The organism is Brevibacterium yomogidense (assembly GCF_016107685.1).
In the GTDB taxonomy this organism is placed as follows: domain Bacteria; phylum Actinomycetota; class Actinomycetes; order Actinomycetales; family Brevibacteriaceae; genus Brevibacterium; species Brevibacterium yomogidense.
Genome location: NZ_JABASY010000001.1, coordinates 519,045 through 576,715 on the forward strand (window position 1 = coordinate 519,045; position 57,671 = coordinate 576,715).

The following is a 57,671-nucleotide window of genomic DNA, read 5'->3' on the forward strand; positions in this document are numbered from 1 at the left end:
GTCCTCGGGGCAGCTGGCGTTCGGGCAGAAGGCCGGAAATCCAGATCCCGGCCTGTCGGGATCTCTCTGGCCTGCCGAACTCTGGACCGCTGAGGCCGAGGCCGCTGAACTCCCGAGGCCGCCGCACTCTGGGGCCGCCGGCCTCTGGACACCACCCTGAACGTGTGCCAGTGTATGACATGCAGGATGCAATATATCGCATATCGCGACTATCGAATGGATAGCCGGGCAATTCCCGGCCGCCGATTCCGTGCACACGCTGCACCTTCCCGGCGCAGCACTTCCCCGACACCGCACTTGACCGACGATGTACTCCCCCGATGACGAGAGAGGCACTCATGGCCACCGCAGACCTGCCCCGCTACCCGCTCACCTTCGGCCCCAGCCCCGTGCACGAACTGCCACGGCTCGCACGCCATCTGGGCGGCGAGAACGCCCCGCGGATCTTCGCGAAGCGCGAGGATGTGAACTCCGGCCTGGCCTTCGGCGGCAACAAGACCCGCAAGATGGAGTACATCGTCCCGGACATCCTGGAGTCCGGTGCGGACACGCTCGTGTCGATCGGCGGCTACCAGTCGAACCACACCCGTCAGGTCGCGGCCGTCGCCTCCCACCTGGGGCTCAAGGCGCGCCTGGTGCAGGAGCGCTGGGTCGACTGGGACGACCCGGTCAACGACAAGGTCGGCAACATCGAGCTGTCCCGCATCATGGGCGCGGACGTCCAGCTGGACGACGCCGGGTTCGACATCGGCATCCGCGACTCCTGGAAGCAGGCGCTCGCAGAGATCGAGGAATCCGGCGGCAAGCCCTACCCCATCCCCGCCGGCGCGTCCGAGCATCCGCTGGGCGGTGTGGGCTTCGCGAACTGGGCGCACGAGGTCGTCACCCAGGAGCAGGAGCTGGGCGTCTTCTTCGACACGATCATCGTCTGCGTCGTCACCGGCTCCACGCACGCCGGCATGATCGCGGGCTTCGCGGAGATCGAGGATGCGGGAGGCCGGCCGCGCCGCGTCATCGGCATCGACGCCTCGGCGACACTCGACAAGACGATCGACCAGGTCACCCGCATCGCGAACACGACAGCGGAGAAGATCGGCCTGGGCCGCGCGATCCGCGACGACGAGGTCGTCATCCGGTCGGGTTGGGAGGGCCCCGCCTACGGCATCCCCGACGACTCCACGGTCGAAGCGATCCGCACGACCGGTGAGCAGGAGGGCGTCATCCTCGACCCCGTGTACGAGGGGAAGTCGATGGCGGGTCTCTTCGGCCTCATCCGGGCGGGCGAGCTCACGGCGGACAACACCGTCCTCTACGCTCACCTGGGAGGGCAGCTGGCGCTCAACGCGTACAGCAGCATCTTCGAGGACTGAGCACCGACACGGGCGGTGGCCGCTCCCCTCGTGCGGCCGCCGCCCAGGTTCACCACCCAGCTCCGCACCGCCCACCACCTGACCTCCCGGAGGGGACGATGACCGACCACCCCGCGCACGATGCCCACCCCGTCCACGACGACGAGCGCGTCCAGTTCGAGACGTCCATGCAGGTCGACCCGCCCACGGCGAACGATCGGCCGCTGCGGGCCTCGGCCAGCACTGAGGTGCTCGACGAGATCGCGCAGCGGGTGCTGTGGCTCGCGACGTCGATCATCGACGCTGCGAACCGGGGCCGGGAGAACACGGACGGGGTGAAGGTGGGCGGCCATCAGTCGTCGTCCGCGTCGATGGTGGGCATCATGACGGCGCTCTACCTCACGCAGCTGACCGCCCACGACCGCGTGTCGGTGAAGCCCCACGCCTCTCCGGTCCTCCACGCGCTCAACTACCTCCTGGGCGACCTCGACGAGACATGGCTCACGACCCTGCGCGCGAAGGGCGGGCTGCAGCCCTACCCGTCGCGCACGAAGGACCCGGACACCGTCGACTTCTCGACCGGGTCCGTGGGCATCGGGGCGACCGCACCGCTGTGGGCGGCGCTGTCCCACCGCTACCTCCAGGACCGCTTCCCCGATTCCACGCCTCCTGCCGGCCGCTTCTATTCGCTGCTGGGAGACGCGGAGCTGGACGAGGGCGCCGTCTGGGAGGCGATCATCGACCCGGAGGTCCGCAGTCTGGGCGAGGCCGTCTGGGTCGTCGACCTCAACCGGCAGTCGTTGGACCGCGTCATCCCCGACGTGCAGATCCAGCGCCTGCAGGGCATGTTCGCCGCCGCGGACTGGCAGGTCATCACTCTCACGTGGGGCCAGCGCATCAGCGCCCTCTTCGCCCAGACCGGCGGCGACGTCTTCGAGCAGCGCATGCGCGACATGCCGAACGAGGAGTACCAGCGGCTGCTGCGCTCCCACCCGGACGAGGTGCGCGACCGCCTGCTCGCCGGCCTCGACGGCAAGGATCGCGACACCCTCGCGGAGCTGCTGCGGCCCCACACCGGCGCGGACCTCGCGGAGATCGTCCGCGACCTCGCCGGCCACGACCTCGCGCAACTGGTCGACGCGTTCGGCCGCATCGACGACACCCGGCCCACCGTGATCTTCGCGTACACGATCAAGGGCCGCGGCCTCGCGACGGAGGGGCACCCCGGCAACCACGCAGCCCAGCTGACAGGTGAGCAGATGGCGGAACTGGCGGAGGCCTCGGGCGCGGATCCTTCCGACCCCTGGCGCCGGTTCGAGGACGGGACCCCCGCCGCCGAGGCCCTGGCCACCGCTGCGGCCCGCCTCCGCCGCGATGCTGTGGAGACGCAGGCGGCTCCCGCGTTCCCGGTGGAGCTGGGCTACTCGCCGAAGGCGACGACCTCGACCCAGGCGGCGCTGGGCCGGTTCCTGTCCGACCTGCACCGCGCACAGCCGGAGGTCGCGGACCACGTGGTGACGCTCAGCCCGGACGTCGCGACCTCGACGAACCTGGGCGGATGGATCAACAAGACCGGCGTCTGGTCGATCGCGGGGCGGGCGGACTGGTTCGCCGACGACCGCGAGCGCGTCATGCGGTGGCGGGAGACCGCGGCCGGCCAGCACATCGAGCTGGGCATCGCGGAGGTCAACCTCGTCTCACTCGCGGGTGAGCTCGGGTCGACCGGCCAGCGGTGGGGGAGGAACCTGCTGCCGATCGCGACGATCTACGACCCCTTCATCAACCGGGCGCTGGAGCCGTGGACGTTCAGCCTGTACGCGGGTGGCCGGTCGATCGTCGTCGGAACGCCGTCGGGCGTGACGCTCGCACCGGAGGGCGGTGCACACCAGTCGTTCAACACCCCGTCGGTCACCCTCGAGGTGCCGGGGCTCACCAGCTGGGAGCCCGCGTTCGCGCAGGACCTCGAGTGGACGCTGCTCGAGGCGATGCGCCGGCTGGGTCTGCCGGAGTCCGACGGGGGCGAGGCCGCGTACTTCCGGCTGAGCACGCGACCCGTCGACCAGTCGCTCGCCCGAGTGCCCGACGACCCGGTCCTGCGGGAGCGCCGCCGCCGCGGCGTCCTGGCGGGCGGCTACCGGCTGAGCGAGCATCCGGCGTCGGAGGACGCGGTGACGCTCGTGGGTGCGGGCGCGATCATGACCGAGGTGCTCGCAGCGGCCGCACGGCTGGAAGGGCTGGGCGTGCGCGCGGGGGTCGTCTGCGTGACGAGCCCGTCCCTCCTGTTCCGCTCGATGCAGGACCGCACCGACGTGGCGGTGTCCCGCCGGAGCGCGATCGTCGACGAACTGTTCCCCTCCGACGCGCCGGCACCGCTGGTGACGGTCATGGACGGACACCCGCACACACTCGCCTTCCTCGCGGGGGTCCGCGGCGACCGCACGCGTAACCTGGGGGTGACCCGGTTCGGCGAGGCCTCGTCCGTGGCGGAGGCTCATCGGCTGCACGGCATCGATGCGGACTCCGTCACAGGGGCGGCGCTGGACCTCACCGGGCGGTGACGTGCGGCGCACCGAGGGGTGCGCCGGGCGACCGCTGACTGTGGACGGAAGAGTGACGGCAGAAGAATGACGACGGAGGACGCGAGCGTCTACGACCTCATCCGCGCGAAGATCGTGCGGAACGAGATTCCACCGGGCGAGAAGATCACGATCGACTCGCTCGTGCAGGAACTGGGGGTCTCGCAGACCCCCGTGCGGGAGGCGCTCCACCATCTCGAGGGGGACGGGCTCGTCGAACGCGCGAAAGGGCGCGGGTACTCGACGACCGCGCTGCTGGACGAGACGGAGTTCCGGCACATGTTCGAAGTGCGGATGCTCCTGGAGCCGTGGTCCGCACGCGTCCTGTCCGTCGACCGGATGACGAACCCGGGGGACCGGCTGGGTCGCCTGGTCGGCGACTTCCGCGGCGCGGGCGCGACCACCCGCACGGACCTCGCCGCCCACGACGAGGAGTTCCACGCGCTCGTCCAGCGGTCCACGGGCAACGCGTTCCTCGCCTCCGCATTCGGGAGCCTCCACGCGCAGCTGCACCTGTTCCGCCTCTACGGGGACGACATCGAGGGCACGCAGATGCTCACGGACCACGCGGACGCGACACTCGAGGAGCACGCTGCGATCGCCGCGGCGATCGCAGCGTGCCGCCCGGAGGAGGCGGAGCAGGCGATGCGCCTGCACCTGGCGAACTCGCTGGAGCGGTTCGTCCCCCAGATCGAAGGGCGCACATCCGGCCGCCCGGGCCTGGACCGTGTGCCCACGGGCCGGATCCTGCCGGCAGATCGCACGGGGGCGGCAGATCGCACGGGGGCGGCACGACGGACCCTCCCGCTAGCGGAGAGATGAGCGCCCGCGCCACCAGGCGATCTATACAAAATCTCGCTTTCCTATACAGTTGTGGGGAAGGCTCGCGTGCCGTGGCGTGGTCGCGGATCCTCCTGGGCCTGCACCTCATCAGCCTGCATCCCATCCGGCCTGCATCTCGTACCCGGTGAAAGGAAACATCTCATGAAGCTGTGGACATCAGGACCCAAGGGCGCGGAGACGCCCGTCGTCACGATCGACGGCAAGGACTTCGACGCCTCGCCTGTCACCGGTGCGTTCGATCCGGCGTTCTTCGCCGGCGGCGGGCCGGACAAGCTCCGCGCAGCGGTGGAAGCGGGCGACCTCACGGCATTCTCGGCGGAGGACGGCGCGCGGATCGGATCCCCGCTGGCGCGGCCACAGGCGGTCATCTGCATCGGTCAGAACTACGCGGCCCACGCTGCGGAGTCCGGCTCGGAGCCGCCGGAGAACCCCATCGTCTTCTTCAAGCACCCCAACACCCTCGCGGGCCCCTACGACGAGGCGTTCATCCCGAAGAACGCGCAGAAGACCGACTGGGAGGTGGAGCTGGGCGTCGTCATCGGCAAGCAGGTCTCCTACCTCGAGTCGAAGGACCAGGCGGCAGAGGCGATCGCCGGCTACGTCGTGGCGAACGACCTGTCGGAGCGCGCCTTCCAGGCCGAGGTGTCAGGCGGCCAGTGGTCCAAGGGCAAGAGTGCTCCGGGCTTCTCCCCGCTGGGACCCTGGATCGTCACGGCGGACGACATCGATCCGCACGCGCTGGGGATCCGCAGCTGGGTCAACGGCGAGGTCCGCCAGGACTCCAACACGCGCGACATGATCTTCGACGTCGAGGCGATCGTCCTCGACCTCAGCCAGTACATGCAGCTGGAGCCCGGAGACGTCATCCTCACCGGCACCCCGGAGGGCGTCGCGCTCTCCGGTCGCTTCCCGTACCTGAAGGCGGGCGACGTCGTCGAGGTCGAGATCGAGGGGCTGGGCCGCCAGCGCCAGGTCTTCTCCCAGGCCTGAGCCGTCTCCGACACCCCACCACTCCACACTCCCGAGGAGAACTCCATGGCATTCGACATGACCGGCCTGACCGCCGTCGTCACCGGCGGCGCGTCCGGGATCGGCGCGGCCACTGCGGCGGAACTCGCGCAGCTGGGCGCGAACGTCGCCGTCTTCGACCTCAACACGGCGGGCGTGACCGAACACTTCGCGCAGACGGTCGACATCACCGACGACGCGTCCGTGCGGGCGGGCGTCGACGCGGTCGTCGCCCAGTTCGGCGGCATCGACGTGGTCGTCAACAACGCCGGGATCGGCGCGCAGGGATCCGTCGAGGACAACGCCGACGAGGAGTGGCACCGCGTCCTCGACGTGAACGTGCTGGGCATCGTCCGCGTCACACGCGCCGCGCTGCCGCACCTGCGGAAGTCCGCGCACGCCGCGGTCGTCAACACCTGCTCGGTCGCCGCCACCGCAGGGCTCCCGCAGCGCGCGCTGTACTCGGCGTCGAAGGGCGCCGTCTACTCGCTCACGCTCGCGATGGCGGCGGACCACCTGCGTGAGGGCATCCGCGTCAACTGCGTGAACCCCGGCACCGCGGACACCCCGTGGGTGGGGCGCCTGCTCGATTCCGCGCCGGATCCCGCCGCGGAGCGGGCTGCGCTGAGCGCACGCCAGCCCAGCGGTCGCCTGGTGACCGCGGACGAGGTCGCGGCGGCCATCGCGTACCTGGCGTCGCCTGCCGCTTCTGCCGTGTCCGGCACGTCGATCGCGGTCGACGGCGGGATGCAGGGGCTGCGCCTCCGGGCCGAATGAGGCACCACCGCCCCGTGCGGTGAGCTTGCGGCCCGATGGGGCCGTGCAGCGGCGGCGATCTGGCCGTCCGGTGAGCTGTGCAACGGCGGTGATCTGACGGTCCGCTGGGCCGTGCGACGGGCGGCTCCCGACATCGGGAGGCGCCCGTCGTCGTTCTCTGACAGGTGAAGCGGGTCACTTTGACGGCGTAGACATCCTATGTTTAACTGCGAACTGAGTCACTCCGGTGCGTTTCGACACTGAAAGCGCCGTAGACATGGGATGTGTGCGGAAATCGCACGAACGCTGAAAGCAGAGGCGCATGAGCTACATCGTCGACATCGACGTCCACGACGTCCGATTCCCCACTTCGCGCGAACTCGACGGTTCCGACGCGATGAACCCGGACCCGGACTACTCCGCCGCGTACCTGGTCGTCCGCACGGACGCGGGTGACGGCCATGACGGCCACGGGTTCGTCTTCACGATCGGCCGCGGCAACGACGTGGAGTGCGCGGCGATCTCCGCGCTCGCGACCACGCTCGTGGGGCGTGAGGTCGAACCGATCCTCGACGACATGGGCGCCTTCTGGCGCGAACTCGTCCACGACTCGCAGCTGCGCTGGCTGGGCCCGGAGAAGGGCGTCATGCACATGGCGATCGGGGCCGTCGTCAACGCGTTCTGGGACATCAAGGCCAAGCGCGCGGGTCTGCCCCTGTGGGAGCTGCTCGCCCGCATGTCTCCCGAGGAGCTGCTGGGTCTCACGGACCTGCGCTACCTGTCCGATGTCATGACGGAGGAGGACGCGCTCGCCATCCTGCGGCGCGGCGCGGAGGGGCGCGAGGAGCGCATCGCCCGCCTGCGCGCGGAGGGCTACGCCGCCTACACGACCACCCCCGGGTGGCTGGGCTACAGCGACGAGAAGCTCGCGCGCCTGTGCCGTGAGGCGATCGACGCGGGCTTCCCCCAGATCAAGCTCAAGGTGGGTGCGGACCGCGACGACGACATCCGACGTCTGCGCATCGCCCGCGAGGTGTGTGGCGACGGCTTCCCCATCGCCGTCGACGCGAACCAGCGGTGGGACGTGGCGGAGGCGATCGACTGGATCAACGACCTCGCGGAGTTCGACATCCACTGGGTGGAGGAGCCGACCAGCCCGGACGACGTGCTCGCGCACGCGAAGATCCAGCGTGGCATCGACCCCATTCCCGTCGCGACCGGCGAGCACTGCCAGAGCCGGATCATGTTCAAGCAGTTCCTCGACGCGGAGGCGCTGCGTGTCCTCCAGATCGACGCGTGCCGTGTCGCAGGCGTGAATGAGAACATCGCCATCCTGCTGCTCGCCGCGCACAAGGGCGTCCCGGTCTGCCCCCACGCCGGCGGTGTGGGACTGTGCGAGATCGTGCAGCACCTGTCGATGTTCGACTTCATCGCGGTCTCCGGGGAGTCCGACGGCCGGGTCATCGAATTCGTCGACCACCTCCACGAGCACTTCGTCGAACCCGTCGACGTGCGCGACGGCCGCTACTGGCCGCCCGCGCTGCCCGGCAGCGGCGCCCAGATGCACGAGGAGAGCATCACGACCCACCTCTACCCCACGGGCGAGGTCTGGGCCGAAGCCCACTGACCCACCCGGTCACACCCGCCCAGCAGGGCACTCCCCTTCAGGAAGGAATCGCTGATGCGCGACGACGCCAGCGGCGAGGCGGCCACACAGGCGCCCACCCTCGTCCGTGACCACTCCCAGGAGCCCATCCCGCGGAAGGTCTACTTCATCGCGGTGCTCGCAGGCTTCTCCGGTCTGCTCTACGGTTACGACTCCGGGGCGATCTCCGGAGCGCTGCCGCCGCTGACCGACCAGTTCGGGCTGACCTCCCAGCAGCAGGGGCTCATCACCTCCCTGCTGCTGTGGGGTGCTCTGCCGGCGATCGTCGGAGGCACGTTGGCGTCCCGGCGGTTCGACCGTCGTCACATCCTCATCGTGGGCGCCGTCATCTTCGTCGTCGGGTCGATCGCGAACGCGCTGGCCCCCACACCGGAGTTCCTCATGGGGGCACGCTTCTTCCTGGGGCTCGCCGTCGGCATCGCGAACATGTTCGGGCTCATCTACCTGTCCGAACTGGCGCCCACCCGCATCCGGGGCATGCTCACCGGCATGTACCAGCTCACCGTCAACGTGGGCATCCTGTGCGCCTACATCGTGGGCGACGTGTTCCAGGAGTCGGGTTCGTGGCAGTGGATGCTGGGCATCGGCGCGTTCCCCGCGATCGTGTTCCTCATCGGCATGATCATCGCCCCCGCCTCGCCGCGCTGGCTCATGACCCGGGGCCGTGACGCGGACGCACTCGCGATCCTCAAGTCGCTGCGCGGCGGTGACGACTACGCGGAGGCGGAGGCGGCGGAGATCCGCAGCAGCCTGCGCCAGCAGGACGCCGGGGTCTCGGCGCTCGTCACCTCTGCGCGGAAGCCGCTCATCGTGCTGGTCGTGCTCACGTTCTTCCAGGTGTTCACCGGCATCAACGCGGTCGTCTACTATGCACCGATCATCTTCCAGAACGTCGACTCCATGGGCGCGAACGCGGGCATGATCGCGAACTACGGTGTGGGCACCGCGCTGGTGGTCTCGACCGCGATCGCGCTGCCCATCATCGACAAGCTGGGGCGCGTGAAGCTGCTGGCGATCTCCCTGGGCGGCCAGGCGATCGCGATGGCGGCACTGTGGCTCTTCCCCGATGCCGGGACGATCTCGATCGCCGCGGTGTTCTTCTACACGTTCGCGTTCGGGATCGGTCTGGGGCCGGTGTTCTGGCTCTACGTCCCGGAGGTCCTGCCTCTGCGGGTCCGCGCGATCGGAATGGGCGTGATCACGTTCCTCCAGTACACGATGAACGCGATCTTCGCCGCGGCGTTCCCGGTCGCACTGGAGCGCTACGGACCGGTGGTGTTCTGCGTGTTCGCCGTCCTGTCCGCGGTCGGACTCTTCTACGTGATGACCCGCGTGCCGGAGACCAGCGGACGCTCCCTCGAGGAGATCGAGGCCCACTGGCGGGAAGGCTGACGACCGTGCTGCACACCGACATCGTCCACCCCGATCTGCTGCGGGCGCTGGCCCGCAGCGGGCACGGGACGAAGATCCTCCTGGCGGACGGCAACTACCCGCACAACACGGGTGCGCCGGCCGGCGCGGAGCGGATCCACCTCAACCTCACGCCGGGGGTCCTCACGGTCACGCAGGTGCTCGAACCGCTCGTGCGCACGGTGCCGGTCGAGGCGGCGGAGATCATGCTGACGGCGGAGTCCGCCGAGGCCTCTGTCGTCGCCGACTACCGCGCCCTCCTGCCGGGCGCCGCCTTCGCAGGCCACGAGCGGTTCGCGTTCTACGACGCGGCGCGCGGTGCCGACGTGGCCGTCGTCGTGGCGACCGCCGACCAGCGGCAGTACGCGAACCTGCTGCTCACGATCGGGGTGCGCACGGCATGAGCGGCGACTCCCCGGCCACTGCACCCACGGACGACGCGGCACTCCTGGTCGATGCGCACCTGCACCTGTGGGACCGGTCCGCCCTCGCGTACCCGTGGATGGAGGGACGCGACCTGCCAGCGACCTCCCTGCCCGACGACCCGTGGGAGCAGACCCCCACGCCCGGGGCCCTTGCCCCTGAGCACGTCGGGTCCCAGCCCGCCGCCCCCACGCCCGAGGCCGCCCCACCTGTGCGTCCGGCTGCCGTCGTCGTCGAGGCCGGGGCTCGGCCCGACCAGTGGGACGACGAGATCGGGTGGGTGCGAGCGCTGGCCGCGGATCACCCGCACCTGCGGGCGATGGTCGCGGCCGTCGACTACACGGATGCAGATCTGCTCCCGCGCTTGGACGCCTATGCCGCCGATGACTTCGTCTGCGGTGTGCGCGACAATTTCGAGGGGCTCCCCGCCGGGGCGATCGGCGCCCCGGAGAGGCTCGCGGGCATCCTGGCCGCCCGGGAACGCGGGCTCACCGTCGATCTGTGCGTCCGGGCTTCCCAGCTCGACGAGCTCGTCAGTCTGCTCACGGCAGTGGCGGAGGTCCGCGGTGATGCCGCGGGCATCGTCCTCGACCACGTCGGCAAGCCCGACCTGGGCGATCACGTCGGGAGCCTGAACCCGGGCGATCACGTCGGGCACCCGAATCCGGGTGACCAGGCGGGCACATCGGACCAGGGCGACCAGGTGGGCAAGCCGGGTGTGGGCAGTGAGGTGGGTGCGGCCTCGGGCGCGGATGCGACCTGGAGGGACGGGCTGGCGGCCCTCGCAGCGATCCCCGGCGTCCACGTCAAGGTGTCCGGCCTGCCCGGCCAGATGAGCGGGCCGGTGGACGCGGACGACCTCGCGCGGATGGTGCGCGACTACGCGACGCCGGCGATCGAGGAGTTCGGGCCGGAACGCAGCATGTTCGGGACGGACCACCCCGTGTCCACCCTGCCCCGCGGAGTGACGCGGGCGGACTGGGCGCGCGCCGTCGTCGCGCACGCACCCGGGGCCGCACAGGTCCTGGGTGCCACCGCACAGCGGTTCTACGGAATCTGAGAGCGCCCGGACCGCCGGGCACCACAGCGAGGACACGAGGAGTACCGATGAAGACGAACGAGACGGTGGAGAGGCTGCGCTCGATCGGCTTGGGGTTCGGCGGCGCGCCCGTCGGCAACCTCTACCGCGCGATCGACGACGACACGGCGACCGCGGCGATCGACGCGGCCTGGGAGGGCGGCCTGCGGTACTTCGACACCGCGCCGCACTACGGCCTCGGGCTGTCGGAGCGTCGACTGGGCGCGGTCCTGTGCGACAAGCCGCGGGACGAATACCTGCTGTCGACGAAGGTGGGACGTCTCATCCGGCCCGCGGACGCGCCACAGGACACGGACGACGAGGGCTTCGCGGTGCCCGGCGATCGCATGCGCGTGCGTGACTACTCGGCGGACGGTGTGCGGCGGTCGCTCGAGGAATCACTCGAGCGGCTGGGCCTGGACCGGGTCGACATCGTCTACATCCACGACCCGGACGACCACTGGCGCGAAGCCGTCGACGGTGCCGTCCCGGAGCTCGAGCGGATGCGGGACGAGGGGATCATCGGCGCGTGGGGCGCGGGCATGAACCAGTGGGAGATGCTCCACCGGTTCGTCACGGAGACGGACATCGACGTCATCATGCTGGCGGGACGCTACACACTGCTCGACCAGAGCGCGCGCGAAGACCTCATCCCGGCCTGCGAATCGCGGGGCGTGGGGATAGTCGATGTGGGCGTGTACAACTCCGGGATCCTCGCGAACCGGGATCCGGCGGTCCACGCCACCTACAACTACGAGCCGGCGGAGAAGGCGATCCTCGACCGCGCGCAGGCGCTGGCCGATCTGGCGGAGAAGTGGGGCACGACGCTGCCGGCCGCAGCGATCGCGTTCGTCGAACGGGACCCCGCGATCACGAACGTGACCCTGGGCATGCGCACCCGCGAACAGGTCGAGAGCAACCTCGCACACACCGCGGCGCAGATCCCGGAAGGATTCTGGTCCGCCGCGGTGGAGCAGGGGCTGGTGGCGTTCGATCCCGCGGCGCTGGGGTGAGGAAGAGCGGCTGAGCCGCTTCACGCATCGCCGGCGTGGCTCACCCACTGCTCGAGGCCGGCCAGGTGCACCGTCATCGCCGCGCGTGCGGTGTCCGGGTCACGCGACTCCAGAGCACGGATGATCGTTCGGTGTTCCTGCATCGTCGCGTCGATCGCACCCGTCTGCGTGATGCCGCGCCACGTGCGAGCCCGCCGGGTGTTGACGGAGACGGCATCGAGGATGCCCGCCAGATAGCTGTTGCCGGACGCGTCCGCGATCGTCCGGTGGAAGTCGACGTCGTGGGCGACGAGTGAGTCGATGTCGTCCTCGTTCGTGTCCTCGATCGTCTGCCACAGGGTGGCGATCTGCTCGTCCGTGATGCGGGTCGCTGCGAGGTACGCCGACTGCGCTTCGAGGATGCGGCGGACGGCGAGGATCTCCTCGATCGCGTTCGACGCGTGGAATTCGACGACGAAGCCGATAGCCTCGCGCAGCTGCTGGCCCGTGAGCTCCGCGACGAACGTTCCGTTGCCGCGCTTCACCTCGAGGACGTTGATGAATTCGAGCGCCTTCACCGCCTCGCGCAGAGAGTTCCGGGACAGCCCCAGCATCGCGGACAGCTCGTTCTCCGGAGGCAGGCGCTGGCCCGGCGACAGCTCACCGGAGGAGATGAGGTCCTTGATCTTCGTGAGTGCTGCATCCGTCAGGGCCATGGGCTGATCATACGATCCGGGGCGGTCCGTCACTGATCCACGTGGGACGGGTGGTGACGGGGCTCAGCACAGCGTGGGGTGGTTCCGGAGGGCCTCCGTGCAGCGCGGGACCAGTTACCGGTCCGGAGGGAACCCGAACTCGCCTGTCCTCCGGACCGGTAACTGGTCCCTGGGTAAAACATCGTTCGAGACGGTGGCCTTCTCGACGGCTGAACCTTCGTGGCGGCCCACCCCTCGTGGTCACTCGCTGCGAGCGACGCGCACCTTTCTGGCGACTCACCCCATGGGGCACCGCGAAGGGGCAGTGCGAGGGGGCAGTGCGAGGGGGGCACTGCGAGGGGGGCACTGCGAGGGGGCGCTGCGAGGGGGCGCTGCGAGGGGGCAGTGCGAGGGGGCGCTGCGAGGGGGCGCTGCGAGGGGGCACCGCGAAGGGGCACTGCGAGGGGCCACAGCGAGAGGCCACCGCGAGGGGTGCTCTCCTCTCACGCGGTGACATCACCGATCGCGATGTCGAGCGGACACGGCACGCCTGATCTCGGTGAATGCTTCGGTCTTGAAGAGGTCTGGCCATCCAAGCTGAAAGACCCGATAGTCGAGGTTCCGCAGCCTGTAGTCCCGCCGCCTCTCGCGCCGAGCGCGTTGTGCCCCCGCGTCGCCATCCACATATTTGATCTCTCCGTTGACCTCGACGATCACCCGCGCCTCACGGTGTGCGAAGTCGACTCGTGCGATGAATACTCCTGTCTCGTCTCGAAACTCCACTTGGGCGATGAAACCCTCCATCCCGAGTTCGTGGAAGCGGACCGCACAGATCGATTCCGCAGGGGATTCGCGGACGGCATCGGAGAGTGCGAACGCCGTCCGGGCACGGGGCGCGCCTTTGCGAGAAGAGAATGCATCACTGATCTCGGCGACTTCCGGCGAGCTGACGAGACCCGCCCGCAACGCGTGGTCGATCATCGGCACGGAGATGTCGAGCGGGTAGTCGTGCGCGACATCGATGAGCGTTCTTCTCACCGTGGTCACGCGGGCACCGTCGAGCGTGGTCACGTCGTCGTCGGGCAGCGTGCGCTTACGCAACCTGAGCTGTCTGTACTCACGTGATCGAGAAGGGTGTATCGCCTCGGCCCGATGCTGGATCGGCCGAGTGACGGGTAGACCCCAGAGCAATGCCGCCGATAGATGAGAGAACGCACTGCCTTCGGGGAGTGACCTGGAGTAGGACTGGACGACGACTCGGAGCTTCGCTGTATGCCCACGGAGTCCGGGCCGGTCGATGTCCGATTCGGCACCGTTCATCGGCGGTTCCGCGATCGTCCGGAGCCGCTTGTGCTCCTCGGACGGACACTCGCGCCGGATGACGTACACGCCGCGACGTATTCGTGTCATGCAGCACCGGAGCACCGCCTCGAGCTCTGGACGGGTGAGTCCCGCCCGGTCGATCGCGGTCCGGGTGAGTAGAGCAGTCATGGGCAGACGGTCCCAGGCCGTCGACGCCGCGACAAGACTGCTCGCGTCTCTGTGGAGACAGCGTCGCGACAGCCGCTTCCTGTGACCTCAAGTGGGGGCGCAGAGAGGGGAGTGCGCGATGAGTGGGGGGTGTGCAAGGAGGGGGTGTGGGTAGGGAGTGGAAGTGCGCGGGGAGTGGGTGCGGGCAGGGGGTGAGGCAGTCCGATTCCCACGGGACCAGTTACCGGTTCGGAGGGCATGCGAGTTCGGGTGTCCTCCGGACCAGTAACTGGTCCCGCGAGCGCGGAGCGCCAATGGGGGCACCCGGGGGCCCCACCCGCGAGCGCGGAGCGCCGATGGGGCGCCCGGGGAGCGCCGTGGCGTACGTCCCGCTTCGCGCCTACGATGCGGACCGTGCGCGGAGATTCTCGGAGAAGCTCTCCGCCAGCGCATCGCCGGCGCGCTGGTGGAAGTCGCGTGTGACGGCTCTGGCGGCCTCGGCGTCCTGGGTGTCGATCGCTTCGAGGACATCGCGTTGACCGCCCACGGTGATGTCCGGCCAGCCCGGGACGTCGGAGTACAGGGAGCGCGGGACGTAGCGGATGCAGAGACCGGCGGTCCACCGCAGCTTCGGTGACTCCGACGCGTGGTTGATGATCGAGTAGAACTCCCTGTTCCGCGCATCCAGGCCGTGGGCCGCATCCCGGTGGAGCATCGCGATCGACTCGTGGTGGAGCGCGCGCAGCTCCGCCCGCTGGGCATCCGTGAGCACCCCGACCGCGCGGGCCGCCAGCTCACCGCTCACGAATCCCAGAGTGAGGAACACGTCGCGGATGTCGTCCGCCGTCAGCGGGGCCACGGCGAACCCCACCCCGGGGCTGCGGGCGACGAGCCCTTCCGTGACGAGCCGCTGCATCGCCTCCCGCACGGGGGTCAGCGACATCTCGTACTGCGAGGCCAGCTGATGGACCCGCAGGGAGCTTCCCGGGGGCAGGTGCCCGGAGATGATGTTCTCTCCGACGTCGGACGCGACGATCGACGCCGAGGTGCCATAGCGCCTGTCCTGTTCGGTCGCCCGGTCGTTCTCGGAGATGTCGCTGATTCGTTCCACTTCTCGTCCGTTCTCTCCGTCCGCGACACCCGCGCTCCCGCACCTCAGCAGGATGCGGGGCGGTCGACGTGTCCGCCGACCGCCCCGCATCCCACTGTCACAGGCTCACGAGCACCGTCTTCGTCGCCGTGTAGGCGTCGAGTGATTCGTAGCCCTTCTCCCGACCGTAGCCGGATTTCCCGAAGCCGCCGAACGGGTATTCGACCCCTCCGCCGGCCCCGTACGCGTTCGCGTAGACCTGACCTGCGCGGACACGTGCTGCCAGCCGGTGCACCCGGGAGGAGTCGCGTGTCCACACGGCCGCCATGAGTGCGTAGTCCGTGCTGTTGGCGAGTTCGACCGCCTCGTCCTCCGTGTCGAACGTCCGCGCCACGAGGACGGGGCCGAACACCTCTTCGCGGAAGATCTCCGCGTCCGGTTCGACTCCCGCGATGAGTGTGGGGCTGAAGTACGCGCCCTGCCCCAACGCGCCTCCCTCAGGTGCCGCCCCGCCCGTGATCACCTGGCCCGAGGCCCGTTCCACCATCCCCGTCACCCGATCCTGCTGCTTCCGGGAGATGAGCGGTCCCAGGTCCGGGTCCGCGGAACCCGGCCCCAGCGAGGTCTCCTCGAACGACGCCCGCAGCTTGCCCAGCAGCTCGTCCTCGATGGAGCTGTGCACGAGCAGCCGCGATCCGGCGGAGCAGGTCTGTCCCGCGTTCTGCAGGATCCCCTTCGTCGCGAAGGTGACGACCCGGTCGAGGTCCGCGTCGGGGAAGACGACGTGCGGGGACTTCCCGCCCAGCTCGAGGGTGGTCGGCACGATGTTCTCCGCTGCTGCGCCGGCGATGAGCTTCCCCACCGGGTTGGAGCCGACGAAGCCCATGTGATCGATGTCGGGGTGGGCTGCCAGGGCGGCCCCGGCCTCGGCGCCGATCCCGGGAACCACGTTGATGATCCCGGGCGGGAACCCCGCCTCGATGGCCAGTTCGGCCAGGTGGACGGCGGACCGAGGGGTCTCGTCCGCGGGTTTGAGGACCACCGCGTTCCCGGTGACGACGGCGGGCGCGACCGCACGGCCGAACAGTTGCAGCGGGTAGTTCCACGCGATGACGCTGCCGCACACGCCCAGGGGTTCGCGGCGGGTGTACACGTGGAACGCCGGATCGACCGGCAGCTGCAGACCGTAGTAGGAGTCGATCGCACGACCGTAGAACGTGAAGTACCGTGCGGTCACCTGCGCGTCGGTGCGCGCCTGCGAGATCGGCTTCCCCGTGTCCTCCGAGTCGAGCGTCGCCAGTTCGTCGACGTGCTCGAGCACCAGTGCGGCGAACGCCTGTGCGACGTCCGCGCGGTGCTCCGGCTTCGTGCCCGCCCACGCCGGCTGCGCGCGGCGGGCCGCGGCGACGGCTGCGTCGATGTGGTCCGCGGTTCCCCGCAGCACCTCACCGATGACGCGTCCGTCCGCCGGGTCCACGTTCTCGTACGTCTCCGCACCGGTCACTGACTCACCGTCGATGAACGCGGGTGTCTGGGTCATCGTCGTGACGCACCTCCCTGTGTCGCCCCGGATCCCTTCGCCGAGGCGCCCGCCGGCTTTCCCGACCCCCTCGCCGAGGTCCCGGCGGGATTCGCGGTCTTCGTCGCCGAGCCGCCGTCGGGCCTCCCCTCTGCGGCCGCCGCCTTCTGCGCCGAGTCCGCCTTCACAGCGGCCTCCACGGAGGCGCCGATGTCGTCACCGGCACGCAGCGGCCTGCCCTGGAAGATCCCTTCGTGCGCGAGGATCGGCCGGCGATCGCCGCCCAACTCCGGGTAGCGCTCCTCGAGCTTCTCCCGCTTCTCCATCGAACGGCGCCAGTAGTCCACGGCGCCCGGATCGCCGCCGGACATGCCCTTCCAGCTCTTGGGCATCTCCTCACGGCTGCGCCCGGCGGACGCGAACCCGCTGGTCCTCACCGTCGTGAGGATGCGGCGCGAGGACTGCCCGCAGTCCGGGCAGTCCGGGGCGGGGGAGGACATCGAGGCGACGCCCGCCTCGAAGCGATGGTCACTGTCGCATCGGAAGTCGTAGAGGATCATGAGTAGTACTCGTCCGGTCCCATCTTGAACGTCTGACGCTGGGCCTCGTCGTGGCCGAAGATCATCTCCGCACCTGTCTCCTGCTCGATGCGGCGCAGCTTCTCCACGGACGCGAGCCAGTCGAGGCTGCTCCACACGATCGCGGCGCCGATCGCCGGCGGGCCGTACGACTCCTCCATGTACACCGCGTCCGAGGTGAAGATCTTCGTCCCCTCGTTCGGCAGGTCCACGCGCAGCGACATCGTCCCCCACGTGTGTCCGGGGGTCTGGATGACGGAGACGCCGGGGACGATCTCGTCGTCTCCCGTGATCCCGCCGATGTTCAGCCCCTTGTAGTCGTCAGGGATGTGTGCGCCCTGGTTGTAGCCGGTGATGCCTGCGACCCCGTCGAGCTCCGCCTGACTCGTGACGATCCGCGTCTTGCCGTTGTCGAACATCTTCGCGTTCGCGGCGTGGTCGAAGTGCAGGTGCGACAGGACGAGCAGGTCGATGTCGTCGGGTGCGAGCCCCATCTGCGACAGGCTCGAATCCAGGTAGCCGGAGTCGCCGTCCGGGTCGTCGAGCACGGGGAAGAATTCGTGGAAGCCGGTGGGCTCCCAGTGCTGTCGCCAGTTCCGGGGGACCCCGGTGTCCCACAGGATCTTCCCGTCGGGGTGGTCGATGAGGACCGCGTGTGTGGGGACCTGCCCCCAGGCGCGCGGATCGTTCTTGTGCTCGCGGGTCTTGATGACGGAGTGCGGAGCCAGCAGCAGCCATGTGCGGTCGGCTTCCATCGTCCCCGTGTCGAGGATGTGGACTTTCATATCAGGAGCGGCCATCGGAATCTCCCTCGCTCTGCTTCGTCGTTGAAGGTGTGGCGTTCCGTGCGCGGAGGGCGTTCTGGAGGCGTGCTGGACGCCTCGGGGCACCCTTCCGTGCCTTCAAATATATTTGCTTTCGGCGAAAGGTCAAGGGGTGAGGGAAGTCCTTGACCGGATAAATATATTTGAGTAGCGTCGCAAGGGAGGGTGTGAGGATATCTCTGCCCGGAAGCGCAGGCACAGTTGACGTCCACGATGACGTGGGCGCCCACAGCGAGGTGAGAGTGCATGGTCACTGGACGGAATCTTGTTCTCGAAGACGTGGGGAGCACCGCCGGCCGTAGCTACGACGTGCCGGATCCACCGGCGGGCGGACTCGTGCTCGCGATGATCCGGGCGAACGTGTGCGGGTCGGACGTGCACATCCTGAACGGCGGGCACCCCCTCGTGGGACCCGGCTGCGTCATGGGTCATGAGGGGGTCGGTCGCGTCCACGCCCTGGGTGAAGGGGTCACCGCGGATTTCGCGGGTGAGCCGCTCGCGGTGGGGGACCGGGTCGTGTCGACCTACTTCCAGGCGTGCCGACGGTGCCCCGAATGCAACAACGGACACCTGAACATCTGCCGCAACGCGTACGCCGGCTGGTCGAAGCAGGCGGACGAGTCGCCGCACTTCCACGGGACGTTCGGCACGCACTACGTCGTGGGCCCGAACTTCGCCGTCTACAAGGTGCCGGACAGCGTCAGCAGCAAGGCCGCCTCGAGCGTCAACTGCGCGCTGTCGCAGGTGTACTACGGCTGCCTGCTGGGCGAGGTGTCCTACGACGACAAGGTCGTCATCCTGGGTGCCGGAGGGCTGGGCGTGTGCGCGTCGGCCGTCGCGAGCACCTTCGGCGCGACCGTCTGGGTGGCGGAGATGGCGCCGCAGCGTCTGGTGAAGGTGAAGGAGTTCGGCGCTCACCACACGGTCGACCTCACGCAGGCGGAGGATGCGGACGGCCGCGTGGATCTGGTGCGGGACATGACGGACGGCGGCGCGGACGTCGTCATCGACCTCACCGGTGTGCCGTCCGCGTTCTCGGACGGTGCGCGGATGACGCGGTCCGGCGGGATCTTCGTGGAGATCGGCAACATCACGCCGAACAAGTACACGGAGTTCGATCCGGGCCTCTTCACCCGCACCGGTGTGCAGATCCGTGCGGCGATCCGCTACCCGCAGACCGTGCTGGGTCGCGCGATCCGGTTCGTCGCGGACACACCCCATTTCCCGTGGGAGTCCCTGGTCGACGCGGACTTCACGCTGGACGAGGTGGACGAGGCACTCGCCCAGGCCGCCGCCCGGAAGGTCACCCGGGCAGGCATCGTCATCGACGACTGATCCCGGCGGCGAGTGTCGGGGGCCCGTCGGTCGACGGTTCGCCGATGGCCGGCCCGTCGATGGCCTGTGGCTGGTCCACCGGTCGCTGTCCCACCGGTGGCTGGTTCGCCGGCCGACGGTTCGCCGGTCGATTGGATCGTGGGACACGGGCCGTGCATCCGGTGCACGCCTGGTATTGATGGAACACGACTGTGAGGAGACGACGATGAAGATCACCGGAGCTGTACTCGATTCCGTGGGGACGGCGGAGCGGCCGTACGCGGACAGCAAACCTCTGCGGATCGCGAACCTGGAGCTCGACGATCCGGGCCCGGACGAGGTGCGCATCAGGATCCGTGCGGCAGGCCTCTGCCATTCGGACCTGTCCGTCGTGGACGGCAACCGGCCGCGGCCCACACCGATGCTCCTGGGGCACGAGGCCTCGGGCGTGGTGGAGGAAGTCGGTGCCGACGTCACCGACCTGACGGTGGGCCAGCAGGTGAGCACCGTCTTCCTGCCGCGCTGCGGGGAGTGCGCCAACTGCCTCACCAACGGCAAGCTTCCCTGCATCCCTGGCACCGCGGTCAACAACGCGGGCACGCTGGTGGGCGACCACATGCGCCTCCACGAAGGCGGTGAGGACGTCTACCACCACGTGGGCGTGTCCGGTTTCGCGACGCACGCGGTCCTGCACCGCAGCTCGGTCGTCCCCGTGGGTGATGACGTGCCCCCGGAGATCGCGGCAGTGCTGGGGTGCGCCGTGCTCACCGGCGGCGGTGCGGTCATCAACGCGGGCGACCCGCAGGACGGCGACGCGATCATGATCGTCGGCATGGGCGGGGTCGGCATGGCCGCGCTCATCACCGCGGTGTCGCTGAAGAAGGGCAGGGTCATCGGCGTCGACGCGAACGAATCGAAGCTCACCCGAGCGAAGGAACTGGGCGCCGACGAGGTCTACACGCCCGCGCAGCTCGAGGAGAACGGGGTGAAGGCCCCCATCGTCATCGAGGCGGCCGGCCACCCGAAGGCGTTCGAGACGGCGTTCAAGGCGACGGGCGTGGGCGGCAAGACGGTGACGATCGGCCTGCCGTCGCCCACGGCCGAATCGACGATCACGCCGCTCACCCTCACCGCGGAAGCGCGGACCGTCGTGGGCTCCTACCTGGGCTCCGCGGTCCCGTCGAAGGACATCCCCGTCTACGAGAGGCTCTGGCGCGACGAGGGCCTGCCGGTCGACGAACTCATCTCCTCGACGATCACGCTGGACGAGATCAACGAGGCACTCGACAAGCTGGCCGACGGCGAAGCCGTGCGACAGGTCATCCTCTTCGAGGACTGACGCACGGACGAGGGCTGAAACGCGGACGAGGGCGACGTACGGGCGAGGATCGAGACGGTCGACGGCCGCAGCGCCCAGTGGCCCGGCCCTCGACCGCGTCGGCCCTCGGCGTTCGTCGCCGGGTCGTCGTCCGCCTCGGTCGTCGGCTCAGCGTCCTGCCCAGGTGTACTCCGTTTTCGCGGTGAAGGACTTCACCGCGTTGTGGAAGTCCTCCGAGCCGTAGACGCGGGACACGATGTCCTCGTCATCGACCGGGGCGCGGTCGTTGAGCCGTCGCACGCCTTCCTTCACGGACCACATCGTGAGGGGTGCGTGGTTCAGCAGGCGTTGGGCGATCTCGTGCGCTGTCGCATCAGGGTCGTCCGTCACCTGCGAGACGAACCCGGCCGTGTGGGCTTCCTCCGCCGACAGGAACCGTGCCTGCAGCAGCATGTCGACGACCCGGGACTGTCCCAGGAGTGTGATGAGCAGGTCCAGGGTGTCGGTCGACAGGCAGTTGCCCAGTGTGCGGGCGATCGGAACACCGAACCGGGATCCGGGTGAGCAGACTCGGATGTCCGCGCTCGCGGCGATGCCGATGCCGCCGCCCACGCAGTACCCTTCGATCGCGGCGATGACGGGCACGTCGACACTGCGCAGCCGGCCCAGGACCGAACCGATCTGCTTCTCGTACTCCACGCCCCGCGGTCCGTCGAAGGTCTCGAACTGAGCGATGTCCGTTCCCGCGACGAACGCCTTGTCGCCTGCCCCGCGAAGGACCATGACCCGCACTGATGCGTCCTCCGACAGCTCGCAGGCCTCCACGAGTCCCTCGTACATGCTCCAGGTCATCGCATTGCGCTGTTCAGGACGGTTGAACGTGACGGTGAGGACACCGTCCGACGATTCGATGAGGAGGTCGTCGCGCGATGTGGACGTTGCGGATGTCATGTCAGGATTCTCCCTTGCCGGCGTTCTTGAGTGCCGTGAGCTGCTCGTCGGTGAAGCCCAGGCCGTCGAGGTGGTCATTGTGCTGGCCCAGGAGCGGGCCCGCCGCCCCTCGCGCGGCAGGTGTCCGCGACATGCGCATGGGCGACCCGATCTGGCGCACCGTTCCCGCCGTCGGGTGCTCTGAGTCCCAGAAGAACGAGCGGGCATTGAGGTGGTCGTCCGTGAACACCTCCCCGAAGTCATTGATGGGGGCGCACGGGACGCCCGCCTCGTTGAGCACCTCGGAGATCTCGTCCGTGGTCATCGTCGTCGTCTTCGCCTCGATGAGCTCGATGAGCGCATCGCGGTTCTGCATCCGTGCGGGACCGGTGGCGAACCGCTCGTCCTCGGTGAGCGGCAGGAGGTCGAGCGATTCGCAGAGCCGCTGCCAGTTCCGAGGGGTGTTCGCGCCGATCGTCGCGTAACCGTCCGAGGAGCGGACCGCCTGGTAGGGAGCCTGGTTCTGGTGGGCGGATCCGTTGGGCCCACCCACCTTCCCGTCGACGAAGTACGCGGCGGCCTCCCAGACTGCGTACGACACTCCACTCTCGAGCAGCGAGACGTCGATGTGCTGGCCCTCGCCGGACCGCTGACGTTCGTGCAGGGCCGCCGTCACGGCGAGGGCGACATACATCGCGGTCGTGAGATCGCAGATCGGCACGCCCACCTTGGCCGGCGGGCTGTCCGGGTGGCCCGTGATGCTCATGAGGCCACTCCGCGCCTGCGCCATGATGTCGAGTCCCGCGAGCTGCGAGAGCGGACCGTCCTGCCCCCAACCGGACGCGGACGCGTAGACGATCCCGGGGTTGCGCTCCCGGACCGCGTCGTAGTCCGCGCCCAGCCGCGCGACCACTCCGGGTCGCATGTTCTCGACGACCACGTCGGCCTTCTCCGCGAGGCGCAGGAAGGCCTCCTTCCCCAGAGGCGTCTTGAGGTCGAGGCTGACCGACTCCTTGTTCCGGTTGAGGAGCATGAATGGCGTGCTCTCACCGCTGACGAAGGGGCCGGTGCCTCTGGTCTGATCGCCGCCTTCCGGGTTCTCGATCTTGATGACGCGGGCTCCGAGGTCGGCGAGCTGCATGGTGGCGAAAGGGCCTGCCATGAAGACACCGACCTCGAGCACTGTGAATCCCGCGAGGGGGCCGGGGGGCTGAGTTGTCATGGGGACTCCTTCGTCGCCGTCGATCGCAGATAAATCTATTGAAACTGAGGTGTGATGTAGGTTACTGTATTCCCACTACTGTATACAGAAGACGGCGGTTTTGTACATGGAGAGCACACTTCCCCAGCAGTCGCGGCCACAGCTGGAGCGTCCGGGGAGCCTGGCCGACTTCGCGCGTCGCGCGATCGAAAGGGCGATCCTCGCGGGCGAGTACCGACCCGGCGAGCGACTGGTCGAAGAGCGGCTGTGCGAGGAGCTGGGCGTCTCTCGTCCACCCCTGCGGGAGGCGCTGCAGCAGTTGAGCTTCTCCGGCATCATCGAGCACCGCCCGCGCCGGGGGGTGTGGGTGAAGGACATGACCCAGCAGGACGTGTACGAGATCGTCAGCTTCCGCCGCGAGCTCGAGCGCATGGCGCTCCGCCTGGCGATCCCGGGACTGGACCCGTTCAAGGTCGCGGAATGCGAGAGAGCTCTCGACGCCATGCGGGACATCGCGAACAGTGACGACGAAGGCGGGCTCGTGGCTGCGGGTTTCGCATTCCACGTCTCCGTGATCCGCCTGGCCGGGCACGGTCGCATCGAGCAGGCCTACCGTTCGATGGCCCTGCAGCTCCAGCTGTGCATGGCCATGAACAACCGGGCCCGCAGACGCATCGAGGACCTGCAGGGGAACGTCCGACGCCACGAGGAGCTGCTGTCGACGATCCTCACCGAAGACCTCACGGCGATCGAGACCGCGCTGGATCAGCATGGCGAATCGACGTTCGTGGTGGATTCCCTCGCAGAGCTCCGGGAGGGGTCGGCACAGGCGACGGAATGGCTTTCGGGCTACGTGCGGAAGATCTGACAACTCACGTCGATGCGGCGTAGGGGGCCGCAGCACAGGAGCGCACAGCCGCGCTCGGATACACGCGAAGAGACCACACGGTTCAACAGAACTCTGTCAAGGGAGACGGACATGAAGAAGTCGATGAAGACGATCAGTGGCCTGGCTGCGGTGGGAGCGCTCACGCTCGCCGGATGCGGAGGCGGCGGTGATGCGGAGGGGTACTCCGCGTCGGGCAACGTCACGATGATCGTGCCTTTCGCTGCCGGCGGCGGCAGCGACATCGCGGGTCGCGCGACCGCGGCGGGCCTGGAGGACGCGACCGGCAGGACCATCACAGTGCAGAACATCGATGGCGGGTCCGGGGCCGTCGGCTACTCCGAGTTCCTGGGGAGGAACGGCGACGGGAACTACCTGCTCGCGACGGAGACCGCCATGGTCGCCCTGCCGCTCACCCAGGACGTCGAGTTCACCTACGAGGACTTCACCCCCATCATGAAGCTCGCGGAGGATTTCACGATCATCGCTGCGGCGGGGGACTCCGACCTCGAGTCGTGCTCCGACCTCGTGGAGCAGGCGAAGTCCGAGCGCACCGTGGTCGCCATCGCTGGTGCGACGGGTCTGGACAACATCACGTTCTCACTCATGGAGGACCAGACCGGCGCCGAATTCGATCGCGTGCCGTTCGAGTCCGGCAGCGAGGTCCTCACCGCTCTCATGGGCGGCCAGGTCGAAGCGGTGTCCGTGAATCCGAGCGAAGTGTCGGGTCAGATCGAATCCGGTGATGTGAAGCCGCTGTGCGCCGCATCGGAGGAGCGCTACGACTACGAGGGCTTCGAGGACGTCGAGACCGCCGCAGAGCAGGGGATCGATGTGGCCTTCGCGCAGTTCCGCGGCTTCATCGCACCAGGAGGGATCTCCGACGAAGCGCGTGACTACTGGATCGAGCAGGCACAGGCGTACGCGGAGACCGACGAATTCGCGGCCTACATCGAGGACAACCTCCTCCAGCCGACGGTCGAGTACGGCGACGACTTCACGGCGTACCTCGCGGAGAACGAGCAGGAGATCCGAGAGGCGCTCGACCTGTGAACCCTGACGGGAGAGGAGGAGGTCTCGCATGAGAACTCTCGTTTCTTCGCGCCGAAAGGCATGGTGGAAGGAAAAGCGGAGCGATATCGTCGGCACCCTGATCATGGGCGCTCTGGGCGCGGCGGCCACTCTCATGGGCCTCGGGTACGGGGTCTTCGTCGAGGGGAACCACGTGGGCCCAGGCTTCATGCCGATGGCCATCGGCATCTTCATCTTCGGGGCGTCGATGCTGGAGCTCGGACGGATCCTGATCGCCAGTGATTCCCTCAAGGAGAATTCCGTGATGGCCGTCGTCGAGACGACCCAGCAGGACGCTGCGGAGCAGATCGCGGAAGTGCAGGGCGAACTCGACACCTTCGGTCGTACCCAGAAGCAGCGCAATCGTGCGCCCTTCTACATCTTCCTCGTGCTGGCGGTCGCGCTCCTTCTCGTCGATCTGCTCGGGCTCGTCGTGTCGTTCGCGCTCGCCGTGGCATTCATGGTCATCGTCATCGAGCGTCGACCGTGGTGGGTGGGCATCATCGCAACCTCCTCCGCAGTCGCGTTCATCTACGTGATCTTCAAGCTCATCCTCAACATCCCTCTGCCCACCGGGTACCTGGGTCTGATCTAGGGAGCCTCCATGCTCGAGAATCTTCAGCTCGGTTTCGAGACCGCCCTGACGACAGAGAACCTTCTGTGGTGCTTCATCGGTGTTCTCCTGGGCACCGTCATCGGACTGCTCCCGGGACTCGGATCCGCGACGGGTGTGGCGATCCTGCTGCCCGTCACCCTCGCGTTCGAACCCGTCACGGCGCTCATCATGCTGGCCGGTATCTATTACGGCTCGCAGTACGGCGCGTCCACCGCGTCCATCCTCATCTCCACGCCCGGCGACTCGTCGAGTGTGGTCCTCACGCTCGACGGCTATCAGATGGCGAGGAAGGGAAGAGCGGGCGCAGCCCTTGCACTCTCAGCGATCGCCTCGTTCGTGGCGGCGATCCTGTCGCTCATCGGCCTCATCGCTCTGGCGGGTCCCATTGCGGCCTTCGCCCTGAACTTCGGGCCGGCGGAGAACATGGCCGTCATGCTCCTGGGTCTCGCGACGATCGTGTCGTTCGCGGGGTCCAATGTTCTGCGCGGCATCACCATGGCTGCGGTGGGGATCCTCGTGTCCCTCGTCGGAGTCGCGTCGGGGTTCTCGACCGCACGCTTCACGTTCGGCAGCACGAATCTGCTGAGCGGCCTGGATTTCGTGGCCGTCATGATCGGGATCTTCGCCGTGGGCGAGGTCCTCTACCAGATCCGCCGGGGCGGCGAGAAGCCGATCCGGGCGGGTTTCCGCGATCTCCTCGTGACGAAGGAGGAGCTCACGCGGTCTGTGACGCCGGCGTTGCGCGGTACCGGTCTGGGCTTCTTCCTGGGTGTCCTGCCGGGCGCGGGCGCGACGCTCGCCTCCTTCGTCGCGTACGGCGTGGAGAAACAGGTCAGCAGATTCCGCAAGCAGATCGGGACGGGCGCACCCGAAGGCGTCGCGGCGCCGGAAGCGGCGAACAACGCTGCGGCGAACGCGAGCTTCATCCCGACGCTCGCGCTGGGCATCCCCGGAAGCGGCACGACAGCGGTCCTGCTGGGTGCCTTCGTCATCTTCGGCCTGCAGCCGGGCCCCCTGCTCTTCGAGCAGGAGCCCGCGCTCGTCTGGGGTCTCCTGGTCTCCTTCTTCATCGGAAACCTCATTCTCCTGGTCCTGAATCTGCCGATGGCTCCGGTCTTCGCGCAGCTGCTGCGGATCCCCTATCAGTACCTGTACCCGTTCGTGCTGCTCATGAGCTTCATCGGCGCGTTCGCGCTGGGCAACAACACGTTCACCATGACGGTCGTGTTCGCGGCAGGGCTGGTGGGCTACTTCATGAAGCGATACGACTTCCCAGCCGCCCCGTTCGTGCTGGGGATGGTGCTGGGGCCGCTGCTGGAGAAGTCGCTGGTGCAGACCTCTGCTCTGGGCGATGGCAACCTGCTCATCGTGTTCGACTCGCCGCTGTCCGCGATCCTCATGTGTGCCGCGATCCTCGCTTTCGCGTACCCGCTGGTCAGTGGGATGGTCCGAGGTATGCGGAACCGCAAGAGGGCGGCGGTTCCGGCGGAGGCGTGACGGGCGGCGCCTCTCCCGCGAGCACGGGAGAGGCGCCCGTCCCTTACTTCTCTGTGATCCCCAGGCCGGAGCCGGTGTCGAAGCGTTCGGCCGGCTGTGCACCCATCGCTGTCAGTTGATCTGGCACCGAAGGTCGTCGCCCCGCAGCGCTCGCCCCATTTCCTCGGCGGCAAACCTCTGGAGGTTCGCCAGTGATCGCGCTGAGTAGAACGCGGCATGAGGAGTGAGAAGGGTGCGCGGTGCCGTTCGCAGTGGATGTCCCGCTTCGAGCGGTTCCGACTCCATGACGTCCAGAGCGAGTGCTCCGATGCGGTCGGCGGCCACAGCCTCAGCCGCCGCCCGAGTGTCGACGAGCGCGCCGCGAGCGGTATTGACAAGGACCGCCGTGTCCTTCATCGCTTCCAACGCTGCCCGATCGACGATGTGGTGCGTCTCCGGTGTGAGTGGAGCGTGGACGGAGACAATGTCGGCGTTCGCGATGACGACGTCGAATTCGACGAGTTCAATGTCATCTGCTGCGACCTCGTCAGAATCCGCGTAGGGATCGTACGCGATGATCTCTGCACCGAATGCTGCCATTCTGCGGGCTACTTTCCGGCCGATCTGTCCCGTACCGATGAGGCCGTAGACGACGTCCGACACTGCGGGGATCTCGCCGATCTCCGCAGCGGATATCCACCCGTCGTCGTGAGCGATAGCGGCGTGATAGTCGGCTATGCGCCGCAACGAGGCGAGCGCAAGCGCCACCGTGTGGTCAGCGACCGTGTCTGCCCCGTAGTCGGGGACGTTGCACACGCGGACCCCTCGCCGAGTGGCGGCCTCGACGTCGATGGTCTCGAATCCGATGCCGTAGCGAATCACGGTGGCCCCTGGTGAGAGTCCGTCCAACACTCGCTCCGTGATGGGGGCGTACGCGAGCATGACGACGTCTGCGCCTTCGGTGAGCTCCACGACGGCGTCTTCGTCAACGACGTTGTCCCCGACGACGAGTGCGGCGCCCGCAGACCTCGCGACGGCCGTTTCCTGGTCGAGGTCCGGGAACGACTGGTCGGTGATGACGACGCGCTTCCCCATCAGGAGCTCTCCGTTCCCGCTGCCAGGTCTTCGCGATAGGCGCGTCGCGCGGCAGCGACGTCCGACGACGTCGTGATGAACGTGAACCCTTGTGATCGTCGCTTCGATGCCTCCGCACCGTCGCCGCAGTGGATGGCTGCGATCTTGCCGTTCTTCTGTGCGACCGCCAGGATGCGCGCGATCGCCTCTGTCGTCACCGCTTCTTCGGGCCCCGGCTGCGAACCCAGCGAGAATGCGAGATCAGAGGGCCCGATATAGATTCCATCGATACCGTCGAGCGCAGCGATCTCTTCGACTGCGTCGAGTCCGGGTCGGTTCTCGATCATGGCCAAGAGGAGCGGCCGGCGATTGAGTTGATCAGGATCGTCTGTGTGCATGAGGGCGCCTGCCGGCCCCCATGAGCGGGTCCCGCCCGCGTCGGGGTATGCGAGCGACTCGACAGCCCGACGTGCTTCATCAACGGATGACACGAGCGGAACTATGATCGCTTCCACTCCGGCATCGGCGAGCATGCCGATCTCGGCAAACCGATTGTCCGGTACTCGCGCGACGACGAGTGCGTCGCCGCCTGAGCGGATCGCGTCGCTGAGACGAACGACAGAGTCCGCGCGGGCAAAGCCGTGCTGCAGGTCGATACAGACGTATCCATAACCCACGGACGAAGCGATGCGTGCGACATCTGCGCTGTCGGTCATCATCCACATGCCGTGGACGACCTCTCCCTCGCGAACTGATTCGGTGCGCGACGTGCGGAACAAACCCATGGGATTCCTTTCGATTCTACTGGGTGAAACGAGTTTCATGGTCAGTTTGGAAACGGCTGACTCAGTCGATGAACACCATCGAGAGAACGGGAACGAAGCTCACGAGTAGTCCGACGGCGACGAGGAGTATGAATCCCGGCGCGACGGAGACGATCGCTTCGCCGGTCTTCACCTTGGCTACGTTCGCCGCGATGAAGAGGTTGACGCCCAGCGGAGGTGTGATGAAGCCGAATGAGAGGACGACGACGATGATCACGCCGATGTGGACCGGGTCCAGCCCCGCGAGTGAAAGCACTGGGACGAGGATCGGCGCGGTGATCGTGACGGCAGCGATCGTTTCCATGAAGGTGCCGAGCAGGAGCAGAAGGAGATTGACGAGCAGAATGATGACGAACGGGTTTGTCGAGACTGCAGACAATGCGGAGATGATCGCTTCCGGCGCGTTCTCGATTGTGAGGACTCGGCCGAAGATTGCTGCCGCGGCCACGATGAACATGAGCGCACTGGTCGTGAGAGTCGCGCTGACGAATGTCTCCACCAACGGCTGAAAGGGCAGCTCACGATAGATGAGAGCCGCAAGCACGACGCCATAGACGACCGCGACCACTGCGGCTTCGGTGGGGGTGAAGATGCCGCCGTAGATGCCACCGAGGATGATGACCGGCAGCATGATGCCGCCTTTCGCGCTGTTGAGCGCGCGCAATCGCTTTCGCCACGTAGCTTTCGGCGCGCTCGGAATGCTGTTGCGCTTGGCGTGGACGACCGCCCAGGCGATGAGCACCAGGCCCATGAGGATTCCGGGGACCACGGCGGCGAGGAAGAGGTCGCCGATGCTGGTCCCCGTGACGACGCCGTAGATGACGAGCGGGATGCTTGGCGGTATGACGACACCAATGGTTCCCGACGCGGCGATGAGTGCCGCGGAGAAACGGCGTGAGTAGCCGAGCCGCACCATCTCCGGGATCATGATCCCGCCGACGGCCGCGACGGTGGCAGGGCCAGATCCTGAGATTGCGGAGAAGAACATGGCGGTGAGCACCGCTGCAACGCCGACCCCGCCGGGTATGTGCCCCACGAGCGAGTTCGCGATCTCGAACAACCGGCGGGAGATTCCTCCTCGACCCATGACAAGGCCGGCGAGGATGAAGAAGGGGACGGCCATGATGGGGAACGAGTCGTTGGCCGTGGTGAGAGTCTGAGCGGCCATGCCGACGGAGATCCCGGGATTGAAGAGGACGATGACGGCCAGTACCGATGCGAGCAGCCCGTAGGCGATCGGAAGACCGAATGCCAGAGTGACGATGAGGATGAGAAGGAGCGCGGTGAGCGTCATGTCATGCCACCTGTCCGTTCGCGGAGCTGCCGGAGCCCGGAGTGAGAGGGCGACGCCACAGCGCGACACTCGACTGGACGCCTCGTACCAGTGCGAGCGTCATACCGATCGGGAGTGCCGCGTAGACGACCCACATCGGAAGAGTGAGCGCAGCAGACGTCTGGCCGAGATCGAGCAGTACGAACGCGATCTGGAATCCCGCGATGAGGATCACCGCATTGATCACGAATGCAACGGCCAGGCATACCTGCTCCGTGACTCGACGGGCGCGCGGCGGCATCCGGTCCGTGACGATGTCGATCGCAACATGTTCGCCCCGAAGTGTGACGGTGCCGATGCAGAGGAAGATCAGCCAGATGAAGAGATACCGCGCGAGTTCCTCGCTCCATGACAGTGAGTTCGCGAACACGAAGCGTGAGACCACCTGTGCGAACAGGATGAGCACCATCGCGAACATGAGGGAGGCCCCCAGCACCTCCTCCGCCGTGAACCGACGCGTACCGAGATCGTCCGTGCTCCAGCTCATCGTGCCGCCTCCACTGCTGTGTCGAGGTCGTCGACCTGCTCATCGCCCAACAGCCCGCGTACGAAGGGGACTGCGGCCCCCTTCATGAGGTCGCCGAACTCCGCTCGCTGGTCATCGTCGAGTTCGGTGATCTCCAGGCCGGCATCCTCGATAGTGCGGAAGGCCTCCTCTTCGTCGATCACCGATTGTTCGCGGCAGTAGGCGACCGATTCCGCCCCCACCGCTTCGACCAGGTCCTGCAGGTCGTGGGGGAGTCGATCGAAGAATGCCTTCGAGAGGATGAGGGGTGAGGGGGTGTAGACGTGGTTCGACATCACGAGCGCCTCCTGCACCTCGTAGAACTTCTGGGCGACGATCAGGGGGAGTGGATTCTCCTGAGCGTCGATGGTTCCCTGCTGAAGGCCTGTGTAGACCTCTGTGAATGCCATCGGGGTCGCGCTGGCACCCACGGCTCTCCAGGCGCGAATCTGTGTCGTGTTCTCCAGCGTGCGGATCTTGACTCCCCGCACGTCCTCCGGAGAGGTGATGCCGGTGCGGTGAGAGGTCAGATTGCGAAAGCCGTTCTCCCAGTAGCCGAGTCCTTTGAGCCGCACGTCCTCGAGCCGGGTGAGCAGTGCGGTGCCGTACTCGCCGTCGAGGACGTTGTATGCATGTTCGCGGTCATCGAACAGGTACGGGATGTCCCAGACATTCATCGAGGGGGAGAAAGCGGCCAGAGGTGATGACGACGGCGCCGAGAGCTGGATGTTGTCGAGCTGGATCGCCTCGGTGAGTTCACGATCCCCTCCGAACACCCCGTTGGGGAAGAGCTTCATCGCGATGCGTCCGTCGCTGCCCTCCTCGATGCGCTCCTTGAAGAGTTCGAATGAGCGGTGCATGAAGTGGTCGGTCGATGTCGCATGCGCTGCGACGAGGGTGAATTCAGCGGAATCCGGATCGGCCACACCGCACCCGACCAGTCCGGCCGCCGCAGATGCAGAGAACAGCCCGAGTGCGGACCTGCGCGAGAAGGAACGACGCACCATCGGGTGCGGAAGTCCACGGCACGGCATCCCGCTTGTAGAAGCAGACATCATTATCTCCTTGCGTTCGTTAACGGTTAACCGTGAACGATGTGAGAGAATCGAATCACGCCTGGGCTGTGACGTCAAGCACTGGCGCTGGATGGTGGGAGGCGGTATGACGGACACGATGCAGATTCGCAATGAGCCCTTGGGTGATCAGGTCGCCCGTGTGCTGAGGCGCCGGATCCTCTCACGTGAGATCGGCTCCGGTCTGCTGCTCATCGAACAGGCGCTCTCGGAAGAGTTCGGGGTGAGCCGGGGGCCGATTCGGGACGCGCTCTCGCAGCTGCGTGACGAGGGACTGGTGGCGCCTGCAGGCCGCAGCCACCGGGTTCTCGAGCTCACGGCGGGTGATATCACGGAGGTGTACGACATCCGCCACATGCTTGAGCGGCACGCCATCGCTCGATCTCTTCGTGCCGGCGCTGACTTGAGCGCGGCGTCGGCGGCGATCGTGTCGATGCGCGCGGCGGCGGAAAAGGACGATGCCCTGGCCTTCGGAGTCGCAGATCTCGCCTTCCACCGGTCGTTCCAGGAGGTGAGTGGGCAGAGGCGGCTGTTGGGCGTGTGGTCGCAGTTCGAGCGGACCATGGAAGCACTGCTTCAGATCAACCCTCATCCGGCTGATGACCTCAGGAGGGCCGCAAGCGAGCACGCCGATCTTCTTGCGGCTGTGCAGGAGGATGATCCCGCGTGGCCGGAGCTGCTCGAGGTTCATCTGATGGGCGCGGCCAACCGTTTCATCGGGATGTACATGAGCGCGGACTCATGAGCGGTGCGCGGATCGTTGTTCTGGGGTCGATCAATGTCGACCTGGGGGTGAGGGTACATGCGTTCCCCGACCCTGGAGAGACCGTCCGCGGTGACGACCTCAGTATCAGTCCCGGCGGGAAGGGGGCCAACCAAGCGGTTGCTGCTGCACTCGCCGGAGCGGAGGTCTCACTCGTGGGCGCCGTCGGCGCGGATCATCTCGCAGAAGTCGCACTGTCAGGGCTCAGGCGTGCGGGTGTCGACGTGGGCCAGGTGCGAGAGGTGGAGGGCGTCACCGGCACTGCGCTCATCACGATCGATGAAGGGGGAGAGAACACGATCATCGTGTCCCCGGGCGGGAACGGGTTCGTCGACTGCGAGGATGCTGATGTCGCGTGTGATCTCCTGGGTGCCGCAGGGATCCTTCTGCTGCAAGGAGAAATTGCCCCTCGGGTGGTGGACCATGCCTGTGTTCGTGCCCGGAGCGCTCCCGGATGCCGGATCGTTCTGAATGCCGCTCCCGTCACGGGTGTCTCGCCCGCGACGCTGAAGGCTGCAGACCCTCTGGTCGTCAATGAGACGGAAGCTCACGCGATCGTGGAGCGCATGCGGTCGGGAGCTGGCACGGAGGGCGGGGCCCGGCACGGGGGCGGCACGGGGTCGGTGCGAGCCGACAGCGCGCAGTCGACGAACGCTGACTCCACTGTGAGCGGTTTGGGCATGCTGGCATCCGACATCGTCGAGTGGGGCGTGCCGAGCGTTGTGCTGACTCTTGGGGCACGGGGCAGTCTGGTAGCGGAGCGTACGTCAGACGGAGTCGTTCTCCGTCGCGTCGAATCGGCGTCGGCTGAGGTCGTCGACACGACGGGAGCGGGAGACATGTTCGTCGGCGCGCTCGCCGCCCGCCTCTTGGCCGGCAGCGACCTCACGGCCGCGGCGCGGGAGGCCTCAGTGCGAGCGGCAGCGACTGTGCGGTTCCGTGGAGCGCAGCCTTCGTACTTCGAAGCAGAGGCCACGCGGATCTGTTCCGGATCTTCGCAGTTTCCGTGACGCGCAGGGAGACGCGCCCGTCCCCTACTTCTCCGTGATCCCCAGGCCGGAGCCGGTGTCGAAGCGTTCGGCCAGCTGCGCCCGCAGTCGCTTCGCCTCGGCCTGACGGTCGGCCTCCGCCTTCTCCTCCTCGCCCGGCTGGGAGGGGCCGTCGGCTGCGCCGCTGGCCACGGCCTCGGCGAGTGTGCGGAACGCCTCCGTGAGCAGCTGGTCCGGGATCTCCGGGCCCGAGGCGAACGCCGGCCTCCCCGTCGCCGCCGCCTCCGCGTAGGCGGGGGTGGCCTTCGCCGTGTTGATGAGTGCGCTCGAGTGGACGGTCCCGCGCTGGCCGGGCTTCCCGCCCAGCCCCCAGCTCACGACCGCTTCGACCTGCAACTCCATCATCTGGTCGTCGGGCAGGCGCAGGCGCTTCGGCAGGGTCTCCGCGAAACGGTTGTGCGCCGCAGGGTCGGTGGGGCCGTGCTGCCACGCCTCGAACCGCGCGTCGACCACCCGGCGACCGTTCCAGGTTTCCAGCCAGCCCGTCACGAAGAACAGAAGCATCATGGCGCTCGACTTGTCGATCCCCGGCTCACTGAAGCGGGCGTGGGCGACGACCTGCGCGGCCGTGAGCGTGGTGGGAGTGGAAGGGTCGGCGGGGCCGGGGCGGGGGCCAGCGGGTGCGGTGCCGGTGGGCGTGCCGTCGCCAGCGGATGCGGATTCGGTGGGGGAGTGCGGAGACGTCATGCGCCCATTGTCCCCCGCGGGCGGTCCCGGTCCGGGCCCGGCCTGTGCCCTCGGCCCCTGCCCCGGCCTGTGGCCCCGGATCGTCCGGTCGGCCTCTATCCTGGGGTGCTGTGAGCCCCAAGCCGTGGACACCCGCCGTGCCCGTCATCCTCCTGACGGGATTCCTGGGCGCCGGAAAGACGAGCGTCCTCAACCATCTGCTGCGCGACCCCGATTCCCGGGTGGGCGTCGTCGTCAACGACTTCGGCGACCTCAACGTCGACGCGGGACTGGTCGCCGGTCAGGTCGACGAACCGGTGTCGATCGCCGGTGGCTGCGTGTGCTGTCTCAGCGACACCAGCGCACTGGAGGGCGCACTCGTGTCTCTGGCCGACCCCCGTCTGGAGCTGGATGCGATCATCGTCGAGGCGAGCGGCATCGCCGAACCCCTCACGCTCGCGCGGATGGTGAGCCAGTGGGGGCGGCACCGCTTCCACCTCGCGGGAGTCGTCGACGTCGTCGACGTGCTCATGCACGGAGAGACCGTCGACACCGACTCCCTGCCGCCCGTCCGCTACGCGGCGACGACCCTCGTGGTCGTCAACAAGCTCGACGCGCTGCCCGTGGACCAGCGTGCCGCCGCCGTCGATGCGATCCGCCGGCGCGTCCACCAGCGCAATCCGCGTGTGCTCGTGACGGGGACGGTGTTCGGTCGACTCGACCCGTCCCTCCTCCTCGACACGGGTGACCGCAGGCGGACTCCGCAGGCGCCCGCAGTCCCGGACGGGTCGACCGCCGCCGAGGTCGTGGAGGGCGAAGCCTCCCGCGCCGGGGCCGACGACGGCGAAGCCGCCTACGACGGGGTGGCCGAACCCGACTCTTCCCCGGGGGAGGTCGTCCAGGGTGAGCTGCCCGTCTGGGACCTGCTGCGGCAGGAGTACTCCGAGCGGGAGGCCGCCGCACTCGCGTCGCTCGACCTCGAGGGGGTCCCGCATCGGCACGCCCTGTCCGTCACCGTGCGCCGACCCGGTCTCGTCGACGCGGACGGCGTCATGGACTTCGTCGAGGACCTCCCGGGCGGCGTCTACCGGGTCAAGGGGACGATCGCGGTGGCCGACGGGAACCGCACCCGCAGGTTCGTCGTGCAGGTGGTGGGCCCCAGCGTGTACGTGTCCGCCGTGCCGCGTCGCGCTGCCGCCCAGGACGACGGTGCGGAGAGCGCACTCGTGGTGATCGGTGAGGACTTCGACGAGGCCGTGGTGCGGGCGCGCCTCGCGGCGGCGATGACCGGCACCTCCGCGGGCGACGGCCTGCGCCGACTGGAGAGGTACGTGCACCTCCACAGCTGAAACCCGCACCGCACGCCCTGCGGAACCCCGCATTTCTGCGGAACGGACCAACCGGGGGACCAAAGGACGAAGAGCGAAGAAGGCACGTCAGGGCTTGTGTCCAGAATGTGCAACGATCGTGACTGATCCAGAATTCCGACAATGCACCTTTCGTGTGTAGTCCGCTCGGGAATAGAACGTCTGTTGTCATCATCGCAGATGCCCTGCGGCAATCGCCCTTTCCTCCGTGACCTATCCCGTACGTGTTTTTACGTAGAGTGCGTGTCTCGGCGCGGCCGGCGGTCGTCCCAGCATCCGGACCCGACGGGTGATTGTGGTCGTCCGCAGGGGCACTGCGGCTTCCCACGGCCGATTGAGGCCCTCCCACCTCTGGGATACAACTGCGGACATGAGTGCAGAGTTCGGTCGAAGTCTGCAGGGTGCGCTCGCCTCGGGAATCCCGGGACCGTGCGTCTCCGCACTGCCGGAGCCCGGCCCGCCCCGCGAACGGCTGCGGGAGCCGAGTCATCCTTCCGGCCGGCTCATCCGATGGTGGAGGTACAGAGATGTACACAGGTGTACGGCGTCACGAACTGGCGCGCCTGCAGTCGATGATCGAGCAGCGACTCAACGTCGCGGTGACCGGTGGTCCCGGCATGGGGAAGTCGACCGTGGTGAACGCGCTGGCCCGGCGTATCGACGCGCAGGTGATCCGTGTTCCGTGCAGTCGTGCGGACTCCCACGTGCCGAGGTCCGGCGTGTGGGGCGCGATCGCGGCCTTACGGGTCCTGGGCGACGGGGAGTTCATCCGGGCGCTCGAGGAGATCGCGGCTTCCGGGGAGTCCGCGGCCCAGTCCGCCGATGCCGCAGTGGAAGTCGTCCGCTCCACCCCCGTGCCCCGCAGGGTGCTCGTGATCTTCGACGGGTTCGACCTGCTGGACACGGAGTCGCAGGAGCTGTTCGGCCACATGCTCCGACGCATGACCTACTCGCACCTGACTGCACTCGTCACGGCCCGCCGCGTGCGCGACGACGGTCCCCTCACCGGTGTTCCCACCATCGAACTGGGTCCCCTGGACCGGGTGACGACCATCGCGCTCGCCCACGACATGGTGCAGGAGTCCATCAGTGACGACGCTGCGGCGACCGCTGCGGTGGCCTCCGGCGGGAACCCGCTGGTGCTGCGGCACATCCTGTCGTCGATGACCGCGCGGCAGCGGCGCGGGGAGGCGCCGTTCCCCCGCCCGGTCCGCACGAGCGAAGCCGCGGCGCGCACGGCACTGGAGGACCTCCCGGATGTCTCCGAGGACACCCTCGAGATGCTCCGCATCGTCGCGCTGTCGCCGCTCACCCCCGTCGTGACGGTCCAGCGCCGGTACGCCCACGTGTGGGAGGAGGTCCTCGAACTCATGAGCCGCGGGACGATCGACCAGGAGGGCCCCTACCTCTGCATGGACGACATCCTCCTGCGGTGCGCTCTGCACTGGGGGATGACCGCGTCGCAGCGCAGCGCCCTGCGGGTGACCCTCGTCTCCGACGCCGCACGCCACCGGACGGCACGCGGAGCGACGGCGGCTGCCTCGGAGGCGGAGGCATCGGCGACGGCTGCCTCGGAACCGACGGGTCCAGCGTCGCCTGCCAGCGCGGAGGCGACGACCACCGCCGAGGTGCCGGCCAGCTCGGCGACGGCACCCACCTCCGCGGGAACACCCGGAACGGAGGACAGGGAGTCGACCATCGACGGGGCGATCACGCGCTGGCACCGGTCGTTCACGGAGTTCGACGAGGATGCGCCGATGGTGCTGCTGCGCGACGCCCGCAGCCTCGTCGTCGCGGGCTACCCCGACGCCGGGGTGTCCTTCGCGGAACGCGCCCTCATGCTGGCACCGGACCCCGCCAGGCTCGCGCGCCGTCTGCTCAGCCTGGCGGAGACCCTCCTGCTCAACGGGGACGTCGTGTTCGCGGAGAGGTACGTCCGCTTCGCACGCACCGCGGACGACGCGGCCCTCCAGCTGCGTGCCCTCACCATCACCACCCAGGCGGACTTCTTCCACCGTGAAGCGGTCCCCGCCGGCGTGCGCCACCTGTGGGGACCCCATCAGGTCGCCGAGGTCCCGGAGGCCGTCGCCCGCCTCCAGCTCACACTGGTGCTGTGCCACGCGGAGCGGTTCGAGCTCAGCGAAGCGCAGGAGCTGCTCACCGCCGCAGGCGACCTGCTCGCCGCAGCGAAAGCGCGCGGGCGCACGCCGATCCCGGGCGTGGAGATGCTGTTCGAATGCGCGAAGGTCATGGTCGACGGATACCGGGGCAAGGGCGACCGCGCACTCGTCGTCTACCGGACGCTGCTGGCCCCGCGCCGGTCCCTCATGGCGGGCTTCACCGCGATCACCGCAGGCCGCGCGCTCACGATGACCGAGCACTACACGGAGGCGCGGGAGATCTTCGAACTCCTCGAACGCCGCCTGCGGGACACCTCCGTCTGGTACCCGATCGTGCCGCTCCTGCGTGCCGAACTGGAGATCCGCGTGGGCAACCTCCACCTGGTCCCCGGCCTCCTCAACCAGGCGAACAGGCGACGGATCCCCGGCCAGCCGATGCGCGAGGACCAGCGGCTCCTCCTCGAATGCTGGACGCTGTACGCGCAGGGGAAGCCCAGCGACGCGGAGGCGGTCGAGCAGGATCTGGTGCGCAGAGCCTCGGCGACCGGGAACCGGGGCGCACTCGCACTGCTCAGCTCGCTCCAGGGCAGCCATCTGCTGGCCATCGGGCTGCCCGCGGAAGCGGTGCGCCACCTGCAGCGCTGCGACGAACTGGCACCGGGCGACATCGCCCCGACCGTCATCCGCCACGAACCGGAACTCATCGAGGCACTCCTGAGCGTGGGGCGCCGGGAGCACGCGGCCCTGGTCCTCCAGCGGTTCCGCACCCGGCTCACCCGGTTCCCGTCGCGGTGGGGCGAGCTCGCAGCGCAGCGGTGCGAGGCGATGCTGGCCACCGGCGAACAGTCGCTCGACCTGTTCCGCAGGCTGCTGCGCGGCTGGCGGCACACGGACTCCGACCACGAGAAGGCGCGGACACTCGCCGCCTACGCGCAGCGCCTGCGCGACCTGGGCGCCCGGTCCGAGGCCGCCGACCCGCTTCTCCTGGCCCGCACCCTCTACGAGCGCACCGGCGACCGCGTGAGGGAGCACTCACTCACCCCGACCGAGGTCCGTGACGTCCCCGCGAAGCCGTCCCACCCCATGCTCACGCAGCTGAGCGAGGAGGAGCTGAGGGTCGTCGAACTCGTGCAGGAGGGGCTGCGCAACCGGGAGATCGCGGAACGCATCTTCGTGTCCCTCCGCACCGTCGAGATCCGACTCACCGGCATCTACCGGCGGTTCGGCGTCCGATCGCGCACCGAACTCATCGCGAAGATCAGCGGCGCCGCCGAACCCGTCTCCGGGTGACGCGCCTGCGGCGGACCGTGCCGGAAGTTGGGGCGTCAGCGCGTACCTGGGAAGCAGGGTGCACGCCGTCGTGACCCGGTGGGCGCGTGGGCGCGTGGAGGTGTGGGCGCGTGAACCGGTGACCGCGTGACCCGCGTGACACCTACGTCCGCGTACAGGACAAATCGCCACCTACGTCCGCGTACAGGACCGATCCATCGTGGAAAAGGGTCCGGAACGCGGACGTAGGTGGAAGGGCAGTCGGCAAGCGCCCCAACGAGCGCCGCCACGCCACACCTGCCACACCTGCCACACCTGCCACACCTGCCACACCTGCCACACCCGCCACACCTGCCACACACTCACCCCACCCCCACCCCACCCCCACTCCCTCGCGGGTCCCCGCATCGTCGGTGTGGGCCCCCGCAGAGCCCGCCGCTGACGGCACTTCCGCGCCCTGTTCCCTGCCTACCGTGGCGTGACCTCCCGGTGCTGCGACTGCTTACTGCGGCCTGCAGACGTTCGCCGGGAGGGCCACACACGGAAGTTCTTGGGGGAGGGACCATGACGGTCGTCGGAGAGCCGATGTCTGCAGGGACGTTCACGGCATCGTGGACCGGGTTCGGGCAGCGCCTGGCGAAGGGGACGTGGGCCCGAAGATACATGCTGCAGGCGGTGGTGGACTGCACGGCGTGGGCGGTGGCGCTGCTGAGCGCGTGGGCGCTCGTCGGGGTGGACACCGTCTCCTGGCAGCGGGTCGGCCTCCTCGTCGTCGTGGCGTGTGCCCTGCAGGTGCTGGTGGGGTGGGGGCTGCGCCTCTACAGCCGCCGGTACCTGTTCGGCAGCTTCTCGGAGCTGGGGGCCGCGGCGACGACGGTGTTCGCGGTCGGCGTGGTGCTGCTCATCGCGACGACGAACATTCCGGTGATCTCGCTGCTCGGTTCGTTCGCGGCGCTCACCCTCATGGGCGGCAGCCGCTACGTCATCCGCCTCGCCCACGACACGACGCTGCGTCCTTCCGGCGGGGAACCGGTGATCGTCGTGGGTGCCGGGGATGCGGGGGTGTCGCTGGTGCGGCAGATGCTCGCGGATCCGGACAGCCCCTACAACCCGGTGGGGTTCGTCGACGACGACCCGTACAAGCGGTTCCTCCGCACGTCGGGGATCCGGGTGCTCGGGACGACGGATCGTCTCGCGGAGGTCGCCGCCCTGTCGCACGCCCGCGGTGTCATCGTCGCGATCGCACAGTCGGACGCCGCGTTCCTGCGTGTCTGCCGCGACCGGCTGTCCGGCAGCGGGGTGTGGATGCGGACGATTCCGCCGATCAGCGAGCTGGTCACCCGCGGCGTCGACCTGGGCGACATCCGCAATCTGCGGGTGGAGGACCTCATAGGCCGCAGCCCGCTCATGACCGACCTCACGGAGATCAGGAAGGCGATCACGGGCAAGCGGGTGCTCGTCACCGGTGCCGGCGGGTCGATCGGCAGCGAGCTGTGCCGGCAGCTGCACGCGCTCGCCCCGGACACCCTCGTCATGCTCGACCGGGACGAGACCGCGCTGCACGGGGTCGAGCTGTCGATCCGCGGGTCCGCACTGCTCACCTCGCAGGACACGGTGCTGGCGGACATCCGGGACGTCGACGCCCTCACGGAGATCTTCGCGGAGGCGCGGCCGGACATCGTGTTCCACGCCGCCGCGCTCAAGCACCTGCCGATGCTGCAGCGCTTCCCGCTGGAGGGCTGGAAGACGAACGTCCACGGCACTCTCAATGTGCTCACCGCCGCGCGGCGGGCCGGGGTGTCCACGTTCGTCAACATCTCGACGGACAAGGCGGCGGCGCCCACGAGCGAACTGGGTCGCAGCAAGCGCCTGGGGGAGCGGCTGGTCGCGGAGTACGCGCGCCGGCATCCGGGGACGTACCTGTCCGTCCGCTTCGGCAATGTGCTGGGTTCGCGCGGGTCGGTGCTCCACTCGTTCCGCGAGCAGCTGCGCTCCGGCGGGCCGCTCACCGTCACGGATCCGGCGGTCACCCGCTACTTCATGACGATCCCGGAGGCCTGCCAGCTGGTCCTCCAGGCCGCGGTCATCGGGGAGGACGGCTGCGTCATGGTGCTCGACATGGGCGAACCGGTGAGGATCGTCGATCTGGCGAAGAACCTCATCGCGCTGGCGGACGCGGACGCGGAGATCGTGTTCACGGGCCTGCGGCCGGGCGAGAAGCTCGACGAGGAGCTGTTCGGCGACTACGAGAGCAGTGACGTCCAGGTCCACGACAAGATCAGCCGCGTGCGGGTGCCGGCGCTGGACGTCGCGCGCGTGCCCGCCCCGGAAGCGTCGCTCGCGACCGTCACGGAATTCGTCGACGAGGCCTGCGCCTTCCGCACGGAGGAGATCCCGACCGTCCCGGTCGCAGAGCACACCGCGCCCGAGGCGCCGGTCACCTCATCTGCCGCGTCACCGGTCACGTCATCTGCCGAGGCCCGGGTCGCCTCATCCGCCGAGTCGCCCGTCCCTGCGACCGGTCCGGCCGCCACCACGGTGACGGGCACCCCGCCCGGTTCTGAGGGGCCGGGCGTGCGGGAGCGGAGGGCGGCCTCGGCGACAGAGGCCCGGCCACGACCGGCCCGTGCGGTCGAGCCGGTCCTCGCCGTGGAAGGGGTGTCCGAGCATGTCGGGTGACGGGCTGCCGCTGGGCCAGCTGCGTGTGTGGGACGCACGCGTTCCCGCGGACCGGGAGGCGTGGATCGCGGCGTGGGAGCGGATCGCGGACGGCGATCCCTTCAGCCACCCGGACTACCTCACCGCGTTCGCGGCGGACGGCGAGACCGCCCTGTGCGCGCACCTGGACGGGCCGGACGACGAGGAGCTGCTCCACGCGTTCCTCCGGCGGCCGATCCGTGAGGACGCGTGCGGCAACGCGGTGGGTGGCGGGCTGTGGGACGCGTACACGGTGCTGCTGTACGGCGGTCCGCTCGCCAAGCGGTCCTCGGAGTCGCTGCTGGCTGCGTTCCGGCGGAGCTTCCGGGCGTGGGCGCGGGAGACGGGGCTCGTGAGCGAGTTCGTCCGGATGAGCCCGGTGGCCGCTCGCCGTCTGCCGTACCCGGGCGTCGTCCGCGAGCAGGCACCGCACGTGGTGCGCGACCTGCGGGTGGGCGAGCTCGACGAGGTGTGGGCGGACGTGCGCTCGAACGTGCGCCGGGGCGTGACGAAGGCGCGAGCCGCAGGGTTGACCGTCGCGATCGACGAAACGGGCGAGAGGCTCGACGACTTCCTCCGCATCTACGAGGAGACGATGGACCGGGTGGGCTCCGCGGACCGGTTCCGGTTCCCCGCCTCCGCGTTCCGGCGCATCCACGAGTCCCTGCCCGGTCGCTACGCCTACGTGTACGCGGAGCACGAAGGCCGGGCCGTCGCGGTCGAGCTGGTGCTGCGCGGCGAGCACACCGGGTACTTCTACCTGGGCGGGACGGAGACCGCCGCCCTGCCGCTGTACGCGAGCGTGTTCGTCCACTGGGAGGCGATCGCCTACGCGTGGCGGGAGGGTCTCACCGACTACGTGCTGACCGGGGGCGTGACGAACACGACCGACGACAGCCTGCTGCGGTTCAAACGCGGATTCGCCCCGCGCGGGGAGGCGCTCTACCTCACGGGGGAGCAGGTGTTCGACGAGGACGCGTACGCACGCTTGCGTTGCTGCACGACCAGCGGCGAGCAGACGACGTTCTTCCCCGCCTACCGTGCCCCGCGCGGTGAGCGCACCTGCGCGCGGCGTGACGGGGACGCGGTCGCGCCGAACGGTTCGGATCTCCACACGGACCCCATGCTCACGCCCACTCCCGCTCCCACGACCCCCACTCCTACCCCCGCGGACACCACCACCTCCACCCCCACTCCTACCCCGGCAGACTCTCCTACCCCCACTCCGGTGTCCGGCGTGCGCACGACCGCTGGGGTGGCATCGTGAGGACGGGCATCAGGGGACTCGAGGCGGGTTTCCGCGTGTTCGACGCGAGCGTCCCGGCCGAGCGGGCCGCCTGGGTGCGGCTGTGGGAGTCCTCGCCCATGCGCCTGCCCTTCGCGCACCCGGCGTTCAGCGAACCGATGCTGGAGCCGGGCGACCGCCTCGTCGCGGCGGTCTGGGACGGGGGCGACCCGGCCACCGCCCCGGCGGCCACCGCCCCGGTCACCGCCCCGTCCGCTCGCACGGCGGATCCTGCCACGACGGCCCCGCACGCTCAGACCGGCAGCGTCCTTCACGCCCTCGTCGTCCGGCGTCTGCCCGGGAACAGCACGGATCTCATCTCCTCGTACGGGTACGCGGGTCCGCTCGTGTGGGACGCGGACGACGTGCCTGCGCTCGCCCGCAGCTTCTGGGCGGCGTTCGCACAGTGGGCTGCACGGATGCGCGCGGTGAGCGAGTTCGTGCGCTTCCCGCTCGTCGACGAGGTCCTGCCGTTCCCCGGGACGACCACCCCGCGGCTCGTCAACTATGTCGCCGCCCTGCCGGGTTCGGCTGAGGACCTGTGGGCGTCGTACGCACCCAAGGTCCGGCAGAACACGCGGCGTGCCCTCCGTTCGGGGGTCACGGTGGAGTTCGACACGACGGGGGAGCGGCTGGAGCAGTTCCTCGCGCTCTACCACTCGACGATGGTGCGGCACGAGAGTGACGCCTGGTACCGGTTCGACGCCTCCTGCTTCGAGCGGCTCCACCGCGAGCTGCCCGGCGGCTTCGTCTACGTCTACGCGATGCACGAGTCCCGGCCGGTGTCCGTCGACCTGGTGCTGCTGGGGTCGCAGACCGCGTACTACTACCTGGGCGGCACGGACGCGGGTGCGTTCCGGCTGCGCCCCAACGAGCTCGTGAAGACCGCCGCCATCGAGCACGCGCGGAGCACGGGTCGCACCCACTACGTCCTGGGCGGGGGTCTGGAGACCGGCGACGGGCTGGAGCGCTACAAACGCGGCTTCGCGCCCGAGGGCGCGCAGATGTTCTGCTCCGGCGAGCGCATCCTCGACGACGCCGCGTACGCATCCCTCACCTGCGCGCTCGACCACCGTGTCGAGGACGTCCGCGCGTCCGGCAGGTTCCCCGACTGGGTCGACGGGCCCGACTACTTCCCGGCCTACCGCCGTCGTTTCGCCGTCCCTTCGACATCCCCGCGAGCGCACAGCTCACGAGCCGAGGAGCGTGTCCGATGACCACCACCCGCCCCCTTCTCACGACCGTCCCTCCCGCCGCCGAGGCGGTGCCCGCCACCCGGGTCGCGGTCACCTGGACGCCGGAGGATGCCACGAAAGGCGGGGGTGAGGACTCCGTGGTGGCTCCGACCCGCGGCCCAGGCTTTCCCGCCGCCGAGGCCGAGGCCAGCCCTGCGTCCCGGCCCGGCACTGCGTTCCAGCTCGGCCCCGAGTCCCGGTCCGGCACAGCCCCGCCCCGTGTCGCAGCGGCGGCGACGAGGGGTGCGGGACCGGCGCCTCGGCCGCGGTCCGGGATGCAGGTGTCGCGGCCCAGGCGGTACCCGCCGATCAAGCGGGCGGTCGACGCGGTGGTGGCGGGTACGGCGCTGGTCGTGCTCGCGCCGGTGATCGGTGCCGTGTGGGCGGCCGTGCGGGTGCGCCTGGGGAAACCGGCGTTCTTCTTCCAGGAGCGGGTGACGGTGGGCGGGCGCAGGTTCCGGCTGCGGAAGTTCCGCACGATGCTGCCCGTCGACCCGGACCGCGGGTGGGTGACGGACGACGACCGCCTCACGCCGTTCGGGACGTGGCTGCGGGCCTCGAGCCTCGACGAGCTGCCGAGCCTCTGGAACATCCTCGTGGGCGACATGAGCATCGTCGGCCCCCGTCCGCTTCCCACCCGGTACCTGTCGATCTACAGCCCCGCCCAGCTGGGGCGGCATGCGGTGCGGGCCGGTCTGACCGGGCTCGCGCAGGTGAGCGGGCGCAACAACGTGCCGTGGGACGAGCGGTTCGACCTGGACCTGCGGTACGTCCGGCTCATGGGGCCGCTGCTCGACCTCACGATCGTGGCCCGCACCGTGCGCACGGTGCTGAGCGGTGACGGGGTCGCGGAAGGGGACCTTGCGACGTCGACGGAGTTCCCCGGTCCGCTGAGGACCCCGAGGCTGCGGTTCGTCCCCAGCGCGGACGCTCGGGGATGCGGGTCGGGTCGGAGCAGCCCGGCAGGCGCGACCGGCGCGGAGGCCGTGCACGGTGGTGGGCCGGACGGCGGAGCACATCCCGGCAGTGAGGTCGCCGGCCTGTTCTGGGAGGCGCGCACACCGGAGGACACCAGGGTCGCCACCTGCGGTCTCGTCCCGCAGACGGGAGCCGGCATGGGGGCAGGAGCCGGTCCGGAGGAGGTCCTCGCGGACCTCACCGTCACCGGGTTCGACCGCACCACCGGCCCCGACATGGCTGAGGACGTCGCGATGCTCCTGGTGAACCGGGCGCGGGCGGCGGACTGCACGCACGCCCGCATCGCGCTCGGCCCCGAGGATGCGGGCCTGCGGAGCGCATTCCTCGCGCTGGGCTTCGAACCCACTGTCAGCTCCGACGGTCCCTGTGCTGGGCCTGCCGATCACTCCTATGCGGGACCCGCTGATCCCGCCGGTGCCGGGCGTGCTGACCACACCGATGCGGGACCAGCCGACTACGCCGGTGCCGGGCCTGCTGACCACCGCACCGACCCCTCACTCCTCACGGCAGACATCCGCTGCCTGGACGACCCCCTCACCGCAGGAGCAGGACGATGAATCCCCTGACCGCAGAAACCACCACGGCCACGGCCACGACCACAGGCACGACCACGGCCACGACCACAGCCACGACCGCGACCGCGGTGGGCCCGACCTCCGAGCCACCGTCCCGCACCACCGATCGTCCGGCCCGGAACGCCCCACTCCACCCCCAGCCCCCCACGCACCCGCTGACCCCGGTTCTCCTGTCGGCCCCGGACGTGGGTCCGCTGGAGGAGGAGTACGTCCTCGCGGCGATGCGGGGCGGCTGGATCGCACCGGCCGGTCCGGACCTCGACGCATTCGAAGCGGAGGTCGCCGACCGGGTGGGCGTCGATCACGCGGTCGGTCTGGCCTCGGGGACGGCGGCACTGCACCTGGGCCTCCTGGGGCTGGGGGTGCGTCCCGGCGACGTGGTCGTCACCTCGACATTCACGTTCGCCGCGACCGTCAACGCGATCATGTACTGCGGGGCCCGCCCGGTGTTCGTCGACTGCGACCCCGCGACGGGCAACATGGACCCGACGATCCTCTGCCACACCCTGCGGGACCTCGAGGAGGAGTGGGAGCACGTGGGCGCCGTGGTCCCCGTGGACCTCTTCGGGAAGGCCGCCGACTACAGCCGGCTCGTCCCGATCGCCCAGCACCACGGCGTCCCGATCCTCGCCGACGCAGCGGAATCGCTGGGCGCGACACACGCCGGCCGTGCCGCTGGGGCGTGGGGTGAGGCCGCCGCGATCTCCTTCAACGGCAACAAGATCATGACGACCTCCGGCGGGGGGATGCTGCTGACGGACGACGGGGACGTGGCGGCCAGGGCCCGGCACCTGTCGACCCAGGCGCGCGAACCGGTCGCCCACTACGAGCACCGGGACATCGGCTACAACTACCGGCTCAGCAACCTGCTCGCCGCGCTGGGCCGCGCCCAGCTGCTGCGGCTGGACGAGATGATCGCCCGTCGCCACGCGATCCGCCGCCGGTACCAGGAGCTGTTCGCCGAGGTTCCGGGCACCCGCATCCTGGGCGCCGCCGCTGCCAGCGGTGTCGCCGACGGGACTCCCGGTGCCGACTCCCACGACAACGCGTGGCTCGCCCCGCTCGTCGTCGACCCGGACGTGACCGGGTGGGACGCGCACGAACTGGGTGCGTGGCTGGCACGGACCGCCATCGAGACCCGCCCCCTGTGGAAGCCGATGCACCTGCAGCCGGTGTTCGCCCACGCGAGGGCGGAACTCACCGGCGCAGCGGAGTCCCTCTTCGGCCACGGGATCGCACTGCCCAGCGGTTCCGCGCTCACCGACGACGACGTGACCCGCGTGTGCGAGGGGATCCAGGGTTTCCTCCGCGTCCGGACACGCAGCTGATACGCGGTGAGGACTGTTCGGTTCCCGACCAGGGCGAGTATGGTGGGGCTCACAGGAGATCCTGCCGGCCCTGGAATCAGGGCAACTGTTCGGATGCCGTAGGTGTGGCTGGGCAGGTACGGCGGAATCGGGTCGATATGCGTCAGAGGGACGACCACCAGGAGGACGGCGGATTCGCAGAGGAGCAGCGTCGCGTGCTGGCGCCGCTGCGGTTGCAGGCGCCGCGGGTCTCCCGGCCTTCACTCCTGCGCAGACTCGACCGCCTCACACCCCTCATGCGGGTGAGCGCACTGCCGGGGAGCGGTCGCACGACGCTGCTGGCGGACTGGGCGCTGCATCGCATGGAGCAGGGCGACCACGTGTTGTGGGTGAGCGCGCACCGGGGCCTCGATTCCTACGAGGCGTTCAACGCGCACCTCGCACAGATCGCGCGTCACGTCGTTCCCGCCGGCGCCACGGATGTGCTTCCGCTCATCTGCGACGCACACCCGCAGAGCCGGGTCATCGTCGTCGTCGACGACGGCCACCTGCTCCGGGACGCGCAGCTGCGGGCCCGGCTGGTGGACCTCTGCCGCCGCATCCCCACCCTGCACATGGTCGGGGCCTCGGACGATGTCGCGCCCCTGCCGCCGGACACGGACGGCACCCACCTGCCCGTCACCGTCGTCACCGGCCGCGACCTCATGATCACGGCCGCCGAGGCCCCCGCCTTCGCCCGCGCATGGGACCTCCCGCTGACCGAGGAGGACGCGGGCCCCTGCATCGAGGCGACAGGGGGGTGGCTGGGCCTCCTGCGCGAAGTGCTCGACGCCCGCCATGGTGCGATGACCCGTGCGTCGGCGGACTCCTCGTCCGCTGACCGGGTCGCCCCTGCCCGGGTCACCGCCGCCCGGATCCCGCCGGTCGTGTCGTCCGCGGTGCGCCGGTTCCGGGCGACGCTTCCGTCCTCCGAATCCACGGCCGCCCTGTTCTCCGCCGCCGGTGCCGCCGCGCAGCTGGGGTCCGTGACCCACGGGCTGCTCGAGCACCTCGAGCGGACACGTCCGGAGATCTGGCAGGAGATCGGGGCGGACAGACACACCCCCGTCGCCGAGGTGCTGGTCGACTCCGGTCTGCTCCGCACCCTCCCGGATCCCACCGAAGGTAAGGACGCGGACGCGCAGCGGGCGGAGACGGACCTGGGCGTGCTGATCGGTGTCGGCCCGCATGACAGCGGGCGGAGCCGACAGGAGGACTTCCTCACCGTCCCGTCCGTCCTGCGCGCTGCGCTCGCCCACGAGTTCGCGTCCACCCATCCGGTGCGCAGCCGGCAGCTCCACGACACGGCCGCCGCCTACTTCGAGGACACGGGGTGCCCGAAGAACGTCATCCGCAGCGCCCTCCACGCGCGGCGGGCACACGACTGGGCGCGGCTCGCCCGCCTGGCGGCGAGCCACGGCTGGTGGCTGGGTGCGCGGTACGGGAAGGAGATGGTCGACGCGTACGGGGGCATTCCGGACGACGCGGCCCGCACGCGCCCGGTGCTGCACATGACGCGGGCGCTGGCGCTCGCCCTGCAGCCCGCGACGATCGAGCCGGACCCGCGGTCGCCGATGGTGCAGCGGGTGTTCGCGCGTGCGGCGGATTCGCCGGTGCAGCACGCGCTGGCGGCCTCCGACCCGGACGAGCGCGCCTTCCTCATCGTCGCGATGGTCAACGCGCTGCGCCAGCGCGGGGAAGCGGAGAGGGCCCTGCGGATGAGTGAGGAGCTGAGGCCCTCGCTCACCCCGCGCTGGGACGAGGTGAGTGCCCTCAACCGTGCGTTCTTCTACCTGCAGGCGGGGCTCGCGGCGATGGATGCGGGCGACCTGCCGCGTGCGGTCCGCCGCTTCACTCGCTCCTACGAGGAGAGCACCGGGCTGCAGGCGCAGTTCGTCGCCTGCTCCGCCGCAGGGCACATCGCTCTCATCCTCGCGTTCGAGGGCAGGCCCGCTGCCGCCCTGCGGTGGGCGGAGCGCGCCGAGGACGGTGCGGCGGACGAACCGTGGATGCAGCGGGTCGTGAGCACTCCCGTCCTCCTCGCGCACGCACACGTCGCGCTCGACGAATCCGACATCGGCAGAGCGCGCGCACTGCTGCACAGGGCCGGTCCGCTCACCGCGGTCGTGGAGGCGTGGCCGCTGCTCATCGACGTGCACGCGCGGCTGGGACTCGCGACCGGCACCGCTGTGTCCACCCTCGACGCGATCGAGCACGCCGCACAGACCCGCCTGGCCGGCAGACTGCCGGGAGTGCTCGCGACCGCGCTCGTCACCCGTGCCCGCTGCGCCCTGCTCATCGCCGACGGCGAACTCACACGGGCGAAGCGACTCATCGACCGGACGCTCAGCGCAGGAACCGACGCCGGGGCCGCCGACGGACATGAGGTGGGGGCCTCCCCAGAGCCGGCCCCGGCGGTCGGATCCGGGAGCGAGCCGCGATCCGGGGCCGGCGGCGGTGAGGCGACCGGGGCCTCGGGCGCCTCACCGGGCGTGGCCGAGGACGGGACCGGCCGGGCCGAGGTGCCGGCGCTGGTGAGGGGCATGCTGTCGATCGTCGAGGCCCGGGTGTGGCTGGTCGCGGGCCGGTACGCGCAGGCGCGGCACGTGGTGGGCGCGTCGTTGGCACGGGCACCCACGCGCCGGCAGGTGCTCGACATGCTCGTCGTCGACGCGGCAGCCGCCCTTGCGCTGGGGCAGCGACAGGACGCGGCCCGCAGCATCCGCCGTGTCGTGACGATGACCCCACCCGACGAACTCGCCGCGACGATGCGGGCGATCGACCCGGACACGCGACGCGACCTCCTGGCGCTGGTGGACGGACCCCGCGGGGAGGCCCTCCCGGGACCCGACGACCAGCTCTACACCGACTCCGCCATGTACCCCGCGAGCGCTCCCCTCATCGAGCTCACGGAGCGGGAGGCGTCCGTGCTGCGCGGCCTCGCGGACGGAGCGTCGCTCGCACAGATCGCCCGCAGCGACGTCCTCTCCGTCAACACCGTGAAGAAGCAGGCGGTGAGCCTGTACCGGAAGCTCGGCGCGGACAACCGGGCGGACGCGCTGCGGACCGCCTACGAACAGGGACTCCTGGGTTGAGCTGCGGGAGTGGCCTCTTGGACTGAGCCTCTTGGGCTGAGCCTCTTGGGCTGGGCTGCGAGCGGGGTCTGCCGGGCTGAGGTGCGGGTCGCCGCAGGGCGGTGCGGGATGCCGCGCGAGGTCCCGCACGCCCGGTCATCCGCGCCCCGCGCGTGCCTAGCATCGACCTCACGCTCCCGGCTCGTCCTCGACCGCCGGCCTCATCCGAGGCCGCCTCACGAGACGCACGGGCCCTCGACGGAGCCTGTGAGGAGATCGGACATGGAGAGCAGCGCGGGTGCGTCGAGGGCGCGCCGGTTCGCTCCCCTGCGGGCGGACGGACACGACGCGGACTTCATGACGCGGGTCGATGAGGACCCCCGTCGTGAGGCCGGCGCGCGTCGCCGCGGCCGCAGGTCGCGCGGATCACGTCGCCTGCTGACGTCCCGCCCCGATGGGACGTCTCACGCGGGTGTGACCTCTCGTGCGGGTGCTCGCCCGGCGGCCGGCGCGGGAACCGTGGGGTCCGCGTCCGCAGCGGCGAACCCCATGTACCGGGTCGCCGCACTGCTGGTGAGCGCCAGCGGCATCCGGTACGCCGGCCAGCTGGTGCTCCTCGTCCTCATCGCCCGCGCCGCCGGTGCGACCGGGGTCGGCACGTACACCGTCGCGCTCGCCGTCTGCGCGCCCGTGTTCATCATCGCCGGATTCGGGATCCGCACCGTCCGACTCACACTGCGCCGCGACGTCCCGACCCGCTCCTACGAGCGTTTCCTCCTCACCTCTCTCGTCTGCGCGTGCGCGCTGGTCACCCTCATCGGGCTGTTCCTCCCCGCGAAGATCGGGATCGTCGTCCTCCTCATCGCGATCCTCCGGATCGGTGAGACGTTCATGGAGCTCTACGGGGCGATGCTGCAGCGCGGCGGACGTCCCGGCGCGATCGTCGTCGTCATCGGCACGGGCACATCCCTGCAGGTCGCGTCCGTCGCCTTCGTCTTCGCGGTGGGCGGTGGACTCGTCGCCGCACTCGCCGCGTCCGCCGCCGCCTACCTCCTGGTGCTCGTCCTCGCGACCCGCCCGCTGGCACTTGCCGCGACGACAGAGGACGGCACATCGGCCCGGCGGGCGTCAGCCGGGGGCGCTGCCCCCAGGGCTCGCACAGGTGCCGCCACCGGGTCGACCACTGCCGCCGGTACCGCCGGGGCCGCCACCGGGGCCACCGGGGACTGGCGTGTGCTCTTCGCCGCCGGCCTGCCCACGGGCATCGCGATCGGCATGATCACGCTCCTGTCCACCGTCCCCCAGTACCTGCTGGGATGGGTGGGCGGAGTCGCGGACGCGGGACGGTTCGCGGTCCTCCTCTACGTCGTCGTCGCCGTCGAAGTGCTCCTCCACGCGCTCGCCCAATCGTGGATCCCGCAGGCCCGCCGTCTGCTCGACCGCACGCAGCTCACCCCCGCCGCGGTCGCGAGGACCGCACTGCGGTGGACGTTCCTCACCGGTGTGCCGGGGCTCACGGGGCTCGCCGCTGCGGCATTCCTGCTGCCCCGCGTGCTGGGCCCGGAGTTCGCGATCACACCCGCTCTTGCCGTCCCGCTGGCCGTCACGGTCCTGCTGGTGCCGGCGTCCTTCGCGGCTGACACCGCGGTCGTCGTCCGCAACCGCTACGCGCTGTCGCTCACCGTGAGCGTCACCGCGCTCGTCATCGGCACGGCCGTCGGGGCGGTGCTGGTCGCCCTGGGGCTCTTCGATCTGCCCGCGGCGTTGTGGACGTTCGCGGTGACGATGGCCGTGCGCGCCGCCGCCGGCTTCGCGGCCGTCACTCTGTCCTCGGACCCTCGCTGGGCCGACCGGGGCGGTCGCCGCCGCCGGAGCTCACGGGGAAGTGGCCGGAACCCACGGGGGACCGGCCAGACCCCACGGGGGAGGGACCGGAGCCCATGGGGGCGCGGCTGGCGACGGTGGGGACGCGGACCGGGCCGTCCGCGTGGCCGCCTTCCGTCGCCCGGCGAGCGCGCCTCGCCCGGAACGGTGTCGCGCTCCTGGATGCCGTGGTGGTCACGTCGCCCGGTGTTCCCCGGGGGCACGCGACTCGCGGTGTCCCGCTACTGGCCCGTCCTGCCGATCGGCGTCGCAGCGGTCGCGCTCGTGGCCGCGGGCCCCCGGTGGGTGTTCGCGACGACGGCCGCCGTGCTGCTGATCCTCCTGCTCACCGTGCTGCGCGTGGGAGTCCCCCAGCTGCTGGTGATGACGGTGCCGCTCGCCTTCTACGTGACGGCCGGCGGGATGCTCGTGAACCTCGCGGTGAGCGACGTGCTCCTCCTGCTGCTCCTCGTCCGGGTCCTCGTCGACCCCGACTGCGTCCGCGCCGCGGCCCACGTGTCCGGCCCGGTGCGGGCCGCGCTCTGCGTGCTCGCGCTGCTGCTGGCCCTCACCGCTGGCACCATCCTCGTCCGCAGCAGCCTGGGCGCACCCGCGGAGTGGACGGCGTTCGCCGCGGACGCCGTCAAGCTCGTCGTCGTCATCGGCTACTTCGTCATCTGCGCCGCCGTGTTCCGCGACCTCCTGCTGCGCCGCGACTACCGCTTCCTCACGGTGTGGGCGTTCACGGCGGCAGTCGTGGGCGCACTGGGAACCGTCGGCGCGATCCTCTTCGCGCAGGGGCGTCCCACGGACCTCACGATGGACTTCCGGGCGACCGGCACGTTCGAGGACCCCAACGCGTTCGCCACCTACCTCATCATGTCCATCCCGCTGGTTCTGCTCGCCCGCCACGTCACGGGGAAGAGCCTGCTGAGCTGGCACCAGGTGCCGATCCTCGCGGGAATCGTCGCGTCGTTCTCCCGCGGGGCGCTGGTGGGGCTCGCCGCGGTGCTCGTCGTCCTCTGCGTCTTCGCGTTCCGCGACCCCGCGCTGCGGGCCCTGCGGATCGTCGCGATCCTCGCGGTGGGTGCCGCAGCCCTCTTCATCCTCGACGGGGCCGTCAGCAGCGCGTTCGAGGGCAGCCGTGGCGTGAGCTTCGACGAGGACGTCCGCTTCCGCCTCTGGGCCGCCGCGATCGACGTCTGGCTCCACGCCCCGATCGTCGGGGTGGGACTGGGCCAGTTCGTCGTGAGCTCCGAGGACCTCCTGGGCTCCGCGGGCGGGGTGCTCGCCCACAACACGTACCTGTCGGTGCTCGCGGAAGGCGGCATCGTCGGCTCCGCCCTCTACGCCGCGCTGCCGGCGCTCGCGGTCGTCGGCCTGCTGCGTCGCGGCGACACGATCGCCCGGCTGCTCCTGTCCTCCGGGGTGGGGATCGCGGTGATGGCCGTGAGTCTCAACCTCCAGAACTTCCGCCCCATCTGGCTCTTCATCGCCCTGGCGGTCGCCTGGACCGTCACCCCGCGCGACGACGAGCCTCCCTCCGCCCCGCCCAGCGCGCAACGGCTCAGCGCACACCCACCCGCCACCCACCCACGCAGAGCTGGTCCGCTCCGAGCAGGCTCGACCACCACCCACCCGCTCGTCCATCCGACCGCCACACCCTCACGAACGGAACGATCATGGAACTGAAGTCCTACCTCCGAGTCCTCAGGCAGAACATCGCGCTGCTGATCGCGGCTGCCGTCGTGGGCGGATTGGGCGGCCTGGGCGTGGGGCTGCTCGCTCCCACGATGTACACGACGCAGACGCAGCTGTTCGTGTCCATCTCGAACACCGGATCCGCGACGGAGATGCAGCAGGGGTCCACCTTCACGCAGGAGCGGATGCAGACCTACGTCGACATGGCCGACAGTCGCGCGGTCCTCAACCCGGTCATCGACCAGCTGAACCTCGACGAGACGCCCGGGAAGCTCGCGAAGCGGGTGCACGCGCAGTCGGACCCGAACACTGTCCTCATCGGGATCGAGGTCACCGACCGGTCGCCCGAGCAGGCGTCCCGCATCGCCGAGGCCGTCGCCACGAGCCTCGTCGACGTCGTCACCGCGCTCGAGGACCCCGCCGGCGCCGGCGCCTCCCCGGTGGTCCTCTCCGTCGCCGAGGCCGCAGAGGCTCCCGCTGAGCCCAGCAGCATCAGCCCCTGGGTCGCGGTCGTCCTGGGCGTCGTCGTGGGCATCGTGTTCGGGGTGGGGGCCGCACTGCTGCGGTCCGCGCTCGACACGCGACTGCGCGGCAAGGAGGCGCTGCGGAGGATCACCCGCGCACCCGTCCTCACCGCGGTGCCCGCGGATCCGTCGACCGCGCGCACACCCCTGGTGACGGACCTGCCGCCGCATTCGGCCCGCGGGGAGGCGTTCCGCCGGCTGCGGACGAACCTCAAGTACGCGCAGGTGGGGGACTCCAGCGCCTCCGTCCTCATCACCTCGTCGATCGCCGGCGAGGGGAAGACGACGACGAGCCTCAACCTCGCGATCGTCATGGCGAAGGCAGGCAAGCGGGTCGCGCTGGTCGATGCGGACCTGCGCAGGCCCCGCGTCGCCGCGATGCTGGGGCTGGAGAATGCCGCCGGGATCACGACCGCCCTCGTGGGGGCGGCAGAGGTCTCCGAACTGCTCCAGGCGTGGGGTGACGACGAGCTGTACGTCCTCACAGCCGGGGAGATCCCGCCCAACCCCACGGAGCTGCTGGAGTCCCGCCAGATGGCGCGGATCATCGCCCAGCTGACGGCGGAGTTCGACCTCGTCCTCATCGACGGCCCGCCGCTGCTGCCGGTGGCGGACGGACTGGTCCTCGCACAGCAGGTGGGACGCGTCATCGTCGTCGCCGGTGTGGGGCAGGTGCGAGTGGGCGAGGTGCAGGAGGCGTTCGGCGCCCTGTCACTGGTCGACGCGGACCGCGTGGGCGTCGTCCTCAACAAGGTGTCCGGCTCCACGCACGACGGCGGGTCGTACGCCCGGTCGTACGCCGCCTACGCGCCGGACGCGGACGCAGGTGGCACCATGACCGCCACAGGCGACGGCCCGGACGGGGGCGGCGGGAACGGGGCCCGCCGCGGCCTCGGCAGCGGGAGGACGGATGCCGGTGACCACGACCGCAGCTTCGGCGACCACGAGCGGGGCGGCGTGCGAGGCGGAGGTGACGACGACCTCGGCGACGGGGGCGGACTCCGGGAGACGGAGGACCATCTCATCGACGCTGTCGATGGGAACCTGATGAGGAGGGGACGGGTATGAGGATCGGGCTGCTCACGAGCGTCGGGCCGATGCTCGACCAGTTCTTCCCGGAGATCGTCCGCGAGTGGGAGGCGGCCGGACACACGGTGCGCACCGCGGCCGGAGACCCGGCGGAGACGCTGCCCGGCACCGTGATCGACGGGCTCACGCGCAGGCCGGCGCTCACCACGCGGCGGGCGCAGCGAGCACTGCGGGCGTGGAGCGAGGCGGAGGAGCTGGACGTCGTCGTGACCAATTCGGCGACCGCATCCGCGCTGGTGAGAACGGCGGGACTGCAGACACCGATCGTGTACTTCTGCCACGGCCTGCACTGGAACCGGCTGCGGGGGCCGCAGGACCGGGTGTGGGAGACCGTCGAGCACCAGCTGCTGGCGCGGACCACCGGCGTGCTCACGCTGAACTCCGACGACGAGGCGTGGTTCCGGCAGAGGATGCCCGCCCACACGGTGCACCGGCTGCACGCGGGAGTGGGGCTGGACCTCGCGAAGTACCCGCGCAGACCGCTGCCCGGCCACGGAGCCCTGCAGCTCGTGTGGATCGGCGAGCACACGAAGCGGAAGCGCCCCTGGCACGCACTCGACGTCGTCGCGGAGCTGGAGGCCCTCGGGATCGACGTGCGACTCACGATGGTGGGGGACGGTGCTCTGCTGGATGCGACGCGGACGGACGTGTCGCGGAAGGGACTGGAGCGGTCGGTGCGGGTGCCAGGGTGGGGTGATGCCTCGGCGGAACTGGCCGGTGCGCACGCCCTCATCCACACGGCGACGTGGGAAGGGCTGCCGCGTGTCATGCTCGAAGCGGTCGCGGTGGGCAGGCGCACGTACGCCTTCGACGTGAAGGGTGTGCGGGACGTGCCGTACGCAAGACTCCTGGACGACGGGGACACCGCGGGCATGGCGGCGGCGATCGCGGCGGACTGGGAATCGGGAGAGCTGTGGCGACCCGTCGACGCGGACGCGTCAGGGCTGTGCTCGAAGGGCGTCGCGGCGGAGATGCTCGGTTTCCTGCGCGGGGTGATCGTCCCGGCGGGCGTGGGTGAGATCCGCGGCGGGGCTGCGGGTGGGCGACGCGGCGCGGATGCGAGTGGGCGACGCGGTGCGAGTGCGAGTGGCTCGCCGGGTGGTGCCGTGGCCGGTTCGCCCCGTGGTGCCGCTGGTGGTGCCGTGGACGGCCCTCCGGACCGAGGAGGGACGGCAGCGGCATGAGCGCGACGTGGGCGGTGGGTGGGGACGTCATGCGGGTGCTGGCGGTGTGTACCGGCAACGTGTGCCGGTCGCCGCTGGTCGAACGGGTGCTGCAGGCGGGATTCGACGACATCGCGCCGGGAGCGTTCGCGGTGCGCAGTGCGGGAGTGGAGGCGCTCGTGGGGTCGCGGACGACCTCGGAGATCGCGGCGCTGGCGGAGAGGATGGGCGTGCCGATCGACGATTTCCGCGCCCGCGCGCTGGACGTCGACGAGGTGAAGGAGGCGGACCTCGTGCTCGCCCTGGACCGGGGGCATCGCGCGGCCATCGTCGAACGGGTGCCGCAGGCGCTCAAGAAGACGTTCACCCTGCGGGAGCTCGCCCGCCTGCTGCCGCAGGTTCCGGTGGAGCGGAACGCGTGGCCGCATCAGCGCTGGCAGTCGGCGGTCGTGTGGGCGGCCCGGCGGCGCCGCGCTGTGGCGGGAGATCCCTACGCGGACGATGTGGTCGACCCGTTCCACCAGCCCGAATCAGTCCTCTGGGAGATGGCCGGCCAGCTGGTGCCCGCCGTCGACGCGATCCTCCAGTGGGAGCGCCGCGCGGTGGGGATGATCGGGATGGGGGTGGATTAGGGGGCTGTGCCACAGTGCGGTGTCTCGCGACCGGCCGTCTACTGGTTCGACGTCTCGCGACCGGCCGCTCACTGGTTCGACGTCTCGCGACCGGCCGCTCACTGGTTCGACACACCGTTGCCTGCGGCGGTGGCTCGAACCAGTCGACGGTGTTTCGGCGGAGAGCCACTCAGTCCGCTGTGACCCACACGGGAATTTCTCCCGCACGCGCCCCACGCGGTGCGTCTCACGCGTGCGACGACCTGCGGGTCGTGCCTCGTTGGTACGGGATGAAGGAGGCGATCGTGACGGCGATGAGTGCCACGCTGCCTCCGATGAGGTAGGAGATGCGGAAGCCGGCCTCGGACATGACGGCCTCTCCGCCGATGGTGAGTGTG

At 69.5% G+C, this 57,671-nt stretch carries 45 protein-coding genes (1 of these 45 only partly in view); 30 read left to right on the forward strand and 15 right to left on the reverse strand.

Annotated elements, in window-relative coordinates; translation table 11 throughout:
* Positions 1-338 precede the first annotated feature (338 nt).
* The 10 genes from JFC09_RS02205 to JFC09_RS02250 all read left to right on the forward strand — a co-directional run bounded on the left by JFC09_RS02205 (position 339) and on the right by JFC09_RS02250 (position 12,122).
* On the forward strand, positions 339-1,370 hold the full coding sequence (locus tag JFC09_RS02205) for a 1-aminocyclopropane-1-carboxylate deaminase (RefSeq protein ID WP_198392771.1): 1,032 nt from the start codon (positions 339-341) through the stop codon (positions 1,368-1,370).
* Positions 1,371-1,468: 98 nt separating this feature from the next.
* Complete coding sequence (locus JFC09_RS02210; protein WP_232483019.1) at positions 1,469-3,907, forward strand: transketolase-like TK C-terminal-containing protein; 2,439 nt, start codon at positions 1,469-1,471, stop codon at positions 3,905-3,907.
* Positions 3,908-3,973: 66 nt separating this feature from the next.
* Positions 3,974-4,747 (forward strand): GntR family transcriptional regulator, encoded by a 774-nt coding sequence (locus tag JFC09_RS02215; protein WP_198392327.1) that lies wholly within the window; start codon positions 3,974-3,976, stop codon positions 4,745-4,747.
* Positions 4,748-4,909: 162 nt separating this feature from the next.
* Positions 4,910-5,758, forward strand: coding sequence for a fumarylacetoacetate hydrolase family protein (locus JFC09_RS02220; RefSeq protein WP_198392328.1), 849 nt, complete (start codon positions 4,910-4,912; stop codon positions 5,756-5,758).
* A gap of 45 nt (positions 5,759-5,803) precedes the next feature.
* A complete protein-coding gene (locus JFC09_RS02225; RefSeq protein WP_198392329.1) occupies positions 5,804-6,553 on the forward strand; it encodes an SDR family NAD(P)-dependent oxidoreductase in 750 nt (249 codons plus the stop codon).
* 301 nt (positions 6,554-6,854) lie between these two features.
* The gene (locus tag JFC09_RS02230; protein ID WP_198392330.1) at positions 6,855-8,159 is read left to right on the forward strand and encodes an enolase C-terminal domain-like protein; all 1,305 of its coding nucleotides are present in this window, start codon (positions 6,855-6,857) and stop codon (positions 8,157-8,159) included.
* Between the two features lie 54 nt (positions 8,160-8,213).
* Positions 8,214-9,590, forward strand: coding sequence for a sugar porter family MFS transporter (locus JFC09_RS02235; RefSeq protein ID WP_198392331.1), 1,377 nt, complete (start codon positions 8,214-8,216; stop codon positions 9,588-9,590).
* Positions 9,591-9,595: 5 nt separating this feature from the next.
* On the forward strand, positions 9,596-10,012 hold the full coding sequence (locus JFC09_RS02240) for an RbsD/FucU domain-containing protein (RefSeq protein WP_198392332.1): 417 nt from the start codon (positions 9,596-9,598) through the stop codon (positions 10,010-10,012).
* Positions 10,009-11,091: an amidohydrolase family protein gene (locus JFC09_RS02245; protein WP_198392333.1), complete on the forward strand. Its 1,083-nt coding sequence runs from the start codon at positions 10,009-10,011 to the stop codon at positions 11,089-11,091. The genes JFC09_RS02240 and JFC09_RS02245 overlap by 4 nt, the downstream gene beginning before the upstream one ends.
* 47 nt (positions 11,092-11,138) lie before the next feature.
* Positions 11,139-12,122, forward strand: coding sequence for an aldo/keto reductase (locus JFC09_RS02250; protein ID WP_198392334.1), 984 nt, complete (start codon positions 11,139-11,141; stop codon positions 12,120-12,122).
* 20 nt (positions 12,123-12,142) lie between these two features.
* Here JFC09_RS02250 and JFC09_RS02255 read toward each other — a convergent pair whose 3' ends face one another.
* From JFC09_RS02255 to JFC09_RS02280, 6 genes are all read right to left on the reverse strand, one after another.
* Positions 12,143-12,817: a FadR/GntR family transcriptional regulator gene (locus JFC09_RS02255; RefSeq protein WP_198392335.1), complete on the reverse strand. Its 675-nt coding sequence runs from the start codon at positions 12,815-12,817 to the stop codon at positions 12,143-12,145.
* Between the two features lie 495 nt (positions 12,818-13,312).
* On the reverse strand, positions 13,313-14,287 hold the full coding sequence (locus tag JFC09_RS02260; protein ID WP_198392336.1) for a hypothetical protein: 975 nt from the start codon (positions 14,285-14,287) through the stop codon (positions 13,313-13,315).
* Positions 14,288-14,666: 379 nt separating this feature from the next.
* Positions 14,667-15,377 (reverse strand): GntR family transcriptional regulator, encoded by a 711-nt coding sequence (locus tag JFC09_RS02265; protein ID WP_198392337.1) that lies wholly within the window; start codon positions 15,375-15,377, stop codon positions 14,667-14,669.
* Between the two features lie 97 nt (positions 15,378-15,474).
* Positions 15,475-16,896: an aldehyde dehydrogenase family protein gene (locus JFC09_RS02270; RefSeq protein ID WP_198392338.1), complete on the reverse strand. Its 1,422-nt coding sequence runs from the start codon at positions 16,894-16,896 to the stop codon at positions 15,475-15,477.
* Positions 16,893-17,435, reverse strand: a complete 543-nt coding sequence (locus tag JFC09_RS02275) for a zinc ribbon domain-containing protein (RefSeq protein WP_198392339.1) — start codon at positions 17,433-17,435, stop codon at positions 16,893-16,895. The genes JFC09_RS02270 and JFC09_RS02275 overlap by 4 nt, the downstream gene beginning before the upstream one ends.
* Positions 17,432-18,253, reverse strand: coding sequence for an N-acyl homoserine lactonase family protein (locus JFC09_RS02280; RefSeq protein WP_232483021.1), 822 nt, complete (start codon positions 18,251-18,253; stop codon positions 17,432-17,434). The genes JFC09_RS02275 and JFC09_RS02280 overlap by 4 nt, the downstream gene beginning before the upstream one ends.
* A 270-nt stretch (positions 18,254-18,523) precedes the next feature.
* On the opposite strand from JFC09_RS02280, the gene JFC09_RS02285 reads away from it, so the two are divergent.
* Entirely contained in the window at positions 18,524-19,612 is a 1,089-nt protein-coding gene (locus JFC09_RS02285) for a zinc-binding dehydrogenase (protein WP_198392340.1), read from the forward strand.
* A gap of 205 nt (positions 19,613-19,817) precedes the next feature.
* On the forward strand, positions 19,818-20,930 hold the full coding sequence (locus tag JFC09_RS02290; protein ID WP_198392341.1) for an alcohol dehydrogenase catalytic domain-containing protein: 1,113 nt from the start codon (positions 19,818-19,820) through the stop codon (positions 20,928-20,930).
* 147 nt (positions 20,931-21,077) lie between these two features.
* On the opposite strand, the gene JFC09_RS02295 is transcribed toward JFC09_RS02290, so the two are convergent.
* Positions 21,078-21,860, reverse strand: coding sequence for an enoyl-CoA hydratase (locus JFC09_RS02295; protein WP_198392342.1), 783 nt, complete (start codon positions 21,858-21,860; stop codon positions 21,078-21,080).
* Position 21,861: 1 nt separating this feature from the next.
* Positions 21,862-23,061, reverse strand: a complete 1,200-nt coding sequence (locus JFC09_RS02300; protein WP_198392343.1) for a CaiB/BaiF CoA transferase family protein — start codon at positions 23,059-23,061, stop codon at positions 21,862-21,864.
* A 106-nt stretch (positions 23,062-23,167) separates the two neighbouring features.
* Between JFC09_RS02300 and JFC09_RS02305 the strand changes: the two genes are divergently transcribed.
* The 4 genes from JFC09_RS02305 to JFC09_RS02320 all read left to right on the forward strand — a co-directional run bounded on the left by JFC09_RS02305 (position 23,168) and on the right by JFC09_RS02320 (position 27,110).
* Entirely contained in the window at positions 23,168-23,908 is a 741-nt protein-coding gene (locus tag JFC09_RS02305; protein ID WP_198392344.1) for a GntR family transcriptional regulator, read from the forward strand.
* A gap of 111 nt (positions 23,909-24,019) precedes the next feature.
* Positions 24,020-24,979 (forward strand): Bug family tripartite tricarboxylate transporter substrate binding protein, encoded by a 960-nt coding sequence (locus JFC09_RS02310; RefSeq protein ID WP_198392345.1) that lies wholly within the window; start codon positions 24,020-24,022, stop codon positions 24,977-24,979.
* Between the two features lie 28 nt (positions 24,980-25,007).
* Positions 25,008-25,592 (forward strand): tripartite tricarboxylate transporter TctB family protein, encoded by a 585-nt coding sequence (locus tag JFC09_RS02315; protein WP_198392346.1) that lies wholly within the window; start codon positions 25,008-25,010, stop codon positions 25,590-25,592.
* Between the two features lie 9 nt (positions 25,593-25,601).
* Entirely contained in the window at positions 25,602-27,110 is a 1,509-nt protein-coding gene (locus JFC09_RS02320) for a tripartite tricarboxylate transporter permease (RefSeq protein ID WP_198392347.1), read from the forward strand.
* A 111-nt stretch (positions 27,111-27,221) separates the two neighbouring features.
* On the opposite strand, the gene JFC09_RS02325 is transcribed toward JFC09_RS02320, so the two are convergent.
* The 5 genes from JFC09_RS02325 to JFC09_RS02345 form a co-directional block, all read right to left on the reverse strand.
* A complete protein-coding gene (locus tag JFC09_RS02325) occupies positions 27,222-28,184 on the reverse strand; it encodes a C-terminal binding protein (RefSeq protein ID WP_198392348.1) in 963 nt (320 codons plus the stop codon).
* Positions 28,184-28,948, reverse strand: coding sequence for an HpcH/HpaI aldolase family protein (locus JFC09_RS02330; protein WP_198392349.1), 765 nt, complete (start codon positions 28,946-28,948; stop codon positions 28,184-28,186). Before JFC09_RS02330 ends, JFC09_RS02325 begins: the two co-directional genes overlap by 1 nt.
* Before the next feature lie 61 nt (positions 28,949-29,009).
* The gene (locus tag JFC09_RS02335; protein ID WP_198392350.1) at positions 29,010-30,281 is read right to left on the reverse strand and encodes a TRAP transporter large permease; all 1,272 of its coding nucleotides are present in this window, start codon (positions 30,279-30,281) and stop codon (positions 29,010-29,012) included.
* A gap of 1 nt (position 30,282) precedes the next feature.
* Positions 30,283-30,807 (reverse strand): TRAP transporter small permease, encoded by a 525-nt coding sequence (locus JFC09_RS02340; protein WP_198392351.1) that lies wholly within the window; start codon positions 30,805-30,807, stop codon positions 30,283-30,285.
* Complete coding sequence (locus tag JFC09_RS02345; RefSeq protein ID WP_198392352.1) at positions 30,804-31,685, reverse strand: DctP family TRAP transporter solute-binding subunit; 882 nt, start codon at positions 31,683-31,685, stop codon at positions 30,804-30,806. The genes JFC09_RS02340 and JFC09_RS02345 overlap by 4 nt, the downstream gene beginning before the upstream one ends.
* On the opposite strand from JFC09_RS02345, the gene JFC09_RS02350 reads away from it, so the two are divergent.
* Both JFC09_RS02350 and JFC09_RS02355 read left to right on the forward strand, forming a co-directional pair.
* A complete protein-coding gene (locus JFC09_RS02350) occupies positions 31,684-32,643 on the forward strand; it encodes a GntR family transcriptional regulator (protein WP_198392353.1) in 960 nt (319 codons plus the stop codon). The genes JFC09_RS02345 and JFC09_RS02350 overlap by 2 nt on opposite strands.
* A complete protein-coding gene (locus tag JFC09_RS02355) occupies positions 32,640-33,671 on the forward strand; it encodes a ribokinase (RefSeq protein ID WP_198392354.1) in 1,032 nt (343 codons plus the stop codon). Before JFC09_RS02350 ends, JFC09_RS02355 begins: the two co-directional genes overlap by 4 nt.
* Positions 33,672-33,695: 24 nt before the next feature.
* Here JFC09_RS02355 and JFC09_RS02360 read toward each other — a convergent pair whose 3' ends face one another.
* Positions 33,696-34,397, reverse strand: coding sequence for a Panacea domain-containing protein (locus tag JFC09_RS02360; RefSeq protein WP_198392355.1), 702 nt, complete (start codon positions 34,395-34,397; stop codon positions 33,696-33,698).
* Between the two features lie 110 nt (positions 34,398-34,507).
* Here JFC09_RS02360 and JFC09_RS02365 point away from each other — a divergent pair, with 110 nt between their 5' ends.
* The 12 genes from JFC09_RS02365 (at position 34,508) to JFC09_RS02420 (ending at position 57,294) form a co-directional block, all read left to right on the forward strand.
* Positions 34,508-35,725 (forward strand): CobW family GTP-binding protein, encoded by a 1,218-nt coding sequence (locus tag JFC09_RS02365; protein ID WP_198392356.1) that lies wholly within the window; start codon positions 34,508-34,510, stop codon positions 35,723-35,725.
* A gap of 545 nt (positions 35,726-36,270) precedes the next feature.
* Complete coding sequence (locus JFC09_RS02370; protein ID WP_198392357.1) at positions 36,271-39,153, forward strand: helix-turn-helix transcriptional regulator; 2,883 nt, start codon at positions 36,271-36,273, stop codon at positions 39,151-39,153.
* 543 nt (positions 39,154-39,696) lie between these two features.
* Positions 39,697-41,811 (forward strand): polysaccharide biosynthesis protein, encoded by a 2,115-nt coding sequence (locus JFC09_RS02375; protein ID WP_198392358.1) that lies wholly within the window; start codon positions 39,697-39,699, stop codon positions 41,809-41,811.
* The gene (locus tag JFC09_RS02380) at positions 41,801-43,096 is read left to right on the forward strand and encodes a lipid II:glycine glycyltransferase FemX (protein WP_198392359.1); all 1,296 of its coding nucleotides are present in this window, start codon (positions 41,801-41,803) and stop codon (positions 43,094-43,096) included. Before JFC09_RS02375 ends, JFC09_RS02380 begins: the two co-directional genes overlap by 11 nt.
* The gene (locus JFC09_RS16825; protein WP_198392360.1) at positions 43,093-44,331 is read left to right on the forward strand and encodes a GNAT family N-acetyltransferase; all 1,239 of its coding nucleotides are present in this window, start codon (positions 43,093-43,095) and stop codon (positions 44,329-44,331) included. The genes JFC09_RS02380 and JFC09_RS16825 overlap by 4 nt, the downstream gene beginning before the upstream one ends.
* Positions 44,328-45,884 (forward strand): sugar transferase, encoded by a 1,557-nt coding sequence (locus JFC09_RS02390; RefSeq protein WP_232483023.1) that lies wholly within the window; start codon positions 44,328-44,330, stop codon positions 45,882-45,884. Before JFC09_RS16825 ends, JFC09_RS02390 begins: the two co-directional genes overlap by 4 nt.
* Positions 45,881-47,230, forward strand: coding sequence for an aminotransferase class I/II-fold pyridoxal phosphate-dependent enzyme (locus JFC09_RS02395; protein WP_198392361.1), 1,350 nt, complete (start codon positions 45,881-45,883; stop codon positions 47,228-47,230). The genes JFC09_RS02390 and JFC09_RS02395 overlap by 4 nt, the downstream gene beginning before the upstream one ends.
* Before the next feature lie 137 nt (positions 47,231-47,367).
* Entirely contained in the window at positions 47,368-50,343 is a 2,976-nt protein-coding gene (locus JFC09_RS02400; RefSeq protein ID WP_198392362.1) for a LuxR C-terminal-related transcriptional regulator, read from the forward strand.
* A gap of 261 nt (positions 50,344-50,604) precedes the next feature.
* Positions 50,605-53,877 (forward strand): O-antigen ligase family protein, encoded by a 3,273-nt coding sequence (locus tag JFC09_RS02405; RefSeq protein ID WP_198392363.1) that lies wholly within the window; start codon positions 50,605-50,607, stop codon positions 53,875-53,877.
* On the forward strand, positions 53,868-55,478 hold the full coding sequence (locus tag JFC09_RS02410; protein WP_198392364.1) for a polysaccharide biosynthesis tyrosine autokinase: 1,611 nt from the start codon (positions 53,868-53,870) through the stop codon (positions 55,476-55,478). Before JFC09_RS02405 ends, JFC09_RS02410 begins: the two co-directional genes overlap by 10 nt.
* The gene (locus tag JFC09_RS02415; protein WP_198392365.1) at positions 55,475-56,683 is read left to right on the forward strand and encodes a glycosyltransferase; all 1,209 of its coding nucleotides are present in this window, start codon (positions 55,475-55,477) and stop codon (positions 56,681-56,683) included. Before JFC09_RS02410 ends, JFC09_RS02415 begins: the two co-directional genes overlap by 4 nt.
* On the forward strand, positions 56,680-57,294 hold the full coding sequence (locus JFC09_RS02420; protein WP_198392366.1) for an arsenate reductase/protein-tyrosine-phosphatase family protein: 615 nt from the start codon (positions 56,680-56,682) through the stop codon (positions 57,292-57,294). Before JFC09_RS02415 ends, JFC09_RS02420 begins: the two co-directional genes overlap by 4 nt.
* A 226-nt stretch (positions 57,295-57,520) precedes the next feature.
* On the opposite strand, the gene JFC09_RS02425 is transcribed toward JFC09_RS02420, so the two are convergent.
* Positions 57,521-57,671: the 3' end of an MFS transporter gene (locus tag JFC09_RS02425; RefSeq protein ID WP_332839616.1), read on the reverse strand. It continues 1,340 nt past the right edge of the window; 151 of the gene's 1,491 nt are visible here — the last part of the coding sequence; its start codon lies beyond the right edge, outside the window; it ends in the stop codon at positions 57,521-57,523.

Excerpts from the sequence above, each read along its gene's own strand:
- JFC09_RS02290 (WP_198392341.1), top strand. The coding sequence starts at position 19,818 with ATGAAGATCACCGGAGCTGTACTCGATTCCGTGGGGACGGCGGAGCGG.
- JFC09_RS02360 (WP_198392355.1), bottom strand. The coding sequence starts at position 34,397 with ATGACGTCTCCGCACTCCCCCACCGAATCCGCATCCGCTGGCGACGGC.
- JFC09_RS02400 (WP_198392362.1), top strand. The coding sequence starts at position 47,368 with ATGCGTCAGAGGGACGACCACCAGGAGGACGGCGGATTCGCAGAGGAG.
- JFC09_RS02380 (WP_198392359.1), top strand. The coding sequence starts at position 41,801 with ATGTCGGGTGACGGGCTGCCGCTGGGCCAGCTGCGTGTGTGGGACGCA.
- JFC09_RS02255 (WP_198392335.1), bottom strand. The coding sequence starts at position 12,817 with ATGGCCCTGACGGATGCAGCACTCACGAAGATCAAGGACCTCATCTCC.
- JFC09_RS02230 (WP_198392330.1), top strand. The coding sequence starts at position 6,855 with ATGAGCTACATCGTCGACATCGACGTCCACGACGTCCGATTCCCCACT.
- JFC09_RS02210 (WP_232483019.1), top strand. The coding sequence starts at position 1,469 with ATGACCGACCACCCCGCGCACGATGCCCACCCCGTCCACGACGACGAG.
- JFC09_RS02325 (WP_198392348.1), bottom strand. The coding sequence starts at position 28,184 with ATGGGGAAGCGCGTCGTCATCACCGACCAGTCGTTCCCGGACCTCGAC.
- JFC09_RS02330 (WP_198392349.1), bottom strand. The coding sequence starts at position 28,948 with ATGGGTTTGTTCCGCACGTCGCGCACCGAATCAGTTCGCGAGGGAGAG.
- JFC09_RS02320 (WP_198392347.1), top strand. The coding sequence starts at position 25,602 with ATGCTCGAGAATCTTCAGCTCGGTTTCGAGACCGCCCTGACGACAGAG.
- JFC09_RS02205 (WP_198392771.1), top strand. The coding sequence starts at position 339 with ATGGCCACCGCAGACCTGCCCCGCTACCCGCTCACCTTCGGCCCCAGC.
- JFC09_RS02245 (WP_198392333.1), top strand. The coding sequence starts at position 10,009 with ATGAGCGGCGACTCCCCGGCCACTGCACCCACGGACGACGCGGCACTC.
- JFC09_RS02395 (WP_198392361.1), top strand. The coding sequence starts at position 45,881 with ATGAATCCCCTGACCGCAGAAACCACCACGGCCACGGCCACGACCACA.
- JFC09_RS02415 (WP_198392365.1), top strand. The coding sequence starts at position 55,475 with ATGAGGATCGGGCTGCTCACGAGCGTCGGGCCGATGCTCGACCAGTTC.
- JFC09_RS02280 (WP_232483021.1), bottom strand. The coding sequence starts at position 18,253 with ATGGCCGCTCCTGATATGAAAGTCCACATCCTCGACACGGGGACGATG.
- JFC09_RS02350 (WP_198392353.1), top strand. The coding sequence starts at position 31,684 with ATGAAGTGGTCGGTCGATGTCGCATGCGCTGCGACGAGGGTGAATTCA.
- JFC09_RS02235 (WP_198392331.1), top strand. The coding sequence starts at position 8,214 with ATGCGCGACGACGCCAGCGGCGAGGCGGCCACACAGGCGCCCACCCTC.
- JFC09_RS02390 (WP_232483023.1), top strand. The coding sequence starts at position 44,328 with ATGACCACCACCCGCCCCCTTCTCACGACCGTCCCTCCCGCCGCCGAG.
- JFC09_RS02375 (WP_198392358.1), top strand. The coding sequence starts at position 39,697 with ATGACGGTCGTCGGAGAGCCGATGTCTGCAGGGACGTTCACGGCATCG.
- JFC09_RS02355 (WP_198392354.1), top strand. The coding sequence starts at position 32,640 with ATGAGCGGTGCGCGGATCGTTGTTCTGGGGTCGATCAATGTCGACCTG.
- JFC09_RS02315 (WP_198392346.1), top strand. The coding sequence starts at position 25,008 with ATGAGAACTCTCGTTTCTTCGCGCCGAAAGGCATGGTGGAAGGAAAAG.
- JFC09_RS02340 (WP_198392351.1), bottom strand. The coding sequence starts at position 30,807 with ATGAGCTGGAGCACGGACGATCTCGGTACGCGTCGGTTCACGGCGGAG.
- JFC09_RS02270 (WP_198392338.1), bottom strand. The coding sequence starts at position 16,896 with ATGACCCAGACACCCGCGTTCATCGACGGTGAGTCAGTGACCGGTGCG.
- JFC09_RS02420 (WP_198392366.1), top strand. The coding sequence starts at position 56,680 with ATGAGCGCGACGTGGGCGGTGGGTGGGGACGTCATGCGGGTGCTGGCG.
- JFC09_RS02295 (WP_198392342.1), bottom strand. The coding sequence starts at position 21,860 with ATGACATCCGCAACGTCCACATCGCGCGACGACCTCCTCATCGAATCG.
- JFC09_RS02310 (WP_198392345.1), top strand. The coding sequence starts at position 24,020 with ATGAAGAAGTCGATGAAGACGATCAGTGGCCTGGCTGCGGTGGGAGCG.
- JFC09_RS02305 (WP_198392344.1), top strand. The coding sequence starts at position 23,168 with ATGGAGAGCACACTTCCCCAGCAGTCGCGGCCACAGCTGGAGCGTCCG.
- JFC09_RS02215 (WP_198392327.1), top strand. The coding sequence starts at position 3,974 with ATGACGACGGAGGACGCGAGCGTCTACGACCTCATCCGCGCGAAGATC.
- JFC09_RS02300 (WP_198392343.1), bottom strand. The coding sequence starts at position 23,061 with ATGACAACTCAGCCCCCCGGCCCCCTCGCGGGATTCACAGTGCTCGAG.
- JFC09_RS02225 (WP_198392329.1), top strand. The coding sequence starts at position 5,804 with ATGGCATTCGACATGACCGGCCTGACCGCCGTCGTCACCGGCGGCGCG.
- JFC09_RS02370 (WP_198392357.1), top strand. The coding sequence starts at position 36,271 with ATGTACACAGGTGTACGGCGTCACGAACTGGCGCGCCTGCAGTCGATG.
- JFC09_RS02285 (WP_198392340.1), top strand. The coding sequence starts at position 18,524 with ATGGTCACTGGACGGAATCTTGTTCTCGAAGACGTGGGGAGCACCGCC.
- JFC09_RS02220 (WP_198392328.1), top strand. The coding sequence starts at position 4,910 with ATGAAGCTGTGGACATCAGGACCCAAGGGCGCGGAGACGCCCGTCGTC.
- JFC09_RS02405 (WP_198392363.1), top strand. The coding sequence starts at position 50,605 with ATGGAGAGCAGCGCGGGTGCGTCGAGGGCGCGCCGGTTCGCTCCCCTG.
- JFC09_RS02275 (WP_198392339.1), bottom strand. The coding sequence starts at position 17,435 with ATGATCCTCTACGACTTCCGATGCGACAGTGACCATCGCTTCGAGGCG.
- JFC09_RS02260 (WP_198392336.1), bottom strand. The coding sequence starts at position 14,287 with ATGACTGCTCTACTCACCCGGACCGCGATCGACCGGGCGGGACTCACC.
- JFC09_RS02250 (WP_198392334.1), top strand. The coding sequence starts at position 11,139 with ATGAAGACGAACGAGACGGTGGAGAGGCTGCGCTCGATCGGCTTGGGG.
- JFC09_RS02410 (WP_198392364.1), top strand. The coding sequence starts at position 53,868 with ATGGAACTGAAGTCCTACCTCCGAGTCCTCAGGCAGAACATCGCGCTG.
- JFC09_RS02335 (WP_198392350.1), bottom strand. The coding sequence starts at position 30,281 with ATGACGCTCACCGCGCTCCTTCTCATCCTCATCGTCACTCTGGCATTC.
- JFC09_RS02345 (WP_198392352.1), bottom strand. The coding sequence starts at position 31,685 with ATGCACCGCTCATTCGAACTCTTCAAGGAGCGCATCGAGGAGGGCAGC.